Source organism: Mesonia sp. K4-1, from assembly GCF_008017825.1.
GTDB lineage: Bacteria > Bacteroidota > Bacteroidia > Flavobacteriales > Flavobacteriaceae > Mesonia.
In genome coordinates this window covers 1-41,379 of sequence record NZ_VRLS01000047.1, presented here as the reverse complement: position 1 = coordinate 41,379, position 41,379 = coordinate 1, and the positions used below count along the sequence as shown (strand labels likewise).

Below are 41,379 nucleotides of genomic sequence, written 5' to 3'. Positions count from 1 at the left end.
CCCAACAACCCACAAAGTGGCTCCAACCCAGGTGGCGGGGGTGCAGGCCACGGTAACAATGAAGACCCAAGCAACACGACCATTACCAACCCTATACCTTGTTATAAAGTACAGGTGGATTGTGTGGAAGTGGAGGAAATTGAAGAAAATATGGAATTAATCTTAAATCAAGAACTCGATATTAATCCCTATTTAATAATTGATATAGATTGTGATCAAATTCAATACTGGCAAAACTTAGCTCAACATATTCCTCCTCAATCAGTAATTGATAAAATTGAAAATATAGACCAAAATAACACTACTCTATTTGGTGATTTTGATATACAATATATTGAAGATGCAGAAGGCGCTGTGGTAAATATGGATTATTTCCCTGTTGTTATAGATGTTTTACCCAACAATCCTCAAACTGGTCTACAGTTCACTCCTGATGAATTATTAGAATATATTCGGACAAATATTAATGATTTTGTAGATACAAATCAAACAAGTTTCGAACCGTATGATTATCTTGACACTGGGTATGATGAATATAATACTTGGTTCTCAAGTAACCCTTTGGGTGCAATACTTCATTTAGATATAAATGTGGTAGGCACACCTATATCAAATGATGGTTCTATTATATGTAGTGAGACAAATAATAATAATTGGATATTCACGACTATTGAGGCAGCCGGCGATTGGGATCATCCAGTAAGTGGAAATCGAGAAATTGGTTACTTTTATGCCCCCAATGATGGACCAAATGGATCTTATACTTATTATGCTAGAGGTGTTGATAGAGTAACTGAAGCTTTAGACATAGATATGGCTACATGGATGCAACTTGATAACCCTTTTCAAGGAGGTGATGGCTTGTGGTTTAGTTTTCAAAACGGAATTTCAAATTTTGTTAATGATCTTAATAATGGTGGTCTTGCTACAGCTTTACCTTATATTACTAACAGACCTAACTGGGAGGATGTTAAAGATGTACTTCTTGGAAACGCTCCCATTTCCGATTTGGGATGTGATTAAAATTTTAGGGATTATATGAAAAATTTAAAATTTATAGTAAACGTTTTTTTAATTACAATCATAATATTTTTATTTCAAAACTTTTTATGGTATATTTCTAATTACTTATATGGTAATACAGGAAGCTTAAATAATATTGTTTATAGCTTTATATATCTATTTATTTATTTTTTTACCTTCTACTTAATAATAGTGGGTTTCTATAACTTTATTTGTTTTCGTACAAATTTAAGTAATGTATCAAGATTTTTATTAGCACAAACTTTTAGTTTACTAGGATATATAATTTTTAGAGGAGGAGATATAATTGATGGTCAATTTACAGATAATTTTTCATTCAATGAAATGGCAGTATTTTTAATTACGGGAGTTATGCTCTTTTTTCTTTCAGAAAAATTTACTGTTAAAAACAAAAGTTAAATTTTATCATATTCTTAAAAAAAAATTCCTCCTCCACATTAAAATGACTTGATGTTTTTAGAAGTGATTGGCTTACAGATTGGAATGAATAATATGCCAGAAAATATAAAAATAAGTAACTTAAAACCCAACCTTAAACCGTTGGTTTTTGTATATTTAGAGGAAAAAGTCATTAATGAAATTGGGGTCTATAAGGCCAATTTAAATAGTAATAATGATATAGAAAATTGGTCAAAACTTGTTTATGATCCTTCCGGTCAAGAAGCTATAACTGAAGAAGAATGCGAATAAAACAACAATATGAAAACGATCTCAACATTATTACTTCTAACCATTAGTTTTGCTTGTAAAGCCCAAACTCCCATATTGCCAAGATATGATAATCCAGATTTTGGAGACATTGAAGGAGCTTACTATAAAGATACATTCAACGATTATGACCACTTTGAAGGTAGTTGGCAGTACACCAACGGAAATTCCTTATTTAAAGTATTATTACAAAAAAAAGAAATGGTATATGTTGAAGCCTCTTTGGGCGGATCCAGTTATTATGTCGACATGCTCATTGGAGAATACCAGTATGTAGAGAACGGAGTGGAAAAAGTAAATACTTTACCAAATATGAATATTACATATAATAATCCTCGTAAGCATAATATTTCAGGAGGCATAATCACTAAATACAATGCTAATGTCCCTAGCATTTGTATTGGGTGTCAACCTGGAGAGGTTATGGTGGATTTAATTCTGCAAGAACCTAATGTAGAAATACCAGGTGCTTATATTAGAATATATTTTAGGTATTTTATAGAGAATGGGATAGAAAAATTAGAAACAAACGCTCACTTAAGCGGTAGACCAAGTTACCCTATTGGAGAAACTGTTAATAACAACTACAGTATTCCACTAGATACTACATTTATTTTAGTGAAACAGTAAAAATCACAAAACTTAAATTTTAAACAAAAACCCAACCTTAAACGGTTGGGCTTTGCTCTGTAAAATATTTATAATTAATAAATTTAAAAAGCTGATAAAATATTACGCCAATTAAAGTCCCAATTACTATTCCTGTTAAAACATCACCTGGATAATGTACGCCAACGTAAATGCGACTATAACTTACCACCAATGCCCAAACAAGCATAAATGCAAAAATATATTTATAAAAACGCTTTAAAAGTAATCCTATAAAAATAGCGAGAGCCGTACTGCTTGCTGCGTGAGCTGAGAAATAACCATAACGGCCGCAACGCACCGCGATATAACGCGCTTGCTCAATAAAATCTTCTTGGCAAGGTCGGGGTCTTTGAAAACCGTGTTTAAATACGTTGGCTAATTGATCGGTACAGGTAATCATTCCTGCTACCAATACTAAAATAACTAGCGTAGGTTTTAAGCCGTAGCTTTTATAAAGCAGGTAAAGTAAAACCGCATATAAAGGAATAGAAGCTAATTTATCGGTAATAAAAAGCCAAAAACCATCCCAAGTAGTTGTTCCTAGATTGTTAAGAAATATAAATAGTTCTTCGTCTAGTTGCATTAACTCTTCCATACCAACTAATCTTGATAACGTTCTACTTCACGATCATAGAATTGTGATGCATCTTCGATCAAGATTTCTGCTTCACTAGCCAATTCTTTTTCATCGTTAGCATCAAAATCTTCCAGCCATTCTACCTCATCATCTTGTAAATTGATGATAAAACGAGGAAATTGCGTATGTACTACAAAAATAGCATCAGGAAAATCGGTGTTATCGGCTAATAAGTATTTTGGGAATTCCATAAAGGGCGGTAATATTTAATTTTGAAAGTTTTATTTATTTTTTTTTACGATACTCAGGGTTTTCAAATTCCCAACGAGAGCCATCGTCCCATTTTTCTCGGGAATTTCCGTAATTGGAGTATCCTTTTTGCTGTTTTATTGTATTTGCTAAATGAAGCAAATTATAAGTCATAAAGGTAGTATTTCTATTGGTAAAACTAGAATCAAAACCTACTGGAGGTTGCTTTTTTTCTCCCTTCCATTCGGTGTCTCCATAACTAGGACCTGGTCCTACTTCACCAATCCATCCGCAATCTGCTTGAGGCGGAATAGAATAGCCTACGTGTTGTAGCGAATATAGAATACCCATAGCGCAATGTTTTACTCCATCTTCATTTCCTGTGATAATAGAACCTCCCACTTTTCCGTAAAAAACATATTGCCCTTTCTCATTTGTTTTTCCGCTCATAGCATATAAACGTTCGATGAGTTTTTGACATATAGAAGATTTCTCTCCTAGCCAAATAGGTGTTCCTACAACCAAAATATCTGCATCCATTATTTTTTCAAATAAGGCTGGCCATTCATCGTTTTCCCATCCGTGTTCAGTCATATCGGGATAAACTCCCGTAGCTACATCGTGATCTATTAATCGGATTTCTTCTACACTCACATTTTCTTTTCCCATAATTTCTTTAGAAACCTGAATTAGTGTAGAGGTATGGCTTTTTTGAGGGGACTTTTTTAAAGTGCAATTGATATAAATTGCTTTTAAGTTACTGAAATCTGGTTTTTTCATCTCCTTACATTTTAGGTGCTATGCTAGCATGCTGAATCATTTTTTTACTAAGATAAGCAAACCGAATATACAACATTATTGCTGAAGCAGATAGACCTGCCAAAAGTCCTAACCAAATTCCCATACTCCCTAAGGCTTCTGCTTTTCCTAAATAATAAGAAATTGGAAAACCAATAATCCAATAGGAAATAAAGCAAATCATCGTTGGCATACGCACATCTTGCAATCCGCGTAAAGCACCTAAAATCACTACTTGCAGGCCATCACTTAATTGAAATAATGCCGCTACAATTAAAAGTTGTGAAGCTAAAAAGATAACTTCGGCATTATCAATATAAATTAGCGGCAAGAGATCTTTAAGCAAAATAAAGCCAATTGCAAATATCGCTTCTATGAGAAATACCAGTAAAAAAGTAGAGATAGCAATTCTTCTTAATTCTTTAAAGTTCCCCATCCCCTTTTGGTTACCCACACGTATGGTTGCCGTAACTCCTATTCCAACCGCAATCATAAATGTCATGGAGGCTAAGTTGAGCGCCACTTGATTAGCCGCTTGAGGGTTTGTCCCTAAGGTGCCTGCTAAGAAAATAGAAGCGGTAAAAATTCCTACTTCAAATAACATTTGCAAGGCTGTAGGAAAACCTAAATCCCACAAACGCTTAAAAACTTTCTTTTGAAGTGACTTTTTAGCCCATACAAAATAGGTGGCGAATTTTTTCTTTGATTTTAAAATATAGAAGAGAAAAAATAGCATAAATACTCGAGAAATCAATGTACCAATTGCTGCACCTTCTAATTCTAAACGAGGAAAAATCCAAACCCCGTAAATTAGCAAATAATTAAAAAGCACATTGACCAAATTGGCTATTATCGTAGCGTACATCGCATATTTGGTTTGTGAAAGTCCGTCGCCAAATTGTTTAAAAGCTTGAAAAATCATTAATGGTATTAATGAAAAGGCTACAATATCGATATATGGCATCGCAAGGTTGACTACTTCTTCAGGCTGATCTAAATGATACAATAAGGGTTTACACGCTAATAGCAATAGAAAAAGTAAAATTCCGTTAAGGCAGCACATCACAATCCCGTGTTGAAAAAAAGAACGTCCTTTTTCAATATCTTTTGCGCCGTCTGCTTCCGCAATAAGCGGGGTAATGGCAAAACTAAAACCTATACCTATAGAGAGCGCTATAAATACCAAACTGTTTCCTAGTGAAACTGCAGCCAATGGTGCGGCCCCTAATTGCCCTACCATAATATTATCGGCCAATCCTACTAAAACATGACCTAATTGCCCCATCATCACAGGAAAAGCAATGTTTAGATTTTTCTTAAACTCCTTGGTATAATTAGATAGTTGCACCTTGCTAAATTTTGGGCAAAGATATTTTAAATATGTGCAACCTTATATAGTTTTAAAATAAGTTTTATGATGACTTTAATAAAAAATAGAGATGAATTGAATAATTTACTAAAAAAATAAAAAACGATTTGTACACTAACAAAGTTATTCCTAAAGTTATCTTACCTGAAGTTGAAAAAGCACTTTCCTTTTATCCTGAATTGAAGGATGTTCCCATTACTTTTCAGTTTAAAAAAAGCATTAAAAAATCTACTATGCAGGCTCAACCCAAGTATAAAAGCTTTTTTATGCCGAAACATAAAAGGGAGTATATTATTTTAATTAGTAATAAATTTCATATTGAACAAGAGGAGTACAAGATTACCGACATGGACAAAGATGTGCTTACTGGGTGGATTGGTCACGAATTAGGTCACGTGATGGATTATAAAGATCGCAGTACTATTGGAATGCTTATTTTTGGATTAAAGTACTTATTTTCTTCAGCGCATATTCAAGAAGTAGAACGCGCTGCCGATACCTATGCTGTGCAACATGGGATGCATAAATACATTTTAGCTACTAAAGATTTTATTTTAAATAACACCCATATTTCTGCAGCGTATAAAGCTCGTATAAAGCGTTTATATATGTCTCCCGAAGAAATTATGGAGCTGGTAAATACGCTTGGGCCTAAAAAAACGGAAGAAGAAGTAGATAAGGAATTGGAGAAATCTGCTTTATAGGTTCTCTATAAAGTCTTGGAATTCCTTTAATTTTTCTTCTTTCATCACCTTTTCCATCTTTACTTGTCCGCCTTTTTTCTTATTGGCTCCACTCCATTCGTAAAAAGTGTTTAGCGGTAGAACTTTGACTTTTACCCCTTTCAATGCTTTTCCCCTAGCCACTCTATAGTTTTTATTGGCATTTTTTAGGCTTTCATCTAGCTTATTGGCCAGTTCTTGTTCACTAAAATTTAATTCACTGTCTGAGCCTAAATACCATTGGTGGTAAAATTCATTATCAATTTTAATTGCTCCTACCGTAAACTCTGGCAACTGTATATCGTAAATATCCTCTAAATCTTTGATGGCGTCATTCATTTTATTTACTGAAAGTTGAGACCCCACTACATTGAGGAAAAATTTAGTTCTTCCTGTAATTTTAATTTCGGCTCTCTCTTTATCGGTAAATGCAATCGTATCTCCAATGATATAACGCCAAGCTCCAGCAACCGTACTCATAAGCAATACATAGTCTTTTCCTTCTTCTACCTCATCGATAGTTTGTACAGGAGCATCTTCTGTTAGCGAACCATCTTGCTGAATATAATCTGGGTGGAAGGGAACAAACTCAAAGAAAATTCCGTTATCTACCACTAATTTCATAGCGTGTGTTTCAGGTCGGTTTTGAAAAGCTATAAATCCTTCTGAAGCTAAATAGGTATCGATCACAGTAATAGGTTTACCCAACAAGGCATTAAAACTTTTTTCATAAGGCTCAAAAGCTACACCTCCTGAAGTGTACACTTGTAAATTGGGCCATATTTCGTGAATATGAGCAGCTTTATGGTAAGCAATCACTTCTTTTAACATCAATTCCATCCAAGAAGGGATTCCGCTTAAAGCGCCAATATCCCAATTCTTAGCATTTTCGGCAATGTGTCTTATACGCTCATCCCAGTCATCTATTTTTGCAATATCTTCTCCAGGCTTGTAATATCCTTTAAACCAAAAAGGAATATTACTTGCACTTATACCGCTTATCTCTCCTTCTAAATGTCCTTCGTGTTCTTTTAAATTGGTTGAACTTCCTAACATCATTATTTCCTTCTCAAAAAAATCTGATGGTAAATCAAAATTAGAAAGTGCAGTAACTTGTTTAATTCCTGCTTGGCGAATGGCATCTATCATTTCTTCCGTTACCGGAATTCTTTTGCTGGTTTTCCCTGTAGTACCCGAACTTAAGGCATAATAACTTGGAGAACCTGGCCAGGTAATATCTTCGCTACCTTCGTGCAACTGGCTCCACCAACGTTCATTTAAAGTATGGTAATCAAAATAAGGAACTTTTTCTTGAAAGGTTTTTACCACATCCCCTGATTCTAAAATACTTGAGAAGTTATAAAATTTACCAAAGGAAGTGTCTTGCGCTTTTTCTAGCAATTGTTTTAAAACTTTCCCCTGACTTTCAGCTGCATTTACTTCTGTAGAAATGCTGCCCGTCACGTCAATAACTTTTTTAATGATAGATCCAATAATTGCCATAGCGTAATATTTTTATCAAATATAATTTTAAACTTTTTTGTGTAAGAAGAGCCTTCTATAAAAGTTTGTTAATAATGCTTGCTACTCATTAGACAATTCATTTATATAATGTTGTAAATGTTCTAAAACCTTTGGTTCTACGGTTGGTTCTTGTACATCTGCATATTCTTGTAGCTTTTCATGTAATATTTTTGCTACTAAATACCGTGCGGTATCTTTGTCGTCTGAAGGGATTATATACCAAGGTGCTTTCTCTGTAGAGGTTTTATTGATTGCTTTTTCATAGCAGTTTTGGTATTCATCCCATAGTTTTCGCTCTTCTAAATCTCCTGGAGAAAATTTCCAAGTCTTCTCTGGTTTTTGTAAACGTCTAAGGAGTCTGCTTTTTTGTTCTTCCTTAGAAATGTGGAGAAAAAACTTAAAAATAATAGTGCCATTTTGAACTAGTGTCTTTTCAAAATTTTTAATCTCTTCCATTCTAGTTTCCCAAAATACTTCATCAATATCTTCTAAACTTTGAATGTGGGGTATATTTTCTCCCAAAATATATTCGGGATGGACTCTTGTGACCAATACATTTTCATAATGGGTCCTATTAAACACTCCAAATTTTCCTCGTTCAGGTAAGGCAATATAATGTCTCCATAAGTAATTGTGACGTAATTCTTTTTTTGAAGGTGTTTTAAAACTATGCACCACTACTCCTCTAGAGTTAAAGCCTTGAAACACCTCTCGTATTAAACTATCTTTTCCTGAAGTATCCATTCCTTGTAGACAAACCAATACCGAATATTTCCCGTGAGCGTAAAGTTTATCTTGCCATGTGGCTAAGGCTTTTCTGGTGTTTTTAAGTTCCTTTTTGATGGTTTTTTCTTCCGCGTTAAGAGAAAATGTGGTGTTTACTTCTTTTATTTTGATAGGTTGATTGACCCTAAATTGATTGCTTTTAATATCTTTCATCATAAATATGGATTAGAAACCTAAATATACAATCTTTAAGACACTTTATTTTTTTATCTTAGCGCCCTAAAATTTTTACATTGAATAAAGAAGTTATCATAAATCGTGTTGCCGAAATTTTAAAAGAAACACCGGCATCGATGCAGATTGTTAAAAAAGGCGGGGATCGTGATGCTCGTTTTAAATATTTAGCACAACATATGGTTGAAAAAGCTATCGATAATGATGCATTGATTCTTTCTTCTAATAAAATGGGTATTGCTATTGTTTTACGCAAGAGTAAAAGTAAAACCAGTTTTTTTAAAGAAATCTTTGAAAATATTAAACTGGTGCTCAATGTAACTGGTTTTAAAAATGTGTTGACTATTTTAAAAAACCAGAAATACATAAAAAATCAACGTCCCGATAACGAAGATTATTTATATTGTTGGTTTTGGGGAATTTCTAAAGGTGCTCGCGGCGCCGACACCCAAGTGGGTAAAGAGATGAAAGATGAATTTCTACGTCGTGCTCATTTATACAATTTACCGCTTTATGCAGAAACACAAACCCGAAGAAATACAATTGTTTATCAAAAATTTGGGTTCGATTTGTTTCATACTTGGAATCGAGAGGATGGGAAAACCATGTATTTTATGAAATACGACCCTACTACGCAAGAAGATAAATTCACCAAATAAGTTGGTTCTAATATTGGGTAAAGAAAACCAAGACTAAAGATAACATTACATTTGCCTAGCGCTCACAATCTACCACTGTTTTATATGAGCGCATTAATTAATTTTTTCAGTAGAAAAATATTTTTGTAGTATCGAGATTCGGTTCATTAATAAAAAGTTTTAGCTCGATAAAAACTAGTATTCAAAATCTGAATTAATCAACTATTACACGCCCACGAAAGATGTAATAATTTTCGGTTTTTGATCAATCCCATTTTCTTAAACAAAGCTTGTAATCTCCATATAGATTCCACTTTTACTAGAATGATATTGAAGTTTATTTACCTGCAAATAATTTTACCGTTTTATCATCTATAGTTTGTGTGGTGCTTAATATAATTAAACGCTCTACCACATTTCTTAACTCTCTAATATTACCTGTCCAGTCATATTCTTTTAAGAGTTCTAAGGCCTCTTTGGAGAAGCTTTTCACAGCAGTACCTTGTTCTTTGGCTATTTTTTCAGCAAAATAAGAAATCAACAGAGGAATATCTGTTCTTCTATCGTTAAGCTGAGGTACTTCGATGAGAATTACCGCTAAACGATGGTATAAATCTTCTCTAAAATTCTTTTCTTTAATTTCCTCTTTTAAGTCCTTATTGGTCGCCGCAATTACCCTTACATCTACTTTTATATCTTTATCGCTCCCAACACGTTGAATTTTATTTTCTTGTAAAGCCCGTAATACTTTCGCTTGCGCGGAAAGCGACATATCCCCTATTTCGTCTAAGAAAATGGTTCCTCCGTTAGCAGCCTCAAACTTTCCTGCCCTGTCTTTATTAGCGGATGTAAAAGCACCTTTAACGTGACCAAATAGTTCGCTTTCTATGAGTTCTGCCGGTATAGCAGCACAATTCACCTCTATAATGTTTCCTTTAGATCTATTACTTTTTTGGTGTAGCCAATGAGCTACCAACTCTTTTCCCGTTCCATTGTCTCCCGTGATAAGCACTCGAGCTTCTGTAGGAGCTACTTTCTCTATCATTTCTTTGATTTTCTCTATTTCTGGAGAATCACCAATCATTTGATAGTTCTTACCTACTTTTTTCTTTAATCGCTGGTTTTCTACGACCAGTTCTTTTCGGTCTAAAGCAATTCTAACGGTATTCAATAACCTATTTAAATCTGGCGGTTTAGAAATATAATCAAAAGCACCTTTTTTCATGGTTTCCACGGCAGTGTCTAAATCACCGTGACCAGAAATCATAACCATAGGGATTTCAGGTTTTATTTTTTTAATAGCCTCTAGCACTTCAACACCATCCATTTTGGGCATCTTGATGTCACAAAGTACCAAATCGTAATCTTGATCTTTTATTTTTTCTATTCCCTCAAGACCATCTTCAGCTTCAGCTAACTCATAGGTTTTACTTTCTTCTGATAAAATCTTCACCAATACTCTACGTATGGCAGCTTCGTCTTCGATTATTAAAATTTTAGGCATCTATATTTTAAATTTTATTCCTGTTCTTATGTAAAAAGTATTGTCGTTTTCAATAACGTACACATCTTCTCTATTGTTATCTCTAATTCTGTATTCATTGTAAACCGTATGTCCTGCATAAAGGTAATATTGCAAGTGGTCTGTAAAATAGAACTCATAACCCAGCCCTATTACTACATTGGTCATTGATATGTTTTCACCTACCCTATCGTTATTTGGAATCCTAACATTATCTTGAATATTGGCGAAAAAATTATCTAAAGTGGCAAAAGCCTGCAGGTGGTTTTTTTCGTTAAAGGTATATCTTATTAAGGTTTTTGGAACTCCTACTGTATACGACCAAGTTTCGTTTATTTTTCTAAAATAATTTACTAATGGGATGGGATAATTTCTCCCTGGTGTCGTGCTATAAACCAAGCCTAAAATTAACCTATAAGGTTTTCCTACAACTGCACCTTCTTCGTTTCTTTCCTTTACATCATTAATAGCGTAAAGTGCTCCCATATAAATAAAGTCGTCCTTTCCTAAACTAGTATTTAAAGTAGATGCAATTCTTACTCCTCCTTTTCCTGCAATACGCCAATTGGTATTTTTAAGCTTCTTTACGTATCCTAAAGAAGCTTCTATTCTTTGTGTAGATTTAATTCTTTCTCTATTGAAGGGAACGTCCTCTCTAAAGTCTAGATCTAATTTGCGATATTCTGCTCCAAAAATGAGGTAGTCATCCTTTATAGGAATGGGAGCTTGTATTAGAGCTCTAAATCTATTTAAAGACTGATCGCCATCGCTAAACGGAACTCGCATATACTCTACTCTTGCAAGGTCTGTAGTTTGTGCTTTCAACCCAAATAAACAGGTAGAAAACAGTAGTAGCAATAAACTGTTAGCTCTAAAGAAATCTTTCATATAAATTTTGAAGTGGTTAGTTGGTACCCAATATAGGTATTTACAACAGACTCTTTAAAGCATTAACTTATATTTGACGCTATTTCGTATATTTTATTAATATTTTAACCATTTAAATAATTCTTTATAGGTTGGCTTTTTACCATACATGAGAATACCAACACGATAAATTTTTGCTGCCATCCAAATCACTAAAAATACCGAAGCAAATAAAATACCTAAAGAAATAAGAACCTCCCACCAAGCAACCCCAAATGGAATACGCATTAACATTACAATAGGTGATGTAAGCGGTATGTACGAAAATATAGTTGCCACAATACCATGTGGATTTTCTACTACCGAAAAGAAGCCTACATAAATCCCCAACATTAAAGGCAAAATTACCGGAAACATAAATTGTTGCGTATCGGTTTCACTATCTACTGCAGCGCCTATGGCTGCATAAATCGAACTATATAAGAAGTAGCCTCCAATAAAATAGACCAAGAAAGCTACAATAATACTCGCCAATGGGAGTTGAAGAACATCATTTACCAATAATTGTATTTCATCTGGATTTACAGAATTCGCCGCAGCCTCCCCTTGAATAGAAGTACTTTCTATCCCAAAAATGGCAGTGACAGAAAATAAAAGAATGCTTCCGAATATAATCCATATGACAAACTGAGTAATTCCTGCAAAACTGGTTCCCAAAATTTTCCCCAACATTAGTTGAATCGGCTTGACCGAAGAAATAATAATTTCTATAATTCGGTTTGTTTTTTCTTCAATCACACTGCGCATGACCATATTACCATAAATAATAATAAACATCATCAATAAATAGCCTGCCGCTCCGCCAAAAAACATTTTCACATAGCTTGCCATCTTAGAGGTAGCTTCGCCCGAAAAGTTTTCCATTTTAATGTTTACTTTCGCTTTAGCATTATCTATAGTCGCTAAATTTACTCCAGTGCTTTCTAATTTTCTATCGGTAAGCACATTGCTTATTTTCTGCTCTAAATCCGATAAGAAAAAGTTACTGGGAGCTTCTTGTGCAAAGAACTCTATATGACTGGCAATCTCTTCATCTGTTTTGCCTGCGGGAATATAAAGCAACCCATAATACTCTCTTTTATCTACCGAATCTATGGCTGTGTTTAATTCTAAATCAGAAAAATTAAGATATACGGTATTTTTTTGATCTTGAAGTTCATCAAAAACCATATTGGTAACATCGTGCACACCAATAATTTTTTCTTCGTCGTTATTTAAACTCGTAAGGTATGCGATTAACATAATCATACCCACCATAATTACAGGGCTTAAAAATGTCATAACCACAAAAGTTTTATTTCTTACTCTCGCTAAATACTCCCTCTTTATAATTAATTTAAGGTTACGCATGTTGTCCTACAGTTTTAATAAATATATCGTTTACAGAAGGTACTACTTCTACAAAATGATTGACTTGACCGAGTGTAATTAAGTGATGAAGCAAATCGTTAGCGCTCGAATTTTCAGGAATTTTTATATGAAGTTTTACATCTTCGTGAATACTGTGATAATGTGCCGGAGTTACTTCAAAATGCTGGTTTAAATTCTCTAACATTTCATTTCGCTGCCGCGGACTTATTCCTACTTGGTAGGTATTAGACCTAAAATCTTTTTTAATATCGGCCACTTTTCCATCTAACATTTTATTAGACTTATGGATGAGTGCCATATAATCACAAAGCTCTTCTACGCTTTCCATACGGTGAGTAGAAAATAGAATGGTTGCACCGTCTTCTTTTAACTGAAGTATTTGATCTTTTATTAAATTCGCATTAACGGGGTCAAAGCCACTAAAAGGTTCGTCAAAAATCAATAATTTAGGTTGATGAATTACCGTAACAATAAATTGAATTTTTTGAGCCATGCCTTTAGAAAGCTCTTGTATTTTTTTGTTCCACCAATCCCCAATCTCCAATCGATCAAACCAATATTTTAATCTAGAAGTAGCTTCTTTTTTGGAGAGCCCTTTTAATTGAGCTAAGTACAATACCTGTTCTCCTACTTTCATGCTTTTATATAGACCACGCTCTTCTGGCAGGTAACCAATATGTTGCACGTCACTAGGCTGCAAAGGCTGACCATCTAGTAATACCTTACCAGTATCTGGCATTGTAATTTGATTAATTATTCTTATAAACGTGGTTTTACCAGCTCCATTTGGCCCTAAGAGTCCAAATATACTTTGTTCTGGCACTTCTATAGAAAGATTATTTATCGCTTTATAATCTCCGTATGATTTTGACACGTTTTGTGCTACGAGTAAATTCTTCATAGTTGCTTTTGAGTGGATAAAGGTAACAAAACTGAAGTCTTTTAAAATACAAAACCCACCCTTAAATCTAGCGGAAATAAGGGTGGGAAAAAAATTGCTATGAAAAAGAAAATACCACTATAATTAAATAGTGATATTCAAATATATATAAAATTTTGTTAATAAATTAACTTATGAAAACATATCTTTAACTTTTTCAAAAAATGATTTATCGCTTTTTTCAGGATTTGGCTCAAAGTTACTATCACCACTCATTTGTTCAAAAAAGTCTTTTTGTTCTTTAGATAAGGTTTTAGGAGTCCATACATTTACGTGAACTAGTAAATCACCCTTACCGTAACCATTAATGCTTGGAATTCCTTTTCCGCGTAAGCGTAAAATTTTACCACTTTGAACTCCTGGTTCTATTTTGATTCTTACTTTACCATTTACGGTTTGGATTTCTTTAGATGCTCCTAAGGCAGCCTCAGAAAAACTTACGTAAAGATCATAATGTAAATTATCTCCTTCACGTTGTAATTGATCGTGTTCTTTTTCTTCAATGGCTACTAATAAATCTCCTGCAATACCGTTACCTGGTGCATCGTTTCCTTTGCCAGAAACTTTTAACTGCATTCCTTCTACTACTCCTGGTGGGATTTTTATAGAAACTGTTTCTTCATGAACTTTTAAACCTTGAGCATCTGCATCGGCAGGTTTTTTATCGATCATTTGTCCAGATCCTCCACATACATTACAAGGAGCTGCTGTTTGCATTCTCCCTAGAATAGTGTTGGTTACTCGGGTTACTTGCCCCATACCATTACAGGTAGAACAGGTTTTATATGTAGTCCCTTCTGCTTGAACTTTTCTTTTAACTTTTATCTTTTTTTCGGCACCAGTAGCAATTTCCTCTAAGGTAAGTTTTACACGAATACGTAAGTTGCTTCCTTTAGCGCGACGTTGACCTCCACCGAAGCCTCCAAAACCTCCGCCTCCGCCACCAAAGGCTGAGCCAAAGATATCGCCAAACTGACTAAAGATATCGTCCATATTCATGCTTCCTCCACCGCCAAAGCCACCAGAACCATCAAATGCAGCGTGACCCATCTGGTCGTAACGTGCTTTTTTGTCAGGGTTGCTCAAAACATCATAAGCTTCTGCAGCTTTCTTAAACATGTCTTCGGCTTTGGTATCATCTGGATTTTTATCGGGATGATATTTTACCGCCATTTTGCGATATGCTTTTTTAATTTCTGCTGCAGTAGCGCCTTTGCTAATTCCTAATATGTCGTAATAATCTTCTTTCATCAAATTTAATTTTTATGAGATACCTTATTTACCAGTTACTACTTTTGGATATCTAATAATTTTTTCTCCTAAGGTATATCCTTTTTCTACTACGTCTACAATCTTACCTTTCATTTTCTTATCTGGAGCAGGAATTTGTGTGATTGCTTCGTGTAAATCTGCATCAAATTTATCTCCAGCTTTAACAGCGATAGGCTCTAATCCTTTACTCTTAAGAGTTTCTCTTAGTTTATTACTGATTAACTCTACACCTGTAAGCAAGTTTTTGTCTTCGGTTTTCTGGATTTCAACCAAAGCTCTATCGAAATCATCTAATACAGGAAGCATAGATTGCATTACTTCTTGACCTGCTGTTTTGAAAAGCTCTATACGTTCTTTACTTGTTCTACGCTTATAGTTTTCAAATTCAGCAAAAAGACGTAAAAACTTATCTTTTTCTTTCTCTACTTCTTGTTTAAGCTTTTCCTCTTCAGACAGTTGCTCTTCTTCTGCTTCCGCGGAAGCTTCTTGATTTTCAACATCTTCAATTGCCTGATCTAAAGTCTCTTCTACTTGATCTTTCAAAGATTCTTTTGCCTGTGATTCTTTATCTTTACTCATCGATTTTCTAAATTTTTCAAACATAATGGCAAATCTACTGCCATTGTTGTAAAAATGTCAAAATGTCACCAGTATTTTTTTAATATTTTTTTATGATTTGAATTGATGTTCATCAACTAAATTTGCCGCAAATTAAATAACTCAAAATCTTACACATGAAAAAAGTATTTTTAAATGCAATGCTAGTAGCTTTCATCGGTTTTACTACTGTTTCTTGTAAAAATGAAGCAAAGAATGAAACTAAAGCTAACGATGCTGAAGAAGTAGTAGAAGCTACTGAAGAAGCACAAACTTTTATGATTGACGCTGCTAACTCTAAAATTGATTGGGTTGGATCTAAACCAAGCGAAAACCATACAGGAACTTTAATGGTTAAAGAAGGTAAGTTTTCTACTATGGGAGAAGATTTAGAAAGTGGTACGGTTGTAATAGATATGACTTCTATTACAGTAACCGATCTTGAAGGTGATCAAAAAGCTAGCTTAGAAGGTCACTTAAAAGGAACTACTGAAGGAAAAGAAGATCATTTCTTTAACGTAGAAAAGCACCCAGAAGCTACTTTTGAAATTACTAAATTAACTGAAAAAGACGGCAAGAACTGGTTATCTGGAAATTTAACCTTAAAAGGTACTTCTAAAAACGTAGAGATTCCTGTTACTTATTCTATGAATGACGATCAGTCTACTCTAAAAATAGAAAGTGAGCCTTTTACAATTGATAGAACAGACTGGAATGTAAACTACGGTTCTAAATCTGTTTTTGATGATTTAAAAGACAAATTCGTAAATGACGAAATTGAGATTACTTTTATGCTACAAGCTAAAAAAGCTTAATCTTTTTTTAAATTTATAGAAAAGCCACAATTTAAAATTGTGGCTTTTTTTTATTTTAATAGGGGTTTTAATGCAGGAATAATATGCGTATATCTATACTTAAACCCGTGAGTATCTATTTTCTTATTACTTACTAATTGGCTAGACAATACGATGAGAGACATCTCTCCTAAAATTAATTTAAGCATAAACGCTGGCACATTAGGAAGCCAAAGCGGCTTGTCTAATATTTTTGCAATAGCATAAGTAAGTCTTTTATTAGTTACTGGATTAGGCGCTACTCCATTAAAAACTCCATCTAAGTTATTTTCTAAAGCGAAGACGAACATTCTAGAAAGATCTTTGATATGAATCCAAGATTGCCATTGCCTTCCGGTTCCTAAAGGAGAACCAACCCCTTTCTCAATAGGTTCTTTCATTTTCTCTAATGCTCCGCCATTTTTAGCCAATACTACGCCAATTCTAATTTTAGCTACATCCACCCCAAGTGTCTCAAATTGATTGACGGCTCGTTCCCATTTTACCACTACATTTCCTAAAAAATTATCGGCTACTTGCGGACTGTCTTCGTGATAGAGATTTGTAAGACTATCTGGATAAATCCCAATAGCACTTGAAGATACTATTTGTGTGATATTATTTTCTTGGGAAGCTAACAAATTGTAAAGCACATTGGCAGAATCTACTCTACTATCTATAATTTTCTTTTTCTGCTTTTGCGTCCACCGCTTAGAAACACTCGCTCCTACGAGGTTGATAATTTTATCTACGCCCTCAATGCAATTAGCATCAATTTCATTTTCTTTAGGATTCCAATAAAATCCTTTATAGTTTTTAGAGTGTTCAATCTTTTCCTTACTGGTAGTAAGGTAATGAACTTGATAGTTTTTCTCTAAGCAAAGCTGTGTGATAGAAGATCCTATTAGCCCTGTCGCCCCAGTAATTAATATCTTCATTTTTTATTTTGAAAGTAGTGAATTACAAGCGTCACTATCCTATGTTTAATATAGGTTTAACAGCCACAAATGAAATTTATGATTTGTTTATCAATTGTTTTTCGTCGCTCTTAGCATTTCTCGCTTTCCTGGTGGACCTTCTAATCTTTCTACTGTAAAACCTACTTCTTGCATAGCTCTTCTTACGCTGCCTTTAGCAGAATAAGTAACTAAAACTCCTTGATTTTTTAAAGCCTCATACATTTTTTTGAAAATAGAAACCTCCCATAATTCTGGTTGTACTCTTGCTCCAAAAGCATCAAAATAAATAAGGTGAAACTCATTTTTATTTTCAATTTTATCAAACATTTTTTCTTCTTTGATCAATTGAAAGTTCTCATGAATTGAGAATTTCTCTTCCCATTTTCCTGCATGAATGGTTTGAAAGTACGCTTCCGCGGAAGCGTGATCTAAAGCAGTAGCATAATTAAGTTGCGATACTTCTTCTTGAGATACCGGATAGCCCTCGACACCACAATAATTAATTTTTCGATTTTGATTTTTGGCTTCTAAGCAAGTAATAAGTGCATTTAGACCCGTACCAAAACCAATTTCTAAGACATGTAGTGCATTGGTCGTAATGGGAATATGAGAAAGCCCCATTTTAATAAACACGTGATAGGCTTCTTGAATGGCGCCGTGTTTAGAATGATATTGTTCATTCCAATCGGGTAAATGGATGGTGGTAGAACCATCTGCCGTGGTCATTATTTCTCTTTTCACAATTTAGCGAATAAGCAGTTTCTTAATTCGTGGAATAGGCCCTGTACATTTTATTTGGTGACAACTAATGCAAAGATTGACCGCTTTATTGTAAATTTCTTTTTGAGAAAGCGAGTCTTCTAATAGTTGTTCTTCATATTCTACAAACAGCTTTGCCTTTTCTTGATAAAAAATATCATTATCGGTACTGTCCGTCATTCTAGCATAAAAAAGCTTTGTTGGCTCAAAGTTTAAAGTATCCACTTTTTCTCCAGCTATAATTTGACTTTTTATACGCTTATGATCTGCATACATTTTTTCCATAAAAGAAGCCATTTCAGACATTTGATATAGCTGAAATGGCTCTTCTTTTGAAATGGTTTCTTCCTTACTTTTTTTATTTTCTTCCTTGTGCTTACACGCCACTAAAGCTAATATAAAAAGAATGTAGAACGCTTTTCTCATAATTACTCTTGGCTAGGTTCTTCCATTAAAACCCCTGTTGCCATAAAAGCATATTCCACTTTAGGAGTTGTGATTGCTGCAATTTCTTCTTCAGATTTCCCAGCATCTTTAGCATAATGTTGAAGTTCTTCTATAGAAGTTTCTGTTACAAAAGCTTTTCCTTCTACGATAGTTTCTCTGTTTTCTGCATTTAAAGGAACGAAGAAACTGTAATCTTTAAAACGAACAAAAGAGCTCAAAGAATCATCTAATTTTAATGTCATCCAACAACCTTTCTTTTTACAAACCTTATCAACTTCAGATTTAAATTTCACCTCTACCGTATCTCCAGTCTTCATAGAAGTAAACTTCTCCTTCATTTCTGATGCAGATAAAACTCCTTCTTTATCTATATTCTCTCCAAAACTAGCATAAGCAGCCTCTGTACTTGCTATAGTTTCTTCTGTGTTTTCTTTCTCAACTTCTCCTGAAGTATTTTCTTTTTTATTAGCATCTTGGCAAGCTATTAAAGCTAAAGCACTTAATACAAAAATTATTTTTTTCATAAATTAAAACGTTATTAATAATTTGTTTATATTTTGTCAAAATTAAGAAATACATTAGTTTTTCTTATACCTTTATTTTAATACTTTTGTAAAAATTAAATATTACTCCATGAATACTCCACATAAGGGCTTAGATATTACTACAGCTAAGTCATCTCGATTAGACCAGGTAGATTTTGATAATCTAGTTTTTGGTAAGTATTACGCAGACCACATGATGATTTGCGATTACAAAGATGGGGCTTGGCAAACACCACAAATTATGCCTTACGGACCTATGGAAATGGAGCCATCAGCTAAAGTTTTTCATTACGGACAAGCAGTTTTTGAAGGAATGAAAGCTTTTAAAGATGCAGATGATAAGGTTTGGTTGTTTAGACCTGAAGATAATTTTAATCGTATTAATATTTCTTCTAAGCGTATGGCTATACCAGAGTTTCCCAAAGAGTATTTTTTTGATGCTTTAAATACATTATTAAAATTAGACAGTGAATGGATTAAAAAAGGAGACGGTAACTCTCTTTATATTCGTCCGTTTGCGATTGGTACTGAGTATGGTGTTTCTGCTTCTCCATCTAATGCATATAAGTTTATTATTATTTGCTGCCCAGCGAAAGCTTACTACTCTACCCCAGTAAAAGTTTTGATTTCTGATCATTACAGTAGATCTGCCGATGGTGGTGTGGGTTATGCAAAGGCAGCTGGTAATTACGGAGCTTCTTTTTACCCAACAAATTTAGCTAAAGAAAAAGGGTACCAACAAGTTATTTGGACAGATGCTAATACACACGAATATCTTGAGGAAGCAGGAACAATGAACGTGTTCTTTAGAATTGGTGATAAATTAATCACAGCCCCTACTAGCGACCGTATTTTAGACGGAGTTACTCGTAAAAGTATTATCGATTTAGCTAAACATGAAGGAATTGATGTAGAAGTGCGAAGAATAAAAGTAGGTGAAATTGTAGAAGCTGCAAAAAACGGTACCTTAAAAGAAATTTTTGGTACGGGAACTGCTGCTACTATTGCTCAAATTTCTGGTTTTGAACAAGACGGTACTTTCTATGACCTTCCCGAAGTAGAAAACCCTTACAATGTAAAATTGAAAAAAATGTTACAAGATATTCAGTATAACCGAGCCGAAGATCCTTTCGATTGGCGTTATGCTGTTGAAACAAAATAAAATTTAAAAGCGCTGTTTAACAGCGCTTTTTTTATTTATCTAAAATCGCTTCTATATTAGGTTTAAAATAGTTAGGTCCTTTTAACACCTTACCATCCTCTCTGTAAATCGGTTTCCCATCGGCTCCCAATTTACTCATATTGCTGCGTTGTATTTCATCAAACACCTCCTCTATTTTATGTTGCATACCGTGTTCAATAATGGTTCCGCAAAGTATATATAACATATCACCAAGCGCATCGGCTACTTCTGTCAAGTCATTATTATTAGCTGCTCCTAAGTATTCTTCATTTTCTTCTTTCATCAAATGGTATCGCAGTAAATTTTTAGCATCTCCTAGATCTGCTACAGGTTGCTCCTTTACTCCTAATCCAAATGCTTCGTGAAATTGTTTTACCGCACTTATTCTTTTTTTCATAATGTTTATAGTCTTAATTTTGCACAAAAATAAACGATATGTTTACCCAAGGACAATATTTTTTTGCAGGCTTTTTTGTTGTAGCCTTTTTTATTTTAATTGTAATCAGTTATCGTAAAGATTTAAAATTACACAAAAAATATTATAAAGGAAGTTTATACGTACTTGCCGGATTTCTACTTTTTATTGGTCTTTTATTTGTGATTAAAAAATTCTTGCACTAATTCTATCTTTCTTTTTTAGAAATAAGAATTATGTATCTTCGTAAGGAGAGCACAACTTATGAGAGCAAAAGTACAAATAGACCACAAAGAATTTACTGTTAACCTCAATCTACCCATAGATATTTCTTTAACGCTTAGCGCGGAAAAAAATAATCCCTCTGCTTGGTATGTAGATGCTCCTAAAATACAACCTGTTAAAGATGGAGACTGGGTCGCAAAAGTGAGTGAAGGAGCCTCGGTTAACTTTAATAACATATATTTTAATCCGCATGCACACGGTACCCATACCGAATGTGTCGGACATATTTCTGAAGAATTTTACAGCATCAACGATTGCTTAAAACAGTTTTTCTTTACCGCCAAAATCATCACTTTAACTCCTGAAGCACTGGGTGAAGATTTAGTTTTTAGTAAACGTCAAATCGAACAAAAATTCCGTCAAGGAGAAGCGCAAGCTATTATAATTCGAACTCATCCCAATTCTGAAGCAAAGAAAAACCGACAATACAGCCATACCAATTGGCCCTATTTATTGGAAGAAGCGGCAGAATATCTTAAAGAATGTGGTGTTGAGCATTTATTGATTGATTTGCCATCGGTAGACAAAGAAAAAGATGACGGAAAACTTTTAGCGCATCACGCCTTTTGGAATTATCCTGAAAACACGCGATTTTCAGCTACGATTACCGAGATGATTTATGTGCCAGAAAATGTTGCTGATGGAAATTATTTACTTAATCTACAAATAGCATCATTTCAAAATGATGCTAGTCCAAGTAAACCTGTATTATATAAAATTGAACCTTAACGTATGGAATTATTGTTTTTAGGCCTCGCGGGGGGAGCAATAGCCGCTTATTTTATCTATTCTTTTTTCAATAAAAATAAAAAGAAAGAAAAGGAACAGCAACAATCGGTTGTACTGATGGAAAAAATAAGGGCAGTTTGTAAATTTATAACTGTAGAAGGTGACTTTTCTGAAATTTACCACTACGCTAATGTTAAGGACAAATGGATCAACCTATTTTTAGGAAGCAAAAAAGCTTTAGTATTAATAGAGGCTAAAGCACATATTGGGTTTGATTTAACGAAAATTAAAATGAATTCTGATGTGGAGAAAAAGACCATTTATTTAAGCAACTTCCCACAACCCGAATTACTGTCGATAGAAACCGATTTTAAATACTACGATAAGAAAGAAGGTTGGGCGAACCCTTTTACTTCTTCAGACTTAACCGATATTAATCGAGAAGCTAAGCAATATATTGTAGAGAAAATTCCGCAAAGCGGATTGTTAAAAGAAGCTTCTAATCAGGCTTTAGATACCATTCAACTCATGGAAAAATTGGTAGAAACCATCAATTGGAAACTGGACTATTCTTCTTTAGAAACCGGAGAAAATCCCAAATATTTGAAAGACAGTAGAAATACCATTGAAAAACCATAAGCATGCAAATTGATGAATTAAGAGATTATTGTCTTGCAAAAAAAGGCACTACCGAAGATTTTCCTTTTGATGAACATACCTTGGTTTTTAAAGTAATGGGAAAAATGTTTGCATTGGTAGGGTTAGAAAAATGGGAAGCAGGAAAACCTGCCATCAACTTAAAATGCGATCCCGAAAAAGCGATTGAACTCCGTGAAGAATATCCCGAAGAAATTTATGGCGGTTATCATATGAGCAAAAAACACTGGAACACTGTTGTTATTAATGGTCCGCATTTAACACGTAAAGAAATACACCAGTTTATTGAACACAGTTATGAATTGGTAGTTAGCAAACTGACTAAAAAACAAAAAGAGGAATTGAGTAAACTTTCACAACCTAACCAAATTTAGATGCAAAACCCCAAAACAACTTATACATCTCATATAGAAGAATTTCAACTTCAGCTTAAAAAATTAAAAAAACAGCTTTTTGCGTCGAGCATGCTGAGGCTGGTTATATTTTTACTTTTTGGATTTCTTGTTTATACATTTTTTGAAAATACCAAGTTAGTTGTAGGTTCTATAATTGCAGCTATAGCTAGTTTTCTCTTTTTAGTTTCAAGACATAGCGACCTTCAACAGAAAAAGAAAAAAGTAGAAGCACTCATAAAAATTAATGAAATTGAAATTCAGGTTTTAAATAGAGATTTTCAACACCTTCCTGCCGGGGAAGAATTTAAAAATTCCTTACATCATTTTAGTCAAGATATCGATCTGTTTGGCAACCGCTCTTTTTTTCAATACTTAAATAGATCTGCTTTAGCCTCAGGAATAAATAAATTAGCACAGCTTTTAACCCGTAATGATATTGGTTTTATTCCGCGAAAGCAGAATTCAATTAGAGAATTGGCTACTAAGGTAAAATTTAGACAAGATTTTTCTGCGATAGCAAAGTTGGTTAAAGTAGAAACGAGCACACAAACTATATTGCAATGGTTAAAAGGGTATCAAACTTTTGTGCCTTCTTTTATATCATGGCTTCCCAAAGTTTTTTCTTTTCTATCGATCGCGGTCGTCCTGTCTTATTTCTTAGAGTTTATTTCGGGTTACGCTTTACTAGGATGGTTAATCTTGGGGTTAGCTATAACTGGAAAATTTTTAAAAAACATCAACGATCTTTCCTTTCGAGTAAGTAAAGTGCAAGAAACTTTTAGACAATACCATCAATTACTGGCATTACTAGAAAAAGAGGAGTTTACAACGGAATTACTAGTAACTAAAAAAGAAAAAATTATAAACTCTCAACAAAAAGCTTCTAAGATTTTAAAACAATTCTCTAAAGCGATCGATGCACTCGACCAAAGAAATAATATGTTATTTGGAGTGATTGGGAATGGCTTTCTTCTTTGGGATTTACAACAATCTTTAAAATTGGAACGATGGATTATTACCCATCGTAATGAATTAGAAGACTGGTTAGATGTGATCGATTTCTTTGATGCTTACAACTCCTTAGGGAATTTCACCTATAATCATCAAACATATACTTTCCCAAGTATAAATGAGGATGGAAATATTCTAAAAACCACACAAGCAGTACATCCTCTCATCCACCCAAAAGATGCGGTGACCAATGATTATCAAATTGACCAGCAAGAATTTTTTATCATTACTGGTGCTAATATGGCAGGTAAAAGCACGTTTTTACGTACGGTTTCTTTACAAATTGTTATGGCAAATGTAGGATTACCAGTTTGCGCTGCTACTTGTGAATACTCGCCTATCAAACTTATTACCAGTATGCGAACGGTAGATTCTTTAGCAGATGAAGCTTCTTATTTCTTTTCGGAGTTAACTCGATTGAAATTTATTGTAGATGAAATTAAAACCGATCGTTATTTTATTATTCTCGATGAAATTTTAAAAGGAACCAACAGCACCGATAAAGCCATAGGTTCACGAAAATTTGTTGAAAAATTGGTTGGCTCTCACTCTACTGGAATTATCGCTACGCACGATCTTAGCCTTTGTGAAGTTGCCAATGAATTACCACAAGTAAAAAATCATTATTTTGATGCCGAAATCATTAAAAACGAACTTCATTTTGATTATAGATTTAAAAACGGAATTTGCCAAAATATGAATGCTTCATTTTTACTTAAAAAGATGGAAATTGTAGATTAATGGATTCACTCACTCAAATTGTTTTAGGGGCTGCTGTCGGCGAAGTGGTTCTAGGAAAAAAAGTAGGCAATAAAGCGATGTTATACGGAGCTATTGCTGGAACCATCCCAGATTTAGATACATTTGCTTCCTACTTTACCGATACCGTTACAGCGTTAGAAATTCATAGAGGGTTTACGCATTCTATCTTTTTCTCTGTTGTTTTTGCGCCCATTTTTGGCTGGTTGGTTTCTAGGTACGAGAAATTAGATAATTTTAAAAATTGGTCGTGGTTATTCTTTTGGGGTTTTATTACACATCCGCTGTTAGATGCACACACCACTTGGGGTACTCAGTTATTTTGGCCGTTAGATCTTCGGGTGGCGTATAAGAACATTTTTGTGATCGATCCACTCTACACTCTTCCGTTTTTAGTCTGTGTCATTTGGGCGATGCGTTTGCCTAAAACTTCCGCTAGACGGAGAAAAATTAACCGCTTAGGGATTATTTTAAGCTCCTCTTATCTAGTGATTACACTAATTCTTAAAGCTTATACCTATCAAAAGTTCACAGCCGCTTTAGACGAACAAGAGGTTAATTACACTTCCGTGGAAACGAAACCGAGTGCTTTTAATAGTGTTTTGTGGACCGCAAATGTAGACACTCCCAATGCTTATCTTATTGGCCACTATTCAATTTTCGACACTCAACCTATTTCCTTTGCGTCTTATCCTAAACAACACGAATTGTTAGGTAATTTAAAGGAAGAAGAGAAAGTACAACAACTCCTTAAAATCACTCAAGGTTGGTACACTGTAACTCAAAAAGAAAATCAAATTTTTATAAACGATTTAAGGTTTGGGTTATTAGGTTTTCAACCCACAGAAAACCGTTTTGCGTTTAGCTTTGAATTGATTAAAACCCCAACTGGATTAAAAGTCAAAGAAGTGGAAAAAAACCGTACGCAGGCAAAACAACTGCTTAGTGAATTAGGAAACCGCATAAAAGGAAATTAATTTTCCCTATTTACCAGTGTGCTTATAAACGTTTAACGTCGCTAACAAGTTGTATTTTTTTGTGAGTTCGTTAACTCTAATTTTTCTCAAAAACATAGAATTTAGCTTAAAAGCAGAGCTATGAGTAAAGCACAAAAAAGAAAAAAATATAAAAAGAAAAGGTACATTTTGCCCATAACTATTATTGTACTGCTCATTGCTTTTAGAATTTATCTACCCACATTGGTGAAGAATTATATGAATGATGTGTTAGCAGATATTCCAGGTTATTATGGTCAAGTTAAAGATGTCGATATTTCTCTATGGCGTGGTGCTTATCAATTAAACGGACTTTACCTCAACAAAAAAACTGCTCAAAGTGAAGTTCCTTTTCTCAACTTCCCAGAAACCAATATTTCTATAGAATGGAGAGCTCTTCTCAAAGGAAAAATTGTCAGCGAAATTGAGATGCACAGTCCAGAAGTGATTTATGTATTTGAAGATCAAGAAAAAACACCAACAGAAGGAGAACCTGATGTAGAAGATTGGACCAAAGCCTTAACCGATATTGTTCCGCTAGATATTAACAACTTTCAAGTTTATAACGGCAAACTTGCTTTTGTTCAGTTACAGGCCAATCCCAATATAGATTTATTTATTAACGACTTAAGGTTAAGTGCAAAAAACCTAAGAAACGTAAAACAAGAAAACAAAGTTCTCCCCTCTCCCATTACAGCAACCGGAACAAGTATTGGAAATGGTAAACTAAACCTTGACGGAAAAATTAATCTTATTAAAGAAATCCCTGATATGGATATTTCACTTTCGCTGAAAGAAGCTGACGCAACAGCACTTAATGATCTTACTAATTTTTATGCAGGTCTCGATTTTGAAAGTGGTAGCGTAGGCGTTTTTACTGAAATTGCTATAGCAGATGGTTACCTTAAAGGTTATGTAAAACCTCTTCTAACCAATACTAAACTTATAGGAAAGGAAGACGGTTTTTTAGAAACGCTTTGGGAAGGCTTTGTAGGAGTGTTCAAATTCATCTTAAAAAATCAAGGAACGGATACTGTTGCTACAAAAGTGCCTATTGAAGGAGATCTTAATCAAGTGGGGTCAAAAGTATTTCCGACGGTTTTAAACATCTTTAAAAATGCTTGGATACAAGCCTTCACAGGGAACGTAGATGATAATATAGAATACAAAGATGCTTTTCAAGAAGATAAAAAAGAGAGCAAAAAAGAGGCTAGAAAACAACGAAGAGAAGAACGCAAAAAAGAGAGACAAGAAGAAAAAAAGGAAGAATAAAACTTTTTAAATCTAATCTTGACGATAATAACTCTTGGTATATAGGTTTATTTGAAATTCAGGAATTGTATCTTTTTCTAGTTTAGTTTCATAATAACGTTTAAAAAGAACAGGAGAAATTGTTTTTAACGTATCATTTTTCACCTTTACATCGTCAATAACTATTTGATAATTATTAGAAAAGCTCCATTTATCTAGTAATTGCTTAGTAATATCTTTTTGAAAAACAGTTTCGGTTACAAAGGGTAAAAAATCTGGCAACTTTTCAGCATTAATTCGCTGCTCAAAACTCATATTATTATAAATAAACTCTACCAAATTAAGGTCTTTAGCTTTTAAGTTTCTTTCACTTTCTGGCATTGACTTCCAAGAACGAACCAAGCTATCATATACTGCTATTTTAGTTTCAGAAATCACACTAGTTTCTTGAGCGATCTCTCTTATCTTTTGAAGATTGATAATATTTATTTTTGTTTTTTTAATCTGCTTTTTAACCTTATCAATTAATTCTTGCGAAGCTCCTTCCATCACAATAATGGTGGCTGTGTATGCGTCAGGTGAATCGGTTGCTAAAGTTTGCTGTAGTTCTATAATTTTTTCAGCTAAAAAATTTAAAGCAACTTCCTTATCGTTTAAATATACTAATCCTTCATCTGTAATTCTAATTACAATTTTATCATTCTTAAGGCTCTCCTCTACTTTGTTTCTAGTAGTTTTTGCTTCCGCGGAAGCGAAACTATAAGTGCTAAAAAAAATGCCTATACATAAAATTATTGAAAAGAAGCGTGGAGATATAGTCATACAATTAAATCTTTATACCCGTTTATAATGGGTATGTTTTTACGAAGATAAAGGTAATAATTTAATAAAATGTAGGGTTTAATTTTTTAAAATAAGCTTATACACGAATAAAAAATAATACTAAATGCAAGAAAACTCTAAATTCTATTACCTTTACTTTTTTAAATAAATTATGAGCTTAGACCAAGATTTAATGCAACGCGCAGACTCTAAATGTGAACTCTGCGGAAGTAAAGATAACTTAGAAATATATGAAGTTCCTCCCGTAAGTACCGCTACCTTAGATACTGCAATTCTTACATGTGAAACTTGTTTTGAACAACTACAAGATCCTGAAAAAGTAGAACCTAACCATTGGCGATGCTTAAACGACAGTATGTGGAGTACTACTCCTGCTGTACAAGTAGTGGCTTGGCGTATGCTAACTTCTCTTAAGAATGAAGGTTGGCCTCAAGATTTGTTGGATATGATGTATGTAGAAGATAGCACTCTAGAATGGGCAAAATCGACCGGGATTGGAGAAGACGATACGCCAAAAGGACTTGTTCACCGAGATAGTAACGGTGTAATTATTGAGGCTGGTGATAATGTGGTGCTTATTAAAGATTTGCCTGTAAAAGGTTCTAGTTTGGTGGCTAAAAGAGGTACTGCAGTGCGAAGAGTATCTTTAGTACATGATAATGAAGAACATATTGAAGGAAAAGTAGAAGGACAGCAAATTGTTATTCTTACTAAGTTTGTGAAGAAAATGTAGAAATTATTTTTCCGTCAAGCGGAAACAATAACAATATAAACACCTCGATTAGAAATATTGTCTAATCGAGGTTTCTTATTTTAAAATTGGTGATGAAAGCTTAATTGTAGCTGCCCTTTATTTTGAGTATTCACATTTTGATTCATCCAAGCCAATTGAAATTTCATCTTATCATTAAGTGCATAACCCAAACCTAAGTAGGTTCTGTTTCTATCGAAAATTTCAACTTTTCTACCGTCACCAATATCTCGTTGTCCATTAATAAATAATTCGTTATACAATGCTAAATACAGGGTATTATTAGTCATCGTAGGTTTTGACAAAGGAACATTTAAAAATAAATTATATCTATAACGAGTCCTAAAATCTTGATTTTCTACCCAACGTTGTTCATATCTAAAACGGTGAGTAAGTAAAAAACGTTCACTTATTTTTTGAGGTATCAAAGCTTCTTGATATATACGACTCTCCATACTGGTATCATCGCTATCTCCAATAACTCCAGAGGTAATATGTGCGTAACCTAAAGTAAGCATAAGAGGTGTTTCGGGAACTTTATATGTTACTCCAGATCTTAGTAGTAATTGCTCCAAATCTCCGCCTAAATTCCAATTTCTATATTGTACATCTCCTTGAATCCCCCAGTTGCTTTCTTTAAATTGGGTTTTATAAAAATACATATACCAAGCTCCTGTTTTTTTTTCTTGTGCGACTGCCTGCATAAAAAACAAGCAAAAAAATACTCCTAATAATTTCTTTAACATCATTCTATTTTTATCTACTATTTTTTCCTTTCAACTATACAAATAAAAGAGAGTGTCTTGGGGGTGCCAAAAGAGGAGGTAAATATATACTACGTAATAATGAAAGACGATAAGTGTTTTGGTGAGTTAATCTAATTTCTTCCTGAAAAAAGTCAAATTTATCTAAACTTAGAAATAGTAATATTTCAAGTTTATTTTCTTCTAACTCTAACTCAATTTCTTGGTGATCTCCTAAAATTTCTTCTTGGTTATCATTAATACCTATTTGCAGTAAAGACGTGTTTACTAAGATAAAAAGAATGTAAAAAAACTTATTCATAAACTCTTTTCCTTTTAGGAATTGCAAAAATAAAAAACCGAACGTATTTCTACATTCGGTTATATAAATTTTAAGATTAAAATCTTATTTACTTTCTTCTTGTTTCAATTTTGTAAAATGCTTGTAGAAAAAAGGAATGGTTTCAATTCCCTTAAGATAATTCCAAACTCCAAAATTCTCATTAGGAGAGTGAATGGCATCACTATCTAACCCAAACCCCATTAAAATAGTTTTACTCCCTAATTCTTTTTCAAACATAGAAACAATAGGAATACTCCCACCACTTCTTTGCGGAATTGGATCTTTACCAAAGACTTCTTTATAGGCATCGTTAGCAGCTTGATACTCGATCCCTTTAATTGGAGTTACATAACCTTGACCTCCATGATGAGGTTTTACCTCTACCGTAACTCCGCTTGGAGCGATATTTTCAAAGTGAGTTTTGAATAACTGTGTGATTTCTTTCCAATCTTGATTAGGAACTAAACGCATAGAAATTTTTGCGTAAGCTTTACTTGGTATTACGGTTTTAGCTCCTTCACCTATATAACCACCCCATATTCCATTAACATCTAAGGTAGGACGAATAGAGTTTCTTTCATTTGTTACGTATCCTTTTTCTCCATAGACATCATTTAAGTCTAATGCTTCTTTGTACTTCTCTAAATTAAACGGAGCTTCCCCCATCTTAGCGCGCTCTTCCTTAGATAATTCTTCAACCTTATCATAAAATCCTGGAATGGTGATATGGTTATTCTCATCGGTAAGAGAGGCTATCATTTTACTCAATACATTGATAGGGTTCGCCACAGCACCTCCGTACAACCCAGAATGTAAATCTCTGTTAGGACCTGTAACTTCTACTTCTACATAACTTAAGCCTCGTAAACCTGTGGTTATAGATGGGACATCTTTAGCGATCATCCCTGTGTCGGAAATTAAAATCACATCGTTTTTAAGCTTTTCTTGATTTCTTTCTATAAACCATCCTAAGTTCTCACTTCCTACTTCTTCTTCTCCTTCAATCATAAACTTTACATTACAAGGCAAGTCATCATTTTGCACCATATACTCTAAAGCTTTTACGTGCATATACATTTGTCCCTTGTCATCACAGGCTCCACGAGCAAAAATTGCTCCTTCAGGATGAATTTCAGTTTTCTTTATTACCGGCTCAAAAGGAGGGTTATCCCAAAGCTCAATAGGATCAGCAGGTTGAACATCATAATGTCCATATACTAAAATAGTAGGCAAAGATTCGTCTATGATACGCTCTCCATACACCACAGGGTAACCTGGAGTTTCACAAATTTCAGTAAGTGTACAGCCGGCACTTTTTAGACTTTCTTTAATTACTTCTGCCGTTTTTATCACATCATCTTTAAAGGCAGGATCTGCACTAACCGATGGTATTTTAAGAATTTGAACTAATTCTTCTATAAACCTTTGCTTATTTTCTTCTACGTATGCTTTACTCCTATTCATTTTCGCTGTTTTTTTAAAAGATTGCTCAAGATAAGAACTCCAAGATAAAAAAAGAAATTTTTATAATAATCTTTCTTTGAATATTGTAATCTTTGTTTATATTTGCAACCGCTTAGCAGAGAGTCCTAAGTTCTGTTAAGAAAATAATGCGGGCGTGGTGGAATTGGTAGACACGCTAGACTTAGGATTAAACCAAATAAAAAGTGTTAAAATATTAAAATGCGGGCGTGGTGGAATTGGTAGACACGTCAGACTTAGGATCTGATGCCGCGAGGTGTGGGAGTTCGAGTCTCCCCGCCCGCACAAAAGCCGAAGAGAAATCTTCGGCTTTTTTCATTTGAAAATAGTGGCTAAAAATAGGGCAGGTACAACATAGGTACAACATTTTGCTTTTTTTTTGTGCTAATATAAAATGATATGCTTTTTAATTTTTTGACATTAAGTGCTATGAAAAACTCTTTATTTCAATAAAGTCTAGCGTTTTTTTATCATTCTATTCAAAAAACATTCTCTTTCAGTTACTTTACTCTTGTCCCAAAAAAAGCATAAATATGGGACAAATTCTTGTATTTAAACATCTACATTCTTCAACGAATAAAAGTTAGAATTGAGCATACTTTAGGGTGAAGTTTATTATCATACAATATACACGCAAGGTAAACTCGTAAAATACTTCCATCAAAAGACTACGGCATAAAGCCAACGCTTCTTCCCCTACTCATTTATTCCGTTTCCTTTTGAGCCAAGATTTTATCTTCCGTTTGGTTTCTGCTCAAATATTGTTTAATCAAAAATTTGAGTATTATGACAACAAAAGCGAGTACCAAAATGAAGCGCAGTAGAGCGAAATCTACTGCCAAGAAAGAAGTAAACGGAAAGAAATCCGAAGTACTTCAAATTCAGAACTTACCATTGGGTAAAATCAAGCCTGACCTTGAACAGCCCAGAAAAACTTTTAATGATGATGCCTTGCAGCAGCTTTCTGAGAGTATCGAAAAGCACGGTGTGTTGCAGCCAATCACGGTAAGGCAACTAAATGGCCATTATATCATCGTGATGGGCGAACGCCGATATCGTGCGAGCAAGCTTGCAGGAAAAAAGACCGTACCCTGTATCGTAAGAACTTATGAGAACAATGATGTTCTGGAAGTTCAAATCATCGAAAACCTGCAAAGACAGGATGTTGAACCGACCGAAGAAGCCGATGCGATTGCTTACCTAAGTGAGAAGTATTCACCTACCGAAATTGCGAAGCGATTGGGTAGAACGGATAACTTCATCAGACAGCGTTTGAAACTGGCCGGATTAATTGATGGTTTCAAGCATTTTGTACGCAATGGCGAAATGACCATTTCCTTGGGCGTAGGCGTGGCACTTTTTGAACCGGAAGAGCAACAGATGATGTTGGAAACGATGGGCGAGGATTTTAATGCACATCAGATAAACAGGATGATTAAAGACCAGACATACTATTTGGAAAAAGCATCTTTTGATGTAGCCGATAAAAAATTGGTCCCAAAAGCTGGGTCTTGTGTTGAATGTCCTTTCAATGCCGCAAATCAAGGCAATCTGTTCGGCGAAGGAAAGATGGTCTGTACGAAAGCAGCCTGTTTTGAAACGAAGAAAAGCAAATCGCTCTTGAACCTGATTGAAAAATCCAAGAAAGAGAATATCCTTCTAATTCCTGAAATACGACAGTATTGGGCAGATGACGAAAACAATAAGCTCATTATATCCCAATTGGTAAAGAACGGATTGAAAGTTTATTTACTGGACGATGTTGAAATTATAGAGAATCCGATTGAGCCAACAATCGAAGCTATTCAGAAAGAATATCAACATTACGATTATTCTGAAGATGAATTAAAGGCAGAATTGGATGAAGCAATGCAAAATTATAAAGAAGCATTGGAAAAATTCAGTTCAGCAAAAGAAGAAGGATTTAAAAACGGTATTGTGTTCCATCCCGATTCATTCCAGCACAAGGAAATTTTTGTAAAGATTGTTGAAAAATCAAAGAACGATTCTACGGAATATTCGGCACCATTGGCGAACAGAAAAATGGCAGATTGTACGCCTGAAGAACAAATCGTAAAAATTAACGAAAGGGAAATCCGTAAGAAGCAAATTGAGAATAACAAGCAGTTTGAAGAAGTGGTTCAGATGATTCGTGAAACGAAATACGTTGATACAAAGAAAACACTTTCAACAGATGAAATGGTGGCATTCTCGATATCGCTATTTGAGAACAATGTGGACTATATGAGCCAACAAAAGTATTTCTCAAAGTTCTTGGGCGACACTTTAAAGATGACCAAAGTTGAAATGGTCGAGAATTTCAAGAAGAAATTCAAAAAGGAAATCTTCCATAAGCTGATACGGTATATGCTCACGAAACAAGTTCATTTTGGCGAAAGCAATCACGTCAATAATCTGACAAACATTTCATTCTACAGCGCAATGCAAGGATATTACAAATCCAAGATTGCCGGCATAGAAAAGGAATATGCCGAAAAACGAGACAAGCGTGAAGCACGTTTGAAAGAGCGTATCACAGTTCTTGAAAAGCAAATTAAGGAACTCAACGATTAGCTTTTGTTGTTTGGAGAAGGGTCGGCATTCGTGCTGGCCCTTTTTCTTTTTTATGATAGTGTTTTGAAAGTTGGGTTCATAAGGAAGGGGTTATCAATCAATAGTTAGCGCAAAGGTAAACTCGTAAAATACACCCATCAAAAGACTACGGCATAAAGCCCACGCAACACCCTACGCTTATTTATTCCGTTTCCTTTTGAGCTGAGATTTTAGCTTCCGTTTGGGTACTGCTCAAATATTGTTTAACTAAAATTCAAAAACTATGTATTTACAAAATTTGCAACAGGATGAAATCTTTGTTCCATCAGAAATGAAATCCTTAAAAAGTCTGACACAGATGGAATCTCGAAGAGGGCTTGAAAATGCCATTATTTCAAATGGCAAAATCGTCAATGTGGTCTCGAACAGTTATGGCCATATTCCAAACCAACTGTTCTTCAAGAAAGCCGAGGAGATGTTAACCGATGCACAACTGAATTTCCACAAACGCACCATAAACAAGAATGATAGGTCGTTCATTACTGACTTTATTATCGATGACAAAAGCCAGTTTACTGTCAAGAACGATAAAGATTTGATACTTCCGATGCTTCGGTTCAAAAACTCGTATGACGGAAGTGAAAAGACCTCTGGTCACTTTGGGTTTTATAGAGAAGTGTGCTCAAATGGTCTGCACGTTTCACAGGCTGAAATCGAGTTTTCCATAAAGCACAGTAAGAACAATACGCACTTAATTATGCCGAGGTTGAACAATCTTTTCGATAAATTTCTGGACAACGAATTCTACACCATTACCAAGAAATTCGACAAGATGAAGGAATTTAAAATCATCGACACACAAGAATTTGTGAAAGCGATTCTTGACAGAACGAAATTGTTCAGATATGAATGTAGCGACAAGAATAGCGACCCTTCAAAAAAGTCTCGTGAGGTCATAGAAATCTTGAACTACGAAGCCTTGCTACTGAATGAAGAACCAAATCTGTGGTTAGGTTACAATGCATTCAATTCAGTACTTCATAACGTTTTGAAGAAAAGCTTCGGCCAACAAGAACGGTTAGATAAAAAGCTGTTTGATGAAGTCTATGCTATGGCATAAAGTTAATATAGGTTTGTCCAGTACCTCAAACTGGATTTTTTCTGCCTTACCATTTTGCAACACAGTTGCACCAAAATATTTTTATCTTTGCATTGTGAAAGTTGTAGCAATCATTTTATCGTTTTATTTCTTGGCACTCAATGTAGTGCCTTGTAGCGATGCGGCAAATAGAGCTGATGATACCCAAGTAGTTACAGTAATCGATATTGATGGCGACCACGACCAAGACTGTGAGTTATGCTCGCCTTTCTGTCAATGCCATTGTTGTCACGTTCACACGATAAATTTTGGGCTTGTTGCATTTCAACCGCTACAGCCTGCTATTCCTCAAGAATTCTTTGCCCATTTCGATGACCTTGGCAAAGATATTCCCCATTCCCTTTTTCAGCCACCTCGGGCATAATTCAGTTTTCATAAGATAACTATATCCTTTTTTGAAGTTTTCCTAATGGGAATGCTCAACTATGTTTTTGCTACGCGAAAACGCAAACTCGTTTTTTAACTGAATTAATACATTAATCTATGATTAACAGAATCATTGATTTTTCAATCAATAACAAATTCATCATTGGTCTGTTCACGTTGACTCTTATAGGAGTTGGCATTTGGTCAATGGCAACAGTAAACCTTGGGTCTGTCCCAGATATTACCAATAATCAGGTGCAGGTCATCACGCAATCGCCCAATCTGGGAACGGAAGATATTGAACAGTTCGTAACCTATCCCGTAGAACTATCTATGGGTAATTTACCAGGCGTTACAGAAATAAGATCTATCTCACGCTTTGGCCTTTCCGTAGTTACTATCGTTTTTGAAGACGATATGGGAACCTATCTTCCTCGACAGCTGGTACAGGAAAAACTAAACGAACTGGGCGAATCTATCCCTGAAAAATTTGGAAGTCCATCTATGGGTCCCATCTCTACTGGTTTAGGTCAAATCTATGAATACACTATAAAGCCAGAGGAGGGTTTTGAAAACAAGTATTCGCCTATGGAACTGCGCACCGTGCAAGATTGGGTTATCAAACGACAACTCACATTACTGGAAGGCGTGGTAGAGGTCAACTCTTATGGAGGCAGTATTAAACAGTACGAGGTCGCTGTCAACCCAGATAAGTTGAATAGTTTGGGTATTAGTATTTCACAAGTGTATGAGGCTCTCGCTCGGAACAATGTGAATACAGGCGGTGCTTACATAGAAAAAAATAAAATGTCAAATTTCATAAGAGGTGAAGGTCTTATTCGCTCTTTGGAAGACATTAAAGATATTTCGATTATTAACGAGGGCAACATTCCCGTAACTATTGGAGATGTTGCAACACGCGTCCATTTTGGGAATCAGGTACGTTATGGTGCTTTTACGCAAGACGGTAAGGAAGCCGTGGGAGGAATAATAATGATGCTAAAAGGTTCAAACCCTAATGCGGTTATTCAAAATGTTAAGAATCGTATGGCAGAAATTGAAAAATCCCTGCCAGAAGGTCTCACTATCGCCCCTATCATTGATCGTAGTGAGCTAATTGCCAGAACGACCGATACCGTTAAAACCAATTTACTGGAAGGCGCCCTAATCGTGATATTTGCCCTTGTTTTATTGTTGGGTAGTTTAAGAGGTGGCATCATAACGGCCACGACCATACCGTTGTCCTTGCTTTTTGCCTTTATATTAATGAAGCAATTTAATGTATGGGCAAACTTAATGAGCTTGGGAGCTATAGACTTTGGGATTATTATAGATGGTGCCGTGATTATTATAGAAGGAACGGTGTATGAGATCCAAAAACGGATTAGGTCTGGAAAGCTAAAATTCAATCAAGGCGTAATGGATAAAGTAGCCTATGATGCCGGAACCACGATGATGGGTTCTGCTTTTTTCGGGCAGATCATTATCCTTATAGTTTTTACACCTATACTTTTCCTTACAGGTGTAGAAGGTAAAATGTTCAAACCGATGGCATACACCTTTGGTTTTGCTATGATAGGTGCAATTATTCTGTGTCTTACCTATGTCCCAATGATGTCTGCGCTTTTTATGAAACCAGTTCAAAACACCAAAAGCTGGTTTGGCAAATTTGAGCGTTGGCTTGAAAAGATAAGTGATAAAATTATTGGTGCTATACATAGTGCTTATAAGCCATTATTAAAAGGTGCACTGCGGCTTAAGCTTATCGTGTTATCATCTTCTGCTGTTCTACTTATTATTGCTGGTTTTATATTTTCTAATATGGGTGGAGAATTTGTGCCGCAGCTCGATGAAGGAGATATAGCAATGCAGGCGTTTATAAGACCAGGAAGCTCGCTCACAGAATCCATTGAAGTTTCAAAGAAAATAGAAACTATCCTATTAGAAAATTTTCCTGAAATTAAAACGGTAACAGCACGTATAGGTGTGGCAGATATACCTACAGATCCTATGCCTATGGATATTGCAGATATGTACATCATTCTCAATAAGGATATGGACGAGTGGACAACTGCTTCTACTAAAGAAGGTTTGATTGAAGCCATAAGGGATAAACTGGATGATGAACTCGTCGGGGTTAATTTATCATTTACCCAACCGGTCGAATTAAGATTTAATGAGCTTTTAGAAGGCGTAAGAGAGGATATTGCAGTAAAGCTATATGGCGAAGATTTAGAGGTGTTATCAGACAAGGTTCAGGAAATGGCAGCTATTATAAAGACCGTTCCTGGCGCGGGCGATGTGAGTGCAGAACGTACAGCTGGACTACCACAAATGACCGTAAAGTTCAGACGAGATAAAATGGCGCAATATGGACTGGATATTCAAAAAGTAAATGATTACATAAGTACTGCTTTTGCAGGTGGTACCGCTGGCGTCATTTTTGAAGGCGAGAAACGATTTGATCTGGTGGTACGATTTGATGAAAGCCATAGAAAAAGTATTGATGACCTGCGCACGATGTACATCGATCTTAAGGATGGAAGCCAGGTACCCATTATTGAAATAGCAGAGATTGAATACGTGCCTGGACCTATGCAAATCTCACGTGACAATACGTATAGAAGAACCTATGTAGGTGTAAATGCACGAGGCAGAGATGTGGAGTCTGTTGTAAAAGATATACAACAAAAGTTAGATGAAGAACTGGACTTGCCATCAGGATATTATATTACCTATGGTGGAGAGTTTGAAAACCTACAAAGCGCTAAGGATCGTTTAACAATTGTTGTGCCCATCGCCCTGTTCTTGATATTTGTACTGTTATACTTTGCCTTAAAATCCTTTTCACAATCGCTAATGATTTACATCGCGATACCCTTGGCGGCCATTGGTGGTGTGTTTGCTTTATGGCTTCGAGATATGCCATTTAGTATTTCGGCAGGTGTAGGATTTATTGTGCTATTTGGTGTCGCAGTTCTTAACGGGCTGGTACTTATTAACCGATTTAATTCTTTAAAGGAAGAAGGTGTTACAAGCATAAAGGATAGAATATTTCAAGGGACTAAAGAACGTATTCGCCCCATTATGCTCACGGCTACCACAGATATTTTTGGGTTTTTACCTATGGCATTTTCCACATCAGCCGGTGCAGAGGTGCAACAACCGCTCGCTACGGTAGTTATTGGTGGGATGCTTACGGCCACCCTACTCACGTTGATAGTACTTCCTGTACTCTATATCTTTATAGAAAAGCGACGTGAGCGCAAAGACCAGAACAAGATTGGTTCGTTTAATCCGCAAGCATTGACCACGATTTTAATACTTGGTTTTATGTTAGGTGGTACCGCTTTGGCGAAAGCGCAACAAACACAAGCACCTGTGCCAGACCTCATTGTTCAGGATAGCATTACACCCATTACCTTATCTCGGGCTGTAGAAATTGCCAAAGAGAATTATCCAGCACTCAAGACGAGCCAACTCGAAATAGAAAGACAGAGCGCACTCACGGGCAATGCCTATGACTTCGGTAATACTAAAGTATTTACAGGTGGCGAAGAAGTGGCAGATGGTCAGGGCATTTATACCTTGATAGGTATCGGTCAACAAAATATTGATCTATTGGGAATAGGTGCCAAAAAACGCTTGCAACAACAACGCATCCAGTTAGCCGAAACAGCTTTTGACCTATCTGAAATCCAGATAGAACTGGAAGTCAAAAAAGCCTGGTCAGAAGCTTTTCAGGCAAAGAAGAAATTTGTTCTTTATCGAGAACTGGACAGCATTTATGGTCAATTTGCACAATCTGTAGAACTCAATTTTGAAGTCGAAGCCATTTCGAGACTGGAATATGCTGCTGCGCGCAATCAAGCGTTACAGATAACCAACAGGTTTCAGCAGGCAGAAACAGATTATTTAATCGCATTACAAAAACTCAATCTTTGGTTGACACCAGATACGATGTACACCGTAGCTGATGAATTTGAAGCTACCGAAATTTCGGTGTTAGAGACTGATGATACATTGGATGAACATCCCGAGTTATCGCTTTCGCGAAAGCGTATAGACGAAGCACAAGCAAGCTATGATGCAGCAAGGGCAAGCTTACTGCCCCAGTTTAATCTGCAAGGTGGCCTGCAACGTGTAAATGGCGATAGTGGTTTCTACACCTATCAGGCAGGGATTTCCATACCGCTGTTTTCTGGCCCAGACCGCAGCCGCGCAAAAGCTGCTAAACTGGATGCACAGATTGCAGAAACCAATGCCGCATTCAAACAACGCGAGCTGCAATCCCAATATACACAAGCACAGCAAAATTATACACGATGGCGAGATACTTGGTTTTTCTATAAAACCGAAGCTCTGCCACTTGCCATAGACCAGCGCAAAGGCGCATTGCTCGCCTACAAAGAAGGTGCGCTTGATTATGCAGCATTCACGCAAATTATACGTGATGCCATACAGACCGAAATGGATGCACTGGACGCACTCGATAATTATTTAGAAGCCTTGTTTAAACTACAATATTTCCAAAACTAAAAAAAGATGAAAAAATTAAAATATATACCGATTACCACAATGCTTATGGCATTGACATTATTCAGCTGTGGCGAGTCAAAAACTGAAGATGGCCACGATGAAGCCACCCATTCTGAAACAGAAGAAAATCACTCTGAAGGGGAAGATGAAGAAGATAATATGGAAGGCGAAGCTAAGGAAGTAATGCTCACGGCACAGCAGTTTGAAGCCTTACAGATGGAAATTGACACGCTCTCACAACGTTATATGAGCGGTTATGTAGAAGCAAATGGCACGCTGGAAGTACCACCCCAAAACGAAGCATCCATTACCGCCATAACAGGAGCAAATGTGGCATCCATAGAAGTAATAGAAGGTGATGAAGTGAAAAAAAATCAAGCGGTTGCCTATCTCTCACATCCCAGCATCATACAGATACAGAGCGATTACTTAAATGCACACAGCAACAGTCGGTTTTTAAAACAAGAATACGAACGTCAAAAAAGGCTTTATGAAGCTGGTGTGGCATCTGGTATGAATTTCCAAAAGGCAACGGCAGACTATCAGTCATCTACCGCAATGGTAAACGGGCTGGAAGCACAATTGCGACAGTACAACATCAATGTGAATGGCGTGCGCAATGGCACTATCTACCAGCGTGTTGCATTGCGCAGTCCCATTGCAGGGGTTGTAGAAAAAGTTTTTATAAAAACTGGACAATATGTGGAGCCACAGACCAACCTAATGGAAATAGTAGATACAGACCACGTACACGCAGATTTAATGGTTTTCGAAAAAGATGTTGATAGGGTAAAAAAAGGTCAACAAGTACGATTTAGCGTTCAATCAAGACCAGGAACGGAACTCGTTGCCGAAATTTATTCAGTAGGAAAAACCTTCGAGCAAGATCCCAAAGCGGTGCACGTACACGCAGAAATTGAGAACAAAGGTGGTGGTCTTATCCCAGGAATGTACATTAAAGGTAGGATTGAAGTTGATAACGATGAAACCGCTGAAACCGCATTACCAGAAAGTGCCATTATTACAGAAGGTGGTAGGGACTATGTGTTTAAAGCGCAAAGGGAAGGCAACACTTGGAGTTTTATACCAGTAGAAGTCACTACGGGCGAGAAGGATGGTGACTGGATAGCCATACGTTTTTTTGAAACCCCAGACCCAAATACTCATTTTGCCTTTAATAATGCCTATTACCTTATGGGAGAGATGAAAAAAGGGGAACTTGGTGACGATGATTAAAATGGAATGAAAGAAAAAAGAAAGAAAAACTTAAAAGTAGCAAGAACCTTACAGATTTGGAACGTCATCTACGATGTTATTGAAGTTGCGGTCTCGCTTATTGCTGGATTTACGGCAAATAGTTCGGCTCTGATAGGTTGGGGATTGGACAGCACGATTGAAGTGGTTAGTGCGGGAACATTAGGCTGGCGACTACACGGCGAGATTAAAGGTATCGATGAAGAAAAAGTAAAACGAAGACAAAAAATCACGTTAAACGTAATTGCAGTTTC

Annotated in this window: 41 protein-coding genes, 1 tRNA gene and 1 pseudogene; 22 read left to right on the top strand and 21 right to left on the bottom strand. The window is 35.4% G+C overall.

The annotated features are described in order from the left end of the window. From FT986_RS15920 to FT986_RS08120, 4 genes are all read left to right on the top strand, one after another. On the top strand, positions 1-1,023 hold a 1,023-nt coding region (locus tag FT986_RS15920), incomplete at its 5' end, for a hypothetical protein (protein ID WP_187248593.1). Between the two features lie 15 nt (positions 1,024-1,038). After that, a complete protein-coding gene (locus FT986_RS08130) occupies positions 1,039-1,443 on the top strand; it encodes a hypothetical protein (RefSeq protein ID WP_147864649.1) in 405 nt (134 codons plus the stop codon). A 51-nt stretch (positions 1,444-1,494) separates the two neighbouring features. Further along, a complete protein-coding gene (locus FT986_RS08125; protein WP_147864648.1) occupies positions 1,495-1,734 on the top strand; it encodes a hypothetical protein in 240 nt (79 codons plus the stop codon). 9 nt (positions 1,735-1,743) lie between these two features. Further along, positions 1,744-2,382: a DUF6705 family protein gene (locus FT986_RS08120; RefSeq protein WP_147864647.1), complete on the top strand. Its 639-nt coding sequence runs from the start codon at positions 1,744-1,746 to the stop codon at positions 2,380-2,382. 37 nt (positions 2,383-2,419) lie between these two features. Here FT986_RS08120 and FT986_RS08115 read toward each other — a convergent pair whose 3' ends face one another. From FT986_RS08115 to FT986_RS08100, 4 genes are read right to left on the bottom strand one after another with little or no spacing between them, the layout of a single operon-like run. Then, positions 2,420-2,998 (bottom strand): phosphatase PAP2 family protein, encoded by a 579-nt coding sequence (locus tag FT986_RS08115; RefSeq protein ID WP_147864646.1) that lies wholly within the window; start codon positions 2,996-2,998, stop codon positions 2,420-2,422. A gap of 5 nt (positions 2,999-3,003) precedes the next feature. Next, on the bottom strand, positions 3,004-3,231 hold the full coding sequence (locus FT986_RS08110; RefSeq protein ID WP_147864645.1) for a hypothetical protein: 228 nt from the start codon (positions 3,229-3,231) through the stop codon (positions 3,004-3,006). Between the two features lie 34 nt (positions 3,232-3,265). Next, positions 3,266-4,009 carry a flavodoxin family protein gene (locus FT986_RS08105; RefSeq protein WP_147864644.1) on the bottom strand — a complete coding sequence of 248 codons (744 nt, stop codon included), beginning with the start codon at positions 4,007-4,009 and terminating at the stop codon, positions 3,266-3,268. Positions 4,010-4,013: 4 nt separating this feature from the next. Further along, positions 4,014-5,375 carry an MATE family efflux transporter gene (locus FT986_RS08100; RefSeq protein WP_147864643.1) on the bottom strand — a complete coding sequence of 454 codons (1,362 nt, stop codon included), beginning with the start codon at positions 5,373-5,375 and terminating at the stop codon, positions 4,014-4,016. A 128-nt stretch (positions 5,376-5,503) separates the two neighbouring features. On the opposite strand from FT986_RS08100, the gene FT986_RS08095 reads away from it, so the two are divergent. After that, positions 5,504-6,100 (top strand): hypothetical protein, encoded by a 597-nt coding sequence (locus tag FT986_RS08095; RefSeq protein WP_147864642.1) that lies wholly within the window; start codon positions 5,504-5,506, stop codon positions 6,098-6,100. Here the strand turns inward: FT986_RS08095 and FT986_RS08090 are convergent. Further along, positions 6,095-7,621: a GH3 auxin-responsive promoter family protein gene (locus FT986_RS08090; protein WP_147864641.1), complete on the bottom strand. Its 1,527-nt coding sequence runs from the start codon at positions 7,619-7,621 to the stop codon at positions 6,095-6,097. The two genes, FT986_RS08095 and FT986_RS08090, sit on opposite strands and share 6 nt — an antisense overlap. Before the next feature lie 81 nt (positions 7,622-7,702). Continuing rightward, the gene (locus FT986_RS08085) at positions 7,703-8,581 is read right to left on the bottom strand and encodes a PPK2 family polyphosphate kinase (RefSeq protein ID WP_147864650.1); all 879 of its coding nucleotides are present in this window, start codon (positions 8,579-8,581) and stop codon (positions 7,703-7,705) included. Positions 8,582-8,661: 80 nt separating this feature from the next. On the opposite strand from FT986_RS08085, the gene FT986_RS08080 reads away from it, so the two are divergent. Then, positions 8,662-9,261 (top strand): hypothetical protein, encoded by a 600-nt coding sequence (locus FT986_RS08080; RefSeq protein ID WP_147864640.1) that lies wholly within the window; start codon positions 8,662-8,664, stop codon positions 9,259-9,261. A 316-nt stretch (positions 9,262-9,577) separates the two neighbouring features. Here FT986_RS08080 and FT986_RS08075 read toward each other — a convergent pair whose 3' ends face one another. From FT986_RS08075 to FT986_RS08050, 6 genes are all read right to left on the bottom strand, one after another. Continuing rightward, positions 9,578-10,744 (bottom strand): sigma-54 dependent transcriptional regulator, encoded by a 1,167-nt coding sequence (locus FT986_RS08075; protein ID WP_111541987.1) that lies wholly within the window; start codon positions 10,742-10,744, stop codon positions 9,578-9,580. Beyond that, positions 10,745-11,650, bottom strand: coding sequence for a DUF6268 family outer membrane beta-barrel protein (locus tag FT986_RS08070; protein ID WP_147864639.1), 906 nt, complete (start codon positions 11,648-11,650; stop codon positions 10,745-10,747). Positions 11,651-11,746: 96 nt separating this feature from the next. Further along, positions 11,747-13,039 carry an ABC transporter permease gene (locus FT986_RS08065; protein WP_147864638.1) on the bottom strand — a complete coding sequence of 431 codons (1,293 nt, stop codon included), beginning with the start codon at positions 13,037-13,039 and terminating at the stop codon, positions 11,747-11,749. Then, positions 13,032-13,961, bottom strand: a complete 930-nt coding sequence (locus FT986_RS08060; protein WP_147864637.1) for an ABC transporter ATP-binding protein — start codon at positions 13,959-13,961, stop codon at positions 13,032-13,034. Before FT986_RS08060 ends, FT986_RS08065 begins: the two co-directional genes overlap by 8 nt. Positions 13,962-14,132: 171 nt before the next feature. Next, positions 14,133-15,251: a molecular chaperone DnaJ gene (gene dnaJ / locus FT986_RS08055; RefSeq protein WP_147864636.1), complete on the bottom strand. Its 1,119-nt coding sequence runs from the start codon at positions 15,249-15,251 to the stop codon at positions 14,133-14,135. Positions 15,252-15,275: 24 nt separating this feature from the next. After that, positions 15,276-15,875: a nucleotide exchange factor GrpE gene (locus FT986_RS08050; protein ID WP_245924783.1), complete on the bottom strand. Its 600-nt coding sequence runs from the start codon at positions 15,873-15,875 to the stop codon at positions 15,276-15,278. A 131-nt stretch (positions 15,876-16,006) separates the two neighbouring features. On the opposite strand from FT986_RS08050, the gene FT986_RS08045 reads away from it, so the two are divergent. Next, positions 16,007-16,684: a YceI family protein gene (locus FT986_RS08045; protein ID WP_147864635.1), complete on the top strand. Its 678-nt coding sequence runs from the start codon at positions 16,007-16,009 to the stop codon at positions 16,682-16,684. Between the two features lie 50 nt (positions 16,685-16,734). Here the strand turns inward: FT986_RS08045 and FT986_RS08040 are convergent, their stop codons facing one another. The 4 genes from FT986_RS08040 to FT986_RS08025 form a co-directional block, all read right to left on the bottom strand. Next, the gene (locus FT986_RS08040; protein WP_147864634.1) at positions 16,735-17,640 is read right to left on the bottom strand and encodes a TIGR01777 family oxidoreductase; all 906 of its coding nucleotides are present in this window, start codon (positions 17,638-17,640) and stop codon (positions 16,735-16,737) included. Positions 17,641-17,730: 90 nt separating this feature from the next. Beyond that, entirely contained in the window at positions 17,731-18,402 is a 672-nt protein-coding gene (mnmD, locus tag FT986_RS08035; RefSeq protein ID WP_147864633.1) for a tRNA (5-methylaminomethyl-2-thiouridine)(34)-methyltransferase MnmD, read from the bottom strand. A gap of 3 nt (positions 18,403-18,405) precedes the next feature. Then, positions 18,406-18,846, bottom strand: a complete 441-nt coding sequence (locus FT986_RS08030) for a hypothetical protein (protein ID WP_147864632.1) — start codon at positions 18,844-18,846, stop codon at positions 18,406-18,408. 2 nt (positions 18,847-18,848) lie between these two features. Beyond that, positions 18,849-19,391 (bottom strand): DUF4920 domain-containing protein, encoded by a 543-nt coding sequence (locus FT986_RS08025; protein ID WP_147864631.1) that lies wholly within the window; start codon positions 19,389-19,391, stop codon positions 18,849-18,851. A 109-nt stretch (positions 19,392-19,500) separates the two neighbouring features. Here FT986_RS08025 and FT986_RS08020 point away from each other — a divergent pair, with 109 nt between their 5' ends. Continuing rightward, positions 19,501-20,574: a branched-chain amino acid aminotransferase gene (locus tag FT986_RS08020; protein ID WP_147864630.1), complete on the top strand. Its 1,074-nt coding sequence runs from the start codon at positions 19,501-19,503 to the stop codon at positions 20,572-20,574. 31 nt (positions 20,575-20,605) lie between these two features. On the opposite strand, the gene FT986_RS08015 is transcribed toward FT986_RS08020, so the two are convergent. Next, positions 20,606-20,992: a nucleoside triphosphate pyrophosphohydrolase family protein gene (locus FT986_RS08015; RefSeq protein WP_147864629.1), complete on the bottom strand. Its 387-nt coding sequence runs from the start codon at positions 20,990-20,992 to the stop codon at positions 20,606-20,608. Between the two features lie 282 nt (positions 20,993-21,274). Between FT986_RS08015 and FT986_RS08005 the strand changes: the two genes are divergently transcribed. From FT986_RS08005 to FT986_RS07980, 6 genes are all read left to right on the top strand, one after another. Continuing rightward, positions 21,275-22,024, top strand: a complete 750-nt coding sequence (locus tag FT986_RS08005) for a cyclase family protein (RefSeq protein ID WP_147864628.1) — start codon at positions 21,275-21,277, stop codon at positions 22,022-22,024. A gap of 3 nt (positions 22,025-22,027) precedes the next feature. Then, positions 22,028-22,663 (top strand): DUF4230 domain-containing protein, encoded by a 636-nt coding sequence (locus FT986_RS08000; RefSeq protein ID WP_147864627.1) that lies wholly within the window; start codon positions 22,028-22,030, stop codon positions 22,661-22,663. Between the two features lie 2 nt (positions 22,664-22,665). After that, complete coding sequence (locus FT986_RS07995) at positions 22,666-23,055, top strand: MmcQ/YjbR family DNA-binding protein (RefSeq protein WP_147864626.1); 390 nt, start codon at positions 22,666-22,668, stop codon at positions 23,053-23,055. Continuing rightward, entirely contained in the window at positions 23,056-24,828 is a 1,773-nt protein-coding gene (locus tag FT986_RS07990; protein ID WP_147864625.1) for a DNA mismatch repair protein MutS, read from the top strand. After that, on the top strand, positions 24,828-25,823 hold the full coding sequence (locus FT986_RS07985) for a metal-dependent hydrolase (protein ID WP_147864624.1): 996 nt from the start codon (positions 24,828-24,830) through the stop codon (positions 25,821-25,823). Before FT986_RS07990 ends, FT986_RS07985 begins: the two co-directional genes overlap by 1 nt. A gap of 120 nt (positions 25,824-25,943) precedes the next feature. Then, on the top strand, positions 25,944-27,113 hold the full coding sequence (locus FT986_RS07980; protein ID WP_147864623.1) for a DUF748 domain-containing protein: 1,170 nt from the start codon (positions 25,944-25,946) through the stop codon (positions 27,111-27,113). A 12-nt stretch (positions 27,114-27,125) separates the two neighbouring features. Here the strand turns inward: FT986_RS07980 and FT986_RS07975 are convergent, their stop codons facing one another. Then, the gene (locus FT986_RS07975; protein ID WP_147864622.1) at positions 27,126-27,914 is read right to left on the bottom strand and encodes a hypothetical protein; all 789 of its coding nucleotides are present in this window, start codon (positions 27,912-27,914) and stop codon (positions 27,126-27,128) included. Between the two features lie 172 nt (positions 27,915-28,086). Here FT986_RS07975 and FT986_RS07970 point away from each other — a divergent pair, with 172 nt between their 5' ends. Then, positions 28,087-28,668, top strand: coding sequence for an alkylphosphonate utilization protein (locus FT986_RS07970; protein WP_147864621.1), 582 nt, complete (start codon positions 28,087-28,089; stop codon positions 28,666-28,668). 80 nt (positions 28,669-28,748) lie between these two features. On the opposite strand, the gene FT986_RS07965 is transcribed toward FT986_RS07970, so the two are convergent. The 3 genes from FT986_RS07965 to FT986_RS07955 all read right to left on the bottom strand — a co-directional run bounded on the left by FT986_RS07965 (position 28,749) and on the right by FT986_RS07955 (position 31,236). Further along, on the bottom strand, positions 28,749-29,432 hold the full coding sequence (locus FT986_RS07965; protein ID WP_255505936.1) for a DUF2490 domain-containing protein: 684 nt from the start codon (positions 29,430-29,432) through the stop codon (positions 28,749-28,751). 34 nt (positions 29,433-29,466) lie between these two features. Continuing rightward, positions 29,467-29,751: a hypothetical protein gene (locus FT986_RS07960; protein WP_147864619.1), complete on the bottom strand. Its 285-nt coding sequence runs from the start codon at positions 29,749-29,751 to the stop codon at positions 29,467-29,469. 84 nt (positions 29,752-29,835) lie between these two features. Beyond that, positions 29,836-31,236: a dipeptidase gene (locus tag FT986_RS07955; RefSeq protein ID WP_147864618.1), complete on the bottom strand. Its 1,401-nt coding sequence runs from the start codon at positions 31,234-31,236 to the stop codon at positions 29,836-29,838. A gap of 221 nt (positions 31,237-31,457) precedes the next feature. Between FT986_RS07955 and FT986_RS07950 the strand changes: the two genes are divergently transcribed. From FT986_RS07950 to FT986_RS07920, 7 genes and pseudogenes are all read left to right on the top strand, one after another. Next, positions 31,458-31,539: transfer RNA gene (locus tag FT986_RS07950), tRNA-Leu, on the top strand. 501 nt (positions 31,540-32,040) lie between these two features. Continuing rightward, entirely contained in the window at positions 32,041-33,828 is a 1,788-nt protein-coding gene (locus tag FT986_RS07945; protein WP_147864617.1) for a ParB/RepB/Spo0J family partition protein, read from the top strand. Between the two features lie 262 nt (positions 33,829-34,090). After that, entirely contained in the window at positions 34,091-34,927 is an 837-nt protein-coding gene (locus FT986_RS07940; protein ID WP_114492889.1) for a DUF932 domain-containing protein, read from the top strand. After that, positions 34,905-35,330, top strand: coding sequence for a DUF6660 family protein (locus FT986_RS07935; RefSeq protein ID WP_083564804.1), 426 nt, complete (start codon positions 34,905-34,907; stop codon positions 35,328-35,330). Before FT986_RS07940 ends, FT986_RS07935 begins: the two co-directional genes overlap by 23 nt. Positions 35,331-35,449: 119 nt before the next feature. After that, entirely contained in the window at positions 35,450-39,871 is a 4,422-nt protein-coding gene (locus tag FT986_RS07930; protein ID WP_127139842.1) for a CusA/CzcA family heavy metal efflux RND transporter, read from the top strand. Between the two features lie 6 nt (positions 39,872-39,877). After that, a complete protein-coding gene (locus FT986_RS07925; protein ID WP_072316425.1) occupies positions 39,878-41,107 on the top strand; it encodes an efflux RND transporter periplasmic adaptor subunit in 1,230 nt (409 codons plus the stop codon). A gap of 6 nt (positions 41,108-41,113) precedes the next feature. Next, positions 41,114-41,379, top strand: a pseudogene (locus FT986_RS07920) (hypothetical protein); the annotation flags it as partial.

Bases quoted from the DNA above. Each gene is read 5' to 3' on its own strand.
- FT986_RS08070 (WP_147864639.1), bottom strand. From the start codon at position 11,650: ATGAAAGATTTCTTTAGAGCTAACAGTTTATTGCTACTACTGTTTTCT.
- FT986_RS08020 (WP_147864630.1), top strand. From the start codon at position 19,501: ATGAATACTCCACATAAGGGCTTAGATATTACTACAGCTAAGTCATCT.
- FT986_RS07955 (WP_147864618.1), bottom strand. From the start codon at position 31,236: ATGAATAGGAGTAAAGCATACGTAGAAGAAAATAAGCAAAGGTTTATA.
- FT986_RS07940 (WP_114492889.1), top strand. From the start codon at position 34,091: ATGTATTTACAAAATTTGCAACAGGATGAAATCTTTGTTCCATCAGAA.
- FT986_RS08030 (WP_147864632.1), bottom strand. From the start codon at position 18,846: ATGAGAAAAGCGTTCTACATTCTTTTTATATTAGCTTTAGTGGCGTGT.
- FT986_RS08130 (WP_147864649.1), top strand. From the start codon at position 1,039: ATGAAAAATTTAAAATTTATAGTAAACGTTTTTTTAATTACAATCATA.
- FT986_RS07995 (WP_147864626.1), top strand. From the start codon at position 22,666: ATGCAAATTGATGAATTAAGAGATTATTGTCTTGCAAAAAAAGGCACT.
- FT986_RS08050 (WP_245924783.1), bottom strand. From the start codon at position 15,875: ATGTTTGAAAAATTTAGAAAATCGATGAGTAAAGATAAAGAATCACAG.
- FT986_RS07945 (WP_147864617.1), top strand. From the start codon at position 32,041: ATGACAACAAAAGCGAGTACCAAAATGAAGCGCAGTAGAGCGAAATCT.
- FT986_RS07975 (WP_147864622.1), bottom strand. From the start codon at position 27,914: ATGACTATATCTCCACGCTTCTTTTCAATAATTTTATGTATAGGCATT.
- FT986_RS07990 (WP_147864625.1), top strand. From the start codon at position 23,056: ATGCAAAACCCCAAAACAACTTATACATCTCATATAGAAGAATTTCAA.
- FT986_RS08105 (WP_147864644.1), bottom strand. From the start codon at position 4,009: ATGAAAAAACCAGATTTCAGTAACTTAAAAGCAATTTATATCAATTGC.
- FT986_RS08005 (WP_147864628.1), top strand. From the start codon at position 21,275: ATGAGAGCAAAAGTACAAATAGACCACAAAGAATTTACTGTTAACCTC.
- FT986_RS08045 (WP_147864635.1), top strand. From the start codon at position 16,007: ATGAAAAAAGTATTTTTAAATGCAATGCTAGTAGCTTTCATCGGTTTT.
- FT986_RS07960 (WP_147864619.1), bottom strand. From the start codon at position 29,751: ATGAATAAGTTTTTTTACATTCTTTTTATCTTAGTAAACACGTCTTTA.
- FT986_RS08065 (WP_147864638.1), bottom strand. From the start codon at position 13,039: ATGCGTAACCTTAAATTAATTATAAAGAGGGAGTATTTAGCGAGAGTA.
- FT986_RS07965 (WP_255505936.1), bottom strand. From the start codon at position 29,432: ATGTTAAAGAAATTATTAGGAGTATTTTTTTGCTTGTTTTTTATGCAG.
- FT986_RS08085 (WP_147864650.1), bottom strand. From the start codon at position 8,581: ATGAAAGATATTAAAAGCAATCAATTTAGGGTCAATCAACCTATCAAA.
- FT986_RS08000 (WP_147864627.1), top strand. From the start codon at position 22,028: ATGGAATTATTGTTTTTAGGCCTCGCGGGGGGAGCAATAGCCGCTTAT.
- dnaJ (WP_147864636.1), bottom strand. From the start codon at position 15,251: ATGAAAGAAGATTATTACGACATATTAGGAATTAGCAAAGGCGCTACT.
- FT986_RS08125 (WP_147864648.1), top strand. From the start codon at position 1,495: ATGTTTTTAGAAGTGATTGGCTTACAGATTGGAATGAATAATATGCCA.
- FT986_RS08120 (WP_147864647.1), top strand. From the start codon at position 1,744: ATGAAAACGATCTCAACATTATTACTTCTAACCATTAGTTTTGCTTGT.
- FT986_RS07930 (WP_127139842.1), top strand. From the start codon at position 35,450: ATGATTAACAGAATCATTGATTTTTCAATCAATAACAAATTCATCATT.
- FT986_RS08060 (WP_147864637.1), bottom strand. From the start codon at position 13,961: ATGAAGAATTTACTCGTAGCACAAAACGTGTCAAAATCATACGGAGAT.
- FT986_RS08110 (WP_147864645.1), bottom strand. From the start codon at position 3,231: ATGGAATTCCCAAAATACTTATTAGCCGATAACACCGATTTTCCTGAT.
- FT986_RS07985 (WP_147864624.1), top strand. From the start codon at position 24,828: ATGGATTCACTCACTCAAATTGTTTTAGGGGCTGCTGTCGGCGAAGTG.
- FT986_RS08075 (WP_111541987.1), bottom strand. From the start codon at position 10,744: ATGCCTAAAATTTTAATAATCGAAGACGAAGCTGCCATACGTAGAGTA.
- FT986_RS07925 (WP_072316425.1), top strand. From the start codon at position 39,878: ATGAAAAAATTAAAATATATACCGATTACCACAATGCTTATGGCATTG.
- FT986_RS08040 (WP_147864634.1), bottom strand. From the start codon at position 17,640: ATGAAGATATTAATTACTGGGGCGACAGGGCTAATAGGATCTTCTATC.
- FT986_RS08015 (WP_147864629.1), bottom strand. From the start codon at position 20,992: ATGAAAAAAAGAATAAGTGCGGTAAAACAATTTCACGAAGCATTTGGA.
- FT986_RS07980 (WP_147864623.1), top strand. From the start codon at position 25,944: ATGAGTAAAGCACAAAAAAGAAAAAAATATAAAAAGAAAAGGTACATT.
- FT986_RS08090 (WP_147864641.1), bottom strand. From the start codon at position 7,621: ATGGCAATTATTGGATCTATCATTAAAAAAGTTATTGACGTGACGGGC.
- FT986_RS07970 (WP_147864621.1), top strand. From the start codon at position 28,087: ATGAGCTTAGACCAAGATTTAATGCAACGCGCAGACTCTAAATGTGAA.
- FT986_RS07935 (WP_083564804.1), top strand. From the start codon at position 34,905: ATGAAGTCTATGCTATGGCATAAAGTTAATATAGGTTTGTCCAGTACC.
- FT986_RS08115 (WP_147864646.1), bottom strand. From the start codon at position 2,998: ATGGAAGAGTTAATGCAACTAGACGAAGAACTATTTATATTTCTTAAC.
- FT986_RS08025 (WP_147864631.1), bottom strand. From the start codon at position 19,391: ATGAAAAAAATAATTTTTGTATTAAGTGCTTTAGCTTTAATAGCTTGC.